Origin of the sequence: Shewanella sp. SM23 (assembly GCF_025654295.1) — a bacterium.
Lineage (GTDB): Bacteria > Pseudomonadota > Gammaproteobacteria > Enterobacterales > Shewanellaceae > Shewanella > Shewanella oncorhynchi.
This window is the reverse complement of the sequence record NZ_JAKKRM010000001.1, coordinates 288,358-346,028: the sequence shown is the minus strand read 5'-3', so window position 1 is coordinate 346,028 and position 57,671 is coordinate 288,358. Positions and strand designations below refer to the sequence as shown.

Below are 57,671 nucleotides of genomic sequence, written 5' to 3'. Positions count from 1 at the left end.
CTTGAAGCAGCAGAAAGTGCATATCAACAAACTCCACAGCGATGGCCTAACAATGAGTGCCATTTTGAACCAAGACGGGCTCGATCTTGTTGGCTTATTCATGCCTAAATCGTTAAGCGCCTCCACAACGACTACGCAGCCGGTTGCTAAACCAATCGATGCTAAGCCAGCAGATGCTCAATCGCTAGAGCACGTACAAGTTGCGCAAGTCGAAGAAAAACGTCAAATAGCAGAGACTGCCACTGATGCAAGCGATAGCGCAAACAAAGCAACAGAAAGCGAATTAGCCGCAACTAACGAGAGTGATAAAACAGAACAAAAGACAGAAGCGACCGCAAATGTCACCACTGATGCTACTAAAGAAACCGCTGCAGACACCGCTTCAGAGGCAAATCCTCAACAGCCAGTCAAGCAAGCGCCTAAGACACCTTCAAAAGACACTTGGTTAGTGCAACTCGATGCGCTCAATATTGAAAACTATGACCTTAATCTATCGGAACAAAAGCTAACGGCCACACCGCAGCAATGGCGAGTGTATCCGCTTAATTTTTCAACTAAGGTCATAACGAGTACCTTAACCGCTCCGATTGAATATGAGCTACAACTCAGCCTCAATGGTCAAGGTACTTTGAGCTCTCAAGGCCAAGTCGATGTGACAGGCGAAACCATAGATGCCAATATCCAACTCGATAAGCTGGCATTAACCCAATTTCAGCCCTATTTAGCGCCCTACGTGAATATCCAGCTCAAGAGCGGTCTATTAAGCTCAGCAGGCAAGCTGACCGCCGATGCTAAAGGCAAAGCCATTTACGGTGGTAGTGTTGAGCTCGATGATTTAGCTATTCATGACAAATTGCGTAATGCTCCGCTGGTCAAATGGCAAAAGATGAATATCAATCAACTGGATTTTGACCAACAGAAAAATCAAATCAAAATTGATCACTTAGCCTTTAATCAACCCTACGCCAAAGTGGTGATAGCCAAAGATAGAACCACTAATATCAGCGATCTTATCGTTGAGGCTCCGGCTGCAAATAGCAAGACAACTAAAAACACAACCACAGCCAGTGCTAAGCAAACCGAGCTGCAAAGGGCAAGCAAGACAACGCCTGAGTTAAGCCTCGATATTCAAAAAATTAGCTTTAGCCAAGGCTCAGCTTACTTTGCCGATAACTCACTGACACCAAACTTTGCCTCAGGGATTGAGTTACTTGAAGGCAATATCACTCACTTGTCGTCAACACCAGGGACGAAGGCCTCGGTCGATATCAAAGGTAAGATAGACAAGTATGCGCCTGTAACCCTAAAAGGCGATATTAACCCTTTGTTAGATATGCCATATTTAGATCTTGATTTAGTCTTTAAGAGTGTAGAGTTAACCTCAGTCAATCCTTACTCTGGCACCTATGCGGGTTACTACATAGATAAAGGGCAGCTATCACTATCGCTGAACTATCAACTCGATAAGAACAAGCTCAAGGGCAGTAACCATCTGGTCATAGACCAACTGAAACTTGGTAAACCCAGTGACAGTGACCTTGCCACTAGCTTACCCATCACGCTCGCGATTGCCCTGCTGCAGGACCGTAACGGCGTGATTGATTTAGGTATGGAGGTCTCTGGCGATTTAGACTCACCTAGCTTTAGTGTCGGCAGCATCATAATGACGGCGATTACCAATGTAATCACTAAAGCCGTCACAGCGCCCTTCACTTTCTTAGCAGGACTCATAGGCTCTGACGAAACCTTAGATAAGATCAGCTTTGCCGCAGGCAAATTCAGCCTAAGTGAAGATGAGCAAAAAAGTTTAGACAAACTCGCTAGCGCCTTACTCGACAGACCTATGCTCAAGCTTAGCGTTGAAGGGGAAGTCGATGCCATCAATGACAGCCAAGCCATTGCTGAGCGCATCATGAAGCGTAAATTGGCTAAATTAGCCAATATCGAATTCAGTGCGTTACCTGATGATTTAAGTCCGAGCCAATTCCCGACCCACGGGCCGCTTGCTGATGCGTTAGTAAAGCTTTATGAACAAGAAGTTAAAGCCGATCCTACCCAAATCAGAGACACTGTTATCGCAGAGGCCAAAGACGCGCAGCTTTCCGATGACGAAATCACCACCCGCTGGCATATCGCTTTATATAATCTGTCGGTAAAAGCGCAGAATGTTAACGATGGCATGTTGGGTAATTTGGCCCAAGAAAGAGCCAAAGCCGTTAAAGCTTACCTTGTGGACGTGAAAGAAATAGCCCCTGAGCGGATCTTCTTGCTCGAAAGCCGAGTGAGTTTAACCCAGAATGCAGCCCAAGTGAGTCTCACTATTGATGCTCAATAAGTCAGCCAATTAACTGCTTTTTATATAAAACTAAGCCCGCTAAAGTCCGACTTTAGCGGGCTTTTACCTTATGGCTAAGCGTCATAACCAATCAAAAAACCATTCTTCTACAATCAAATCATCTATCTGTTAATTCACTCTAAAATGTTGGCCGAGCTTGGTGCCATAGGTTACACTCTGCGGCCTTTATACAACTGAGATCACAGTTTTTAAACGACTGGATCCCAGACTCGCCGCACGCTTTCTGTGGCGCCATGACGCACAAATGTTCTTCCACAAAAATTATCATTAAGGTCAATAACATGTTTATCATTCGCTGGATTTTAGGCAGGATTATTCTGTTTTTAAACTTCGTATTTAGCCCTAAGAAGCGCCAACGTCCACTGGCTGAGCAACAAAAAATTGATGCTCAAACTCAAGCATTAGCCCTGTATCAATATCCTGCATGCCCATTTTGTGTAAAAGTCCGCCGTGCAATGCGTCGCCAAGGACTCAACATAGTGACCCACGACGCTAAAAAAGCGCCGCATAAAGATGAACTCATCGCTCAAGGCGGCAAACAGCAAGTGCCTTGTCTGCGGATTGAAGAAAACGGTCAAGTACAGTGGTTATATGAATCAAAAGAAATCATTAACTACTTAGACCAACGCTTCGCCTAAATCACGGCGCAACGGTCAGCGCAAATATACAAATAAGTGCGTCCAATAACCTTTCAATCGTCTGTTCAATGGGCTCCTTACAAAGGGCTTTACGTTGGAATGACGAGGTTTAGGGCGCAGTTCTTTTATTGCGTTGTTTTACCACATTCTTTTATCACATTTACTTACGCCACAAATATTCACGGTCAGAATAATCAAATAACCACTGGGGCTGATACACCACCAATAGCGTCACCGCCATGCCATTAAGCAATGCCTCTGGGAATGCCAGCAAAGGGATGAGCATCAGGTAGTCGTCCACTAACACATTCCAATCGTAATCCGCTGCAGACCACAACCACATCGCCCAACTCAATTGATGAAACACAGTTGAGAGGCCCGCATTGATAAAACCACCGACGAAGATGAATACAAAAATATGTTTAGGAAATAAATGGTAACTGCGACTGTATAGGATAAAACACAGAAACAGCGGCACAGCCATAGCGAACAAACTAAAAGCACCAAAATCAGCGGGCTGCTTTAATACAAAAAGACTAAAAAAAGCGCTCGGCAATAGCAACACTAGAGTCGCAAGACGCCAGCCGAACATCAGCATACAAGTGACAATTCCCAGAAAATGCAGATGCAACCCTGTTTGAATACTGGCATTTAACGACCACAGCGCATTGATCCCCACCAACGTCAGCAACAAACGTAATTGGAGATGTTTATCCCGCCGGAGCTGCACTAACTCTTCTTTTGGCCATATGGCGTAGAGCCATAACGCCAAGAACATAAGGCATATACCTTGAGTCAGGCCCATATCCCATTCGATTTGCGCCCATTTATTTGACCAAAACGCCAACATTACTCGCCCATCCTTAATCCATTACACCTATCGGCGCGTACTCTGCCTATGAGAATGCCATAAATCCATGAACTTTAGGGCCATATTAAGGTATTCTTCTGTCAGTTAATAACTAAGAGTTAAATTTGATTATGCCGTTTCGATATCTCAGCCTTACCATCTTAAGTTGTTTCTCGCTCATCGCCTGCAGCAGTGCGCCAATTGACCCGAGTGAACTCGCCGGAAAATTACGGGATAAGTTAACGACGGATATTAAAAGCGATGGCCTTAAACTCTTCAGCTACAAAGCGCGGCTGGTCGATGAAAAGTCGACAATGAATGATACCGAGCGCCCTTTTCCACACGAGGCACGCATACGTAATATGCAAGATCCCCGTGAGCAACGTCGCGCGATGCAAGATCTACAGGACTCATTAGAAATTTGGGGGAGACAGGTTGATTTAGGTTTAATCAAAACCCTTGAAATGACGGGTTATTGCCGCGAAGGTTATATTGAATTAAGCCGAATTATCGAGCCTGGTCGAGGAGAAATCCGCGGTGAGTGCCAAGAGGGGGCAACCAATGCTGATAAACAAAAATTTATGAGCTATTAACTAAACTCAGAGTAATGAAGAAACGTGCACAGTTACCAATACAAAAAACTGAAATCGGCTAAAAATAGCGAAAACGGTAATAAGCAGAATAAAAAGCAAGCATGCGCGTATGAGACAATACGCGCATTCACATCACACTAGACTGATTCGGTCAGTGGCACAGCACGATTTTCCAATAACACAGGGATACCTTCAGTGATCGGATAAGCAAGTTTATCTGCCTTACAAATCAACTGCTGCGTCGTTTTATCGTACTCAAGTTTTCCCTTACACACAGGGCAAGCCACTATATCTAACAATTTTTTATCGAATGCCATGGAAGTTTCCTTATTTAGCTGCAGCCACTTCACGAAGATGTGCGAGCAGCTGTTCATCAAATTGTGGGGATAGCTTGGCATCGACCACCAAATACCACCAGTTTTCTTGTGCAAAATCGCGACATTTAACCGCATCTTTTTCTGTCATCAACAGTGGCAAGCCTTGGGCTAAATCACCTAACTGGGTTTTATCGTAGGCCTGATGGTCATCAAAACCATGGCAGAAGGCCAGTTGATAGCCTTGTGCGCGCAACGATTCAAAGAAACGCGCTGGATTACCTATGCCCGCCATCGCAACGAGCGGCTGAGACTTATCGAAAGTATATTCACCAGACGTCGCATCACATTTTACAGGCTTCACTGCCGTAGGTGTCAGTTGCATTTCGAACTGCCCTTTTGCCGCTGGGCCGCCATTACTGACGATAAAATCCACGGTATCGAGACGCCACGCGCCTTCACGCAATGGACCTGCTGGCAATAGCAAGCCATTGCCTAAACCGCGCTGACCATCAATCACCACCAGCTCAATATCGCGTGCCAGAGCATAATGCTGTAGGCCATCGTCACAGATGATGACATCAACACCAAACTCAGCAATAAGCGCATTAGCCGCATCGACCCGTTTAGCGCCAACCACCATGGGCACTTGAGTACGCGCCACTATCATGGCAGGTTCATCACCCACCTCTGCCGCACTTGCACCTAAGCAAACCGATTTAACGCCTTGAATATCAACACCGTAACCACGACTGATCACACCGGGGTGAAATCCATGTTGGCGCAGTAATTCAATCAGATAAATCACAGTTGGCGTCTTACCACTGCCACCGACGGTAATATTACCGACGACGATGACAGGTACAGGCATTGCAGTTTGTGATTTCATCCCGAGGTGAAACAAAGCGCGGCGCACATAAGTGATAACCGCGAATAAGCCAGATAACGGTAACAAGAGCCATCGCAGTGGATGGCCCTGATACCAAATTTTATTCACTAAGGCCTGCATCTAACTACCAAATTGCATTTGGTATAATTTGGCGTACATGCCATCTAATTCCAATAGTGATTGGTGCGTCCCGCGCTCGACGATACGCCCCTGATCGACTACTAAAATCTGATCGGCACTCTCGATGGTCGACAACCTGTGGGCGATCACTACAGATGTGCGGTTTTGTCTGAGGTTATCTAACCCTTTTTGAATGGCTTTTTCTGACTCAGTATCCAGTGCGGAGGTCGCTTCATCGAGGATCAACACGGGCGCATCACGTAGCATAGCGCGCGCAATCGCAATCCGCTGTCTTTGACCACCGGACAATAACACACCATTCTCACCCACTTGAGTATCAAGGCCTTGGGGCAGCTGATCAATAAACTCCATCGCATAGGCCAAGGTCGCAGCTTCGATGATCTGCTCACGAGAGGCTTCACCTGGGTAGGCGTAGGCGATGTTATTGGCTATCGTGTCATTGAACAAGGTCACCTGTTGCGATACTAGTGCCACTTGATTGCGCAGCGATTTTAGCGAGTAATCGTAGATACTGACGTCATCAAGCAGAATATCGCCGGATTCAAGGCCGGTATAAAAACGGGTCACTAAACTCGCAATAGTCGACTTACCTGAGCCAGAACGTCCAACTAAGGCTAAGGTTTGCCCGGGTTTGACTTCAAAATCGACATTCTCAAGTGCACGACGATCTTGGCTGTCATAGGTAAAACACACATTATCAAAACGTAGATGACCCTTAGCACGCTCGACAGTATAAGTTCCCGTATCGGACTCTGGCAGCGTATCCAGTAATTCAAACACTGTGGTACAAGCCGCAATACCCCGTTGAAATTCGGCATTCACTCGGGTTAAGTTTTTGATTGGCTGTAACATGGCCATCATGGCACCAAGAATCGTCGCGAAGGTACCCGCGGTAAGATCGGCTTTCATGCTGTCTAAGCTTGCCGCATAAAGTACAAAGGCTAAGGCGAATGAACCAATAATCATGATCAGAGGCTGACTAATGGCTTGTGCCACAGCTAACTTCATATTTTGATGGCGGTTTTGATCGTTTACTTTAGCAAAACGGGTTGCTTCTGTTTCCTGTCCACCAAAGGCCAATACGTTTTTATGGCCTTTAATCATTTGCTCCGTAGTCGCACTCACCCCGCCCATGGCTGTTTGAATTTGCTTAGAGACCTTACGGAAACGACGACTAACCACCGCAATGACCATGCCCATGATAGGACCAATCACAAGAATACAGAGGGATAGCTTCCAAGAGTTATAGAACATCAGCACCAGCATACCAAACACAGTCACACTATCGCGGACGATTGAAATCAAAGCACTTCCCGATGCTCGAGCGATTTGCTCAGTATCAAAAGTCACTTTTGAGATCAAGTTACCGGTATTTTCCTTATCCATATAACTGACAGGCAGGCTCAGATAATGCTCAAACACTTGCTGACGCATGTCCATGATCAAACGCGCACTCATGTATGAAATGCCGTAGGTCGAGACAAAGTTGGCAAAACCGCGCAGGGAAAACATGACGATAACCACAAGCGGCGCCATCATTAGCACGTCGTTGTTCGCGTGGAAACCTTCACTGGTTGGCAATGCGATGCCGTTGGTCACCGCAGCAGGTGCGCCGCCGGAGAAACCCTTATCAATAAAGGGGCCGATGAAAGCGATAAAGGCGGCATCGACGAGACCATAAATAATTAATCCCGCAACTGAAAGCATAAACATGCCTTTCATCTGTTTTATATAGCCCAGTAATCGTTTGAAAACTGTCCACATTTCGTCTTTAGGAGATGTTGTCATTGATAACACTAAATTATGGCAAAGTAGGCATTCTACTCTGGATTAATCAAGTCACCAAATCTAAACAGAGAGTTGTACCAAAATGGCGCTAAATCACCACGATAGGTCTTAACCTCTCGCTCAGACTGCTGAAAAATCACACTAATCTGCCCTTCTATACCTGTAGTTAGGCCCATAATCTCCCGTTGCTGATACCGTTCAACCACTGTGGATTTTGGAAACCCCCAGCGATTAGCAAAACCAGCAGGAAACAAGACTAACTTGGGGGCCACAGCATCAATAAAGGCTTCAGTTGACGAGGTTTTACTGCCGTGGTGGGGCGCAACGAGCACTTCACTTTGTAACTCATACTCACCACTTAAGGCACGACTTAATAGCGAAGTTTCGATTTGCTTTTCGATATCCCCCGTAAGCAGTAGACTCTGCCTGTCATCATCAATGCGTATAACACAGGAACCATTATTACCCACTAACGCTTGAGGCGGAGAAAGCAAATTCAAGCTCAGCCCTTGCCATTGAATCTGCCTTGGGCGGCAATCTTGGCCACTAAAGCCAGCCATGTCTGTGATCACTAAAGCCTTAGGGTAAGCCTCAATCAAAACAGGGGCACCACCTGCATGATCGTTATCGCTATGGCTGATAACAATATAATCAATATCTTGAATGCCTTTGGCTTTTAGGAAAGGTAATATCACCCGCTCCGCATAACTGAAGTCATCACCAAAGGCGGCACCAGTGTCGTAAACCAGCCCTCTACCATTCTTTTCAATAACCACAGCTAAACCTTGGCCCACATCCAGTAAATGCATAGCCCATCGATTATTTTGAACGGGTGACCACAGCGTAATACAGAAAAGCAAAGCGGGAATAAACAGTAAACTCAGCAGGCTTAACCAAGCAGTATAATTTTTATTTTTAGGCACATAGCGCCATAACACACCACCGATGAACGCAGATAACCCCAAGGCTAATATCGTATCTGAAAGCGCTAACCAATGGGCAGGCAATTGCTGGCTTATGTCTAGCAACTGCGCATAGGGTGATAAACTCCAATCACTTAGGCGAAGCAGTCCTAACCAAGAGAACCCAAACGCAGTACCAACCCACCAGCATATAAATCCCGCCATAGCTAATGGGATAACAACAAAACTAAACCATGGCACAGCTAGGATATTCATCCACAAGCTGTGTAAACTCACACCACCAAAGAGTGCTCCTTGCAGTAATCCAAGCCCAAGGCTCAAGCGCCACTGGATGGCCCAAAATTGTAAAAGCCCCGCGCCTACACGCGTCCTTCGAGTCGACACAGCCGTAAACTCTTTGGGCTGGATGACTAAGGTATATAAAATCACCCCTAAAGCACAAAACGACAGCCAAAATCCCGCACTTAAACAAGCAAGCGGGTCGAGTAACAATACGACAAACAATGCAAACAGCAAGCGCTCCCACGCAGTAGAAAATCGCTTTAATAAACTCAGTAGCATTAACAGTAAAATCATCACGAGTGCACGCTGAGTCGATACACCAAAACCTGCAAGATAGGCATAAAATGCTGCGCCTATACCTGCCGCGACTAACGCAAAAGTCATATTACGTCGACTCTGATGTGACACCAAACGACTCAATCCAAACAAAAGGCAAGCGTATACCCATGCCGCGACAACGGAGAGGTGCAAACCGGAAATCGCCACTAAATGGCCAGTGCCAGTCTGCCTTAGTGCTTGCCAACGAGCTTGTGAGATCAAATGCTTATCCCCCAAAAGCAAGGCGAGTAAAATGTCACCTTGAGGTAAAGAGGCTAATTCAGGTGTCAATGCGCTTATGAGGTCATTACGCAATGAAGGCGAAACCGCAAGTAACTGCGCCTCAATCACTCGCCCTTTACCGACCACATGTTGACTGATTAATTGTTTTTGTTCGTTGTAGCCGCCTTGATTTAGCACGCTAGCAATGCTCTTAGGTGTCAAGGTAAACAGCCAAACCTGACCCACATCGACTTCTGGCGGATCTTTCCACGTGAGTCGCAATTTTGCGTTTGGCCCTAAGATTAAATTTGGTTTAATGAGCGATATATCCAAACTTAGCCAGTCGCTGTTTCGACTAACTAGTGATATGATTTCGCCCCTTACCTGTATAGGTTGTTGTAACACTGGCAAATCCTGCCTAGATAATCCTAAGCAAAAACCAGTTAGCCATGCTACCGCAAAGAGCCCTCCTGCACAGACAGGGATTTTTCGGTGTAAGATTAACGCCCCAACAACAAGGTAGGGTATGTAACTGACTGGCGGCAGCGAAGGCCATAACATCGCTGATAATAAGATGGCACTAAAGCCAAACATGAATCGATTCATAGTGAATTAAGTTAAGACAGCAATTTCAGCATATGCCAAAAAAATTAATTAAAAGATTTATGCCTAAGCCTGAAACCTTGCGTGAGCATAAACACTTACGCATGTTCGGACGCTTGTTACATAATCCCAATCTATGGGCACTTAATCGAAAATCCGCCCCAGGCGCATTTGCCGTAGGGTTATTTGTCGCTTGGATCCCCATGCCATTTCAGATGGTTGTTGCAGCGGCTTTTGCCATTCTATTTAACGTTAATATTCCTGTTTCAGTTGCATTAGTATGGATAACCAATCCCTTAACTATGCCAGTGATGTTTTATGGGGCGTATTTACTCGGTGCTAAAATACTCGGCCATGCTCCGCAAGATTTTGCCTTCGAAGCAAGTTGGCAATGGATTGAAGCATCGCTTGCGACCATAGGTCCGGCATTCTTACTCGGGTGTCTCGTGCTAGGAGTGGTTTTTTCCGCTGTCGGTTATTTGCTGATTAATAATCTGTGGAAATATTCAATTATGTTTAAGTGGCAGAAACGCAAGAATAAATAATCTCTTATATTCAAATCGCTTATGTTGGTACAACGATTGAGTCAAGGTAACAGCATAAGCGGATTAACACATTCGCTTCCCTTTTGTTCATCATGTAAATCACCTTCTACATACAAGCACGTTAACTCCACTTTGCGCCGAATTTAAGATCGTACATATCTGTGAATTAAATCACACAGCGGCGCCTAGCTTTTCCCTAAAAACAGATTTTTGCTGTTACTATTTATAAAAACATCAAGTAGGGAATATCCATGCCTTTTTATCATCAATATGGTTCTAAAAGCCTCAAAGCCGTTGAACACTTAGTCCTATTTATTATTGCCATTGCCACCGTTGTCGCAATAGGCCAAGAAATTGTGCATATCATCTCTGTACGTATGGTCGCACTGGCCGATTTACTCTTGTTATTTATTTTCTTAGAAGTGTTAGCCATGGTGGCTAACTACTATGAATCCGGTAAGTTACCAGTACGTATGCCGCTTTATATTGCGATTGTCGCCTTGGCCCGTTACCTAATCTTAGATATGAAGAGCATGGAAGACTGGCGTATCGCAGCAATATCATTATCGACGCTAATTTTAGCAGCAACCGTGATTGTGATTCGTTGGGGCCAATTAAAAATGCCTTATCCAAAAAATCAAGAATACGACAATTAATCAAATACCTGAGTTGGTGCTATTGAAACCTAAATCAATGGCACCTGCTGTTCTCGTTTTAAAACTATTATCAAAGACCTAGCTTTCACATTGGTATTCTGCCAAAAAGCAATTATGCTAGTTTTACTGAGATCAATAATTTACGGGGCAATTGAGTTATGGGTGACCATACTACTGGTTTTGAAGAAAAACGCACATCACTGCGAGTCGACATGGAAGCAGAGCGCGTGGTCTTGAATTGGATCGACACTCAAGGCATGAGGCAAACTGATGAAGGTGTATGTATCGACTTAGCAAGACGCGGCATTTTATTCGATTATAAAAATCCGTTTGCACTGGGCGAACTCATCGAAGTGACCTTTAATCCCAATTCAACCCAACAAAATACTGTTAAAGGACAAGTCTGCCGTTGCGCGAGATGCCATGACCAAAGCTACCATATTGCTATGCAACTGCTTTAATTTAACTTAAATTTCGCAGCTTTAATGGCTCTGTTCTACACTTAATGAATTGAACAATTCATTAAGGGGCGTCTGTATGATCTTGCTGGTAGGTGGTGAAAAAGGTGGTAGCGGAAAAAGTTGTCTCGCTCAAAATCTTGCCGTTTATATTAAGCAAAAATTTCAGGCAAACGTCCTCATGGTCGATTGTGATCCCCAGCGCACGACTTCAGATTGGATCCAAGCAAGAAATAATGATCCAAGCCTCCCAAGTATTAATTGCATCCAACTTTACGGCAAAATTCGTAATGATTTACTCAGCCTCAATGAGCGTTTTGACTACGTAATTGTAGATTGTGGTGGCCAAGATAACTTAGCCATGCGCGCAGCTATGTCGGTAGCGACTTATGTTGTGATCCCCCTCAGACCCAAAAGACGCGATCTCAAAACATTACCCCACATGGAAGACATGCTAAGTACTTGTAAGATGGTGAATCCTAAAATGATCGCGACTATAGTGCTCACCCAATGCCCAGCGCTTCCCACACAGTTTAAACGCATTTTAGAAGCCAAAGATGTGGTGCAATCCTTTGGACTAAGAGTGCTAAATTCAGTTACATTTTGCCGAAATATTTATGATGACAGTGAAGAAAGAGGCTCTTCAGTCGTCGAAATAGAACCCGATGGAAAAGCAGCTGATGAGATCCGCGCCATAGCGGATGAGTTATTCGCAATGCCACCAGAAAATAGCTATGAGCTTAACTGATCTTAAACGTAAGAAACCTAAGCAAATCATCAAGCCGGTTTCTGTCGATGATTTCATTGAAGATGCCAATAACTACGCCTTAGGTAAGGCGAGTTTATTAGCTGCGCCCACCACACACACCATAGTTAAGGGCTTAGATAAAAAATCGACTAAGATTTATCGCCACGCGACCTTTACCCTCACTGAAAACAGTATTTCTCAGCTTGACGCCCTATCGAAATCCACCCATATTGCAAAATCTCGATTACTGCGTATTTTGATCAATGAGTTTACCCTACTCACTCCCGCACAGCAGGAGCAAATTGCAAATAAGCGCCACGATGAAACCTGAGCTTCAACAAAACGATTACACGTCTAAGTGACTGAAAAATAATCAATAAAATACAACAAAATAAAATGAGTACGCTATGGCACTGTGTATTATACCAATCATATTAAATAGTTAGTCAGTTCAGAGCCTCACTGGCATATCAATCCAAGACGCATTGACGCAGAAATGGTCATTCCCTTTTAAGTCATGCAACACCGGAGTGGAATGCCTGTGGCTCCCGAAGGGCGGCTGATGTTAATGGCATCGCGCTTTATACTGCGTTTAAGACTTTCGACAGAGAGCACCACTATGCCTTCAAGCCTTCGCCTTGTCTAAAGCGCCTTGAGCTCCCGCTGAATGAACAGATATTTAATACGATGGGTATTAATGTTCACACTTTCGCCCAGCCACAAGTTGAATACCTTGGGACGTTTCGTAAAACTTACCTTTACCTATAAGTAACTCAATTAACGCTTCGGCACTCAAATCAGTTGCACTACAAGTATGGTATCGAGCCGCCGAGCCAAACTTTTGCTCCATCATGGAAATTAATTCAGGCTTTATAATAGCGGCCCCTTGAGCTACCATCAGCGCCATAACATCATGACCGTGAACAGAATTGGACATATGTCCTCCTAAAGATGCAATATTATTGTTTTTTATATCCTAACGGTTAAATTCGAACCCTGATCTCGCGCACAAACTTTCAAATGGGGACGACTGCGCCGACATCTGTGACGATAATGTGAGCCATTATGTCTTTGATCCTATTACTGACCCAACAGATGTCGCTGTACTTAGTGATCGTTTACTTAGTCAGTAAAACACCGCTGTTTAAACTGTTTGCCGAAACGTCTCCTCGTCTGCCACATAAGATTTTTATGTATCTGATTTTTTCGAGTTTCTGCATCATGGCCACTTATTTTGGTGAGCAAACCTCGGGAGCGATTGCCAACACTCGTGCTATGGGCGCAGTTTTAGGCGGATTATTAGGAGGACCGGTTACTGGTTTTCTGGTGGGGCTGACTGGTGGGCTACACCGCTACAGTATGGGCGGCTTTACTGATATAGCCTGCGCCATCTCTACCACCTTAGAAGGCTTATCCGCAGGGATGATAAGCTTCTACTTAAGACGCGCAGATAAAAGTGAGCTCATCTACAATCCATTACTCGTTTGCCTAGTGACTTTTTATGCTGAAATGATGCAAATGAGCATCATACTTTTGGTCGCACGCCCCTTCGATGATGCATGGGAATTGGTACGTCAAATCGCGCCGCCCATGTTATTAGTCAATTCCGTGGGAGCAGCACTCTTTATGAGCATGATCCGTGACCAAAAAACCATGTTTGATAAACTCTCATCGAGCTTTTCGACTAAGGCATTAAAAATTGCCGAACGCAGTGTCGGATTACTATCCAAAGGATTTAACGAAGAAAGTAGTAGTCACGTCGCCCAAATCGTCATCGAAGAAACCAATGTGGGTGCCGTCGCCATCACGGACAGGGAAAAACTGTTAGCCTTTATTGGCATAGGCGCCGATCACCATCTCCCTGGTACACCGATTTCGTCCAAAATCACCTTAGAAGCCATCAATCAAAATAAGGTCATGTTCGCCGATGGCGTTGAAACGCCCTATGCATGCTCTATTTCTTCTCATTGCCGTCTAGGGTCAAGTCTAGTGATCCCGCTGCGCAGTGATACCGAAGTCATTGGCACGATTAAACTCTATGAGCCTAAGAATAAACTTTTTTTGAATATCAACCGTACTTTAGGTGAAGGTATTGCCCGCCTGTTATCGAACCAAATTCTTTATGGGCGTTTTGAGCAACAGCAAAATCTACTGACTCAAGCCGAACTTAAATTGCTACAGGCTCAGGTCAATCCGCACTTTTTATTTAATGCACTGAATACCATTAGCGCGATTATCAAACGTGATCCTGATATGTCTAAGCAGCTACTGCAGCAGTTATCGCAATTTTTACGGATCAATTTAAAGCGAACGACAGGCTTAGTGACGCTTGGGGATGAGCTAGATCACATAGCGTCCTATCTCACCATTGAAAAAGCGCGTTTTATTGATAAATTACAAGTCAGTATCGCGATACCTGAATCACTCTACCACTGTAAAGTTCCCGCCTTTACCCTGCAGCCAATTATTGAGAATGCCGTAAAGCACGGCACTTCGCACATGATTGAGCAAGGGCAGATTAAAGTGACAGGCAAGCTCGAAAATGATGTGTTGGAGCTAGAAGTCACAGACAATGCCGGGTTGTATCAGCCCATTGAGGGATCAGAAGGCCTAGGGATGAACTTAGTGCATAAGCGAATTCAAAATATTTTTGGCGAACAATACGGCGTGACAGTGGAGTGCGAGCCCGATCAATTGACTCGTGTCACCATAAGATTGCCCATAGAAAGCCCTGAAACATCAAATATGGATAACCGCACGTGATCACTTGTTTAATTGTCGATGATGAGCTGTTTGCTCGTGAAGAATTAGCTGACCTTTTGGGGCAAGAACACGACATCCAAATCGTCGGTCAATGCGCCAATGCTATTGAGGCATTACAGAGCATAACCAAAGAAAAACCTCAGTTAATCTTTCTTGATATCCAAATGCCACGCATTTCGGGCATGGAACTTATTGCAATGCTCGACCCCGATGACATGCCGAAAATCGTGTTTGTCACCGCCTACGACGAATTTGCCGTCAAAGCCTTCGACAATCATGCCTTCGATTATTTACTCAAACCCATAGATGCCGACAGACTCAGTAAAACCCTCACTCGTGTGCGTAAAAATCTAACGCCTCAGGCTATGGACTCCATTACCCCAAAGAGTCTTGAACATATTCCCTGCTACAGCGGCAATAAACTCAAAGTCATTGCAATCCAAGATGTGGAATATGTTTTCAGTGACTTAAGCGGCATCCATGTGGCCAGCACGAAAGGCAAAGTCCATACCCAGTTGACCTTGAAAGTGTTCGAAGAAAAAACCCCACTGGTGCGCTGCCATAGGCAGTATTTGATTTCACCTAAGGCGATTGCTGAAATTGAGCTGTTAGATACAGGGGCTGAAGTCACCACTCATTTAGGCGATAAAGTACCCGTATCACGCCGCTATCTTAAAAGCCTTAAACAGCTATTTGGCTTTCAATAAACACAATACCAAAGTTATCTTAGCGACGTATTTTTAGCCATAAGATGGCCAACAACACTCACCGTTAACATACAATGGTAACCACTTAAGCTCACCAATTGCCGCTCACACTGCATTTTCGACCACTCATTAAAATTACAAAGTTTTATATCAACAACTTGTTTACACTCGCCAGAACTCAAATGGGGAGATAACAAAAATGATGTGGTTCCTACTCTGTGTCGGTCTACTGATCGGCGGCTACTTTATCTACGGCGCCTTTGTCGAGAAAGTCTTCGGCATTAACGCTAATCGTCAAACACCCGCTTTCAGTCAAACTGATGGCGTCGACTTTGTGCCTATGTCTAAAGGCAAAGTCTATCTAATTCAATTATTAAACATTGCAGGCGTAGGCCCAATCTTTGGTCCTATCTTAGGTGCACTCTATGGTCCTGCAGCCATGTTGTGGATTGTGGTTGGCTGTATCTTTGCAGGTGCAGTACATGACTACTTCTCCGGTATGTTGTCAGTGCGCAATGGCGGTCAATCCGTGCCAAACCTTGCGGGTAAGTATTTAGGTAAGAGCGCCAAACACTTCATGAACGTGTTTGCTATTGTGCTGTTACTGCTTGTCGGTGTGGTCTTTATCTCTGCGCCTGCAGGCTTACTTGGCAAGCTTACTGGTTGGGATGTCAGTATCTTCGTTGGTATAATCTTCGTCTATTACCTGATTGCAACTGTGGTACCTGTCGATAAAATTATCGGTCGTCTGTACCCCTTCTTTGGCGCTTTATTGTTCTTCATGTCGTTTGGTTTAGCTTTCGCAATTATGCTATCAAGCGAGCATACCTTACTGCCTAACGTACAAGCGGGCGATTTCTTCCAAAACTTAAATCCGAACGACATGCCACTTTGGCCTGCCCTATTCATCACTATTGCCTGTGGCGCAGTATCGGGTTTCCATGCTACTCAATCACCGTTAATGGCCCGCTGCGTTGAAAACGAAACAAATGGTCGCTTCGTCTTCTTTGGCGCCATGATTGGCGAAGGCATAATCGCATTGCTTTGGTGTGCCATCGCGTTGTCTTACTTTGGCGGAGTAGAAGGGTTGAGTGCGGGTATGTCAGGTAACCCTGCCAACGTCGTCTATGAGGCCTCTACCGGTCTGTTAGGCGCTATCGGTGGCTTTATGGCTATCCTAGGGGTGATTATTCTGCCGATTACCTCAGGCGATACGGCTTTCCGCTCTGCGCGTTTGATTCTGGCTGAATTTTTCAATATGCCACAAATCTCACTACCAAAGCGCTTAGTGTTAGCTCTCCCACTGTTTGTTATCGGCGGCATATTGACCCAAGTGGACTTTGGTGTGATTTGGCGCTACTTCGGTGTAGCAAACCAAGCCACTGCAGTATTAATGCTGTGGACGGCTTCGGCTTACCTGCTACGACATAACAAACTACATTGGATTGCGACAATTCCAGCGATGTTTATGACCACTGTGGTTATCACCTTCCTACTGAACTCGTCAACCTTAGGCGCAGGTTTACCTATGACGGTATCAACCATAGCGGGCATAGTCACAACCTTAGTGATTACAGCACTCTTGATTGTGAAAACCAAAGGTAAAGGCGAAATTGATTTACCGGTTGAAACTGAGCTTAAAGAGCCAGTCAAAGACTAGTCAAACAATTTAAATGACCAACCTAAAACAGGCGCTTTATTGCGCCTGTTTTGATCATACTGCTCCACCAATAGCAGCTATCACAGGTTTAAGCTAGCAAGGTATTCAAGCTTGACTCGATACCATTCCACACTGTATCAGGCATACAAAACTGCTATACTCCCGCCATAGCACACTGCAACATGCATAATATGAATCAATCGAATAACCCGCTCCACGGCATTAAACTGGAAACGATCATCACTTATTTAGTCGAGAAATACGGCTGGGAAGAATTAGGTGAAAGAATTAATATCCGCTGTTTTACCCACGATCCCAGCATCAAATCCAGTTTACGTTTTTTGAGAAAAACAGAGTGGGCGCGGGATAAAGTTGAATATCTTTATTTAAGAGCCAATAAATTACCGTTACCGCCACCTAAAGCGGAAGCGAGTCAAACCGCTAAGAAGCCTGCGGCAAAAATTGCGACGAAGAAAACCAATCAAACTCCCCCTGACAAGTCAGCTAAAAGCGATAAACCTAGCACAGATGACAAAGTAAATAGCCATATTTGGGGTAACAGTTAATCTTCGCCCTCTGCAGCCATAAAACGTGAACAGTCCTCACTTGAGGGCTGTATTGTCATCAGCAATATCGCGCTTTTTGCCAAATAAGCCAAAAATTAGCTTCAGTTTTCCAATTAATGGCCGATAGCGATTTGAGTATCAACACAGTTTGCATCTAATGGAGTATGGAATGAGCATTAATGGAATAAACAGTGCCACAATCGGCTCAACTTTCACTCCGGTATCGAGCGCATATATCGCAGCAACTCCTGCCACAACAAAAACGGCGACTAATGAATCGACAGCAGATGCGCAGGATACTCAAGACACAGTCTCCATTTCTTCAGCCGGCCGCGCCGCATTGTCCGCAGATGTAGGAGCCCCTTTAAGAGACAATGCTGCAGCAAAAAAAGATGGAACAGAAAATGATGCGTCAGAAGAGCCCATGACGTTAATCGACCAACAGATCCAGAAAATAAAAGAGCAGATCAAAGCACTACAAAAAATGCTGGCCAAACTTAAAGGAGATGACTCTGAGGTTGCGGAGCAACAGCGTAAGTTAATCCAAGAACAAATAATGCAGCTAAGTAGTCAAATAGCGACCTTGACTGATAAGAAGATGCGCGACGCGCAAAAGTCAGCTTAGACAAAATAACTGACCAATAGTCTTTGTAATACAGCCCGTAATGGATGATAACCTAGATAGGAAAGCTAAACATTAAACGCCAAACATTGAGCCCATCGCCACGACGATAACTGAATCCGATGCGATCAACACTCAATAATTCACCGCCTAACGGCTTAGAAAACGCGAGGGAAAAACCGGCCTCATAACTGCCTGAAACTATGGTATCTTGCTCTATCTCGCTAATAAATCTAAGTTCATTGAAATACCAATAGCCTACAGCAAAGATCCTTGGTTGCACCTGCAGATCCCACCATTGCCAGCGTGGTGCTAACCCTAAATCAACACCTGTTTGTAGTACTGCAAATTGATCAGAAAACTTACCATAGTGCTCGCTGTACCCAGCAAAGCGTAATCTCGATACCCACACAGCATCCTGCCCTGCTAAGGTAAAGTCATACAAGCTACTAATCCCTGAGGCAATAATAGCAACGTTATCGTTTTTATCGAAGTTAGTGCCAAAACCGATATCTAAATACCCTTCCATTCGAGTGTTTTCGCTCGCCTGCCAATGATGCTCAAAACCTGGGGTAACTGTCATAGTACCTATCGACGACGGCAACTCACCTTCAGTGATATCTTTGGCTAAATAATCAAAAAAGCCAAAGGAGATAGGTAAACGTAACCAAGTTTGGCTACCGCTATCTTTCTTCAAATCAAAAGTTAACGGAATACTAACGACGGTCGCATTTTGGTTTGCAGCGCGGTAAACGCCTGTGCCAAGATAACTACCAAAGGCGTAAACAGAATTTGGATTAGCGCTAGTTTCTATCGGATTACTACCATTAGCATTATTAGGTGCATGATTGATAGAAAAGTCGGAATAATCCGCTTGAGATGCAGATATGAATGTATTTGTAGCGGAAATACTATTGGCAAAGGTGGTAGGAATAACGCTCAGTAATGCCAAGCACATTAGCGACAAGCTTAATAGCAACCGACTGAAAAAATGGCTCAATTGACTTAAACCTTCCTCATTTTTAACTCAATCGGTCGACTCATCATGATGACAAAATTACTTATTTTCATCCATAAAATGATATTCAGACATCATGTGTCCAAGCTCAGTAGATTTAGTTTTTAAGTACGCTTCGTTATAACGATTTTTACCAACTTGCAGCGGTACGCGCTCAACCACTTCGATGCCAAACTCCTTCATCGCTTTCACTTTACGCGGATTATTGGTCATCAAACGCACATGCTTCACCCCTATCTGTTCCAGCATAGGCTTGATCATATCGTATTTACGCATATCCGCTTCGAAACCGAGTTGCTCATTGGCTTCAACAGTGTTGGCGCCTTTATCTTGCAGCTCATAGGCGCGAATTTTATTCAGCAAACCAATGCCACGTCCTTCTTGGCGTAAATAGAGGATAAAGCCACTGCCCGTTTCCGCAATATTTTGCATAGCAGCTTGTAACTGAAAACCACAGTCACAACGCAAGCTAAATAAAGCATCGCCGGTTAAACACTCGGAATGAATACGGCCCAACACAGGTTCATCCGCACTGAGTGTACCGAATGTGAGCGCAACATGCTCTTTACCTGATTCGGTATCTTCAAAACCATGCATGGCAAACACGCCCCAAGGAGTGGGTAACTTTGACGTCGCGACATATTTTATCGACATACTTAACCTTAACGACAACTCTCATTCCATGAGACGAATAAGATCCCTAGAAACAAAACGAGGATTAGGCACTTAGCCAACTAAGCGCACTATTCTAAAGTGTTTTCGAACAATCCAGAAATACTTTAGTGTTTTAATCAACTAAACCAAACATGAATGTCTTTTCGATGGGCAGCACGAAGGAATGGATTAAAACGAAGCAGTGCATTAAATACAGGAGCACAAACACGTGATCGACACTCGATCCCGTGCCAGTGACATCCAATCCCACATTAAAATTTTGCGGGAGCGTATCCAGTAACTTCCGTTAGCCCCATTTCACGGCCGATAGCCGTCATAGGGTGGATTACCACAAGCCCTTTGACAGACTTTTTCAGTTTGCCCATGTCCGCTTGTTCCGCTTTTGTCAAAGCACGATGGAAAGGCAAACCTTTGATATCTGACCCTTGCTTATTCAATAAGCGGGTTTGTTGCCCTTTCACACTGCCGATTTGCTTAGTGACCGCAGCGATTTCGCGTTTGAACTGGGCAATAATGACGTCATCGCCTCTTTGTTCAGCCGCAGCAAGTTTACGACGAAATTTATCTAATTTATCGTTAAGCTGCTGCAGTTCTTGCTTTAAATTCATTCTGTTACCTTAAATTACCTAAGTTAGCCACAGTAAAATCTTAGCCTGATTATGCTAGCGTCTGTGTCAAGGCCTGAGATTATAGCAGCAAGTTACAGATCCTCGTTACCGCTTTTATAACAAACGAATGATCTGATTGCTGCTACCGCGAAAGACAAGACTCGGATCGGCAAGACTTTGTTCAAATTTTCCGTCCACCAGCACATCAATATAGGCCAACACGGCGCGCTGTTCATCACTCAACTCATCGAGCACATAACCTGTCCACAGCCAAATATCCTTCCCCTTACACTCAGCCTTGACTCGTTTGACGAGCGTCAAAATGGCACTGAGATTGACAGGCAATAAAGGATCTCCGCCCGAAAGCGATAAACCACGGCGCACAATCCGCTGATCATTGAGATCGGCAATAATCCTATCTTCCATCGTCCTATCAAACACATGCCCAGAACGGGGATCCCACGTGCTTTGGTTGTAACAACCGCGGCACTGGTGCTCACAGCCAGAGACAAACAAGGTCGCACGGGTACCTGTGCCATTGACCACATCGATAGGGAAATATTGATGGTAATTCATTGATGGTCACTCATAGTGCATTTCATCTTTTAACACTGACACTCATCCCGTGGCACTATTTGATGCCACGGAATAAGTCTAACAGGCAGAATAAGGTAATAGTGTTACAAGTGTTTGATCCTGCGTTTTACTTCTTCTTGCTTGCCATAATTAAAGGGCCGCGCATCAGGACTGCCTAAGTAACCGCACACACGGCGCGTCACAGAAACCCGACTAGGCTCATGATTGCCACACTTAGGGCAAGTGAACCCTTTACTGGTACAACTAAATTCACCGGTAAAGCCACAGTCGTAGCATTCATCAATTGGCGTGTTAGTGCCATAGTAAGGCACGCGGCTGTAGCTATAATCCCAGACGTTTTCCAGCGCTTCGAGGTTATGCTGCATATTGGGATATTCGCCATAACAAATAAAGCCACCGTTCGCGATAGCGGGATATGGCTGTTCAAAATCAATTTTATCGTAAGGGTTAACACTTTTTTCCACATCGAGGTGAAAACTATTGGTGTAATAGCCCTTATCTGTCACCCCTGTGACTAGCCCAAATTGCTTCGCATCCAGTTTACAAAAACGGCTGCAGAGACTCTCACTTGGCGTGCTATACAGACTAAAGCCATAACCTGTTTCGGCCTTCCACGCATCGGTAGCCGCTTTAAGATAAGCTACAATAGCGACGGCTTTGTCCCTTAATTGTGCATCGTCAAATACATGGGTTTGGGTGCCATAGAGTGCATTCATGGTTTCATGCAGGCCAATGTAACCGAGTGAAATCGAAGCGCGGCCATTTTTAAAGATTTGCGCCACATCATCATCAGCGCGCAAGCGTACACCACAGGCGCCTTCCATATAAAGGATAGGTGCCACGCGGGCTTTAACACCATTCAGTCGCTCAATACGGGTATCCAGCGCTTTACGGGCTAATACTAATCTGTCATCTAAAATGCGATAAAACTCAGTCTCATCGCCATTGGCTTCTAAGGCAATCCGCGGCAGGTTTAAACTGACCACTCCCAAATTATTGCGCCCTTCATGCACAAGCTCGCCATTTTCTTCATAGGTGCCTAAAAAGCTACGGCAGCCCATTGGGGTTTTAAATGAACCGGTAACTTTCTCGACTTGCTCGTAGTTGAGGATGTCGGGATACATGCGCATTGTTGCGCATTTGAGCGCCATCTGTTTTACATCGTAATTGCAATCGCCCGCTTTATGATTAATACCATCGCGAATCGCAAACACTAGCTTAGGGAATACTGCAGTCTTGCGATTTTTACCCAATCCCGCCATCCGCACTTTGAGCATAGATTGCTGAATTAAGCGTGATTCCCACGACGTACCTAAACCAAACCCAAAGGTCACGAACGGTGTTTGGCCATTGGCAGTGTGTAAGGTATTGACCTCATATTCCAAAGACTGGAATGCATCGTGACATTCTTTTTCAGTTTGCGCCGTGGCAAAGGCTTTGGCGTCGGTGATCTTCCAATTCAGGGCAATTTGGTAGTGCTTGTCGTAGCTCTTAGCGACAAATGGCGCTAACACTTCATCGATACGGTTGATAGTAGTTCCGCCATAGATATGACTCGCCACTTGGGCAATAATCTGCGCGGTCACCGCTGTCGCTGTTGAAATAGACTTAGGGGTTTCAATTTCGGCATTACCCATTTTAAAGCCGTGGGTCAACATGCCAGCTAAATCAATCAACATGCAGTTAAACATCGGGAAAAACGGAGAGTAATCTAGGTCGTGGTAATGGATCTCGCCCGCTTCATGGGCAGCGACCACATCCTTTGGCAAAATATGACTCTTGGCGTAATGTTTGGCGACTATGCCCGCGAGTAAATCCCGCTGAGTAGGAATGACTTTTGAATCTTTATTAGCATTTTCATTGAGTAAAGCCGCATTGCTTTGCTCAACTAAACCACGGATTTCGAGGTTGAGTTTACTGGTCGCTTCACGGCACACATCTCTGTCGTGACGGTATTCGATATACACCCGCGCCAGGGACTTGTACGGCCCTTCCATCAGTAAATTCTCAACCGCATCTTGTAGATGGTGGATATCGACTTCAGCTAATGGCGCGACGCTCTGACTGATACACGCTGCCACTGTCGCTGCATAGTCGCCATCCTCTATTCCAACTGAGTTTGCAGCGGCATTCACTGCATCCCTTATCCTTGTTTCATCAAAAGGTGTGCGGCAACCATCACGCTTAATTACGACTGGCATTGTTCAGTTCCTCTCCATCTCGCCTAAAAATTAACACTACATCTAGTGATTTTAAAAGCATAAAACACAATATGTAGAGCATTAGGCTACAATGACGGTAAGGAGTCCATGATCCAGATCATAGTTTTTAGGATGAAATAAAAGAACAAACAAGAACTGCAGCTAGGCCCAATTATCTGAAAATTGCGCCTTGACCTGCTGATTAAACCCAGCTAGTTGAATGCGTGACAATTTGTGTTTATCACGCACTATGGATGTGAATTAACGTTTAGCAAGCGCAAGATAACTACTGAGTTGGCCCGATGCAGATTGATGTGCCCCCATAGATGAAGCAAGTTGCATCATAGATTTTAGCCCCTGCCACTGCTGCTTTTGAGCATCCGTAAGCGGAGGTTCAGAATTCAAATAATCCGTCAATTGGCTAAGGACTTTCGTGGCCTTCTGGGCTAGCACCGGCGACTGAGCATCATCCATATTGGTTAAGACGTTTTTAGCATCAACTAAGGTATTGATAAGAGGATTATTAGGTGATTTTTTAGCTAATGACTTGATTTCATCATCTAAAAAATCTTGCAACGATTGTTTAGTCGGCGTTGTTGTGCTCGGCACTGTAATACCGTTTTTCGATAAACGCTCGAGTTGCACATCCGATAAAATGCCATCTTTTTGTAAGCGCGACACCAATGCGGGAATATCGGCGACGCCAAATTGACCATCGGCAAAAAAATCCTTCGCCATCGATTGAATTTTCTGTGCGCGTTGCGCCCTTGGCGACAGCGCTATCTCATCGGTTTTACCGTTATCGGGTTTGGTAGCATCCGTCTGCGTTTTATTTGTTTCTGTCGTAGTATCGGTTTTAGCCGTGCTCGTCTTTTGGCTATTGGCACCATAGGCATCGGCGATACTGGCACTGCTGCGATTAAGATTAAAGGCATTTAAAATAGAATTCATCGTCAAAAATTCGGCGTCTAAGACTCAATAACGGTTTTAAAGCAAAAACTAAGCCAATCAAGTATTAATCTGTGCAGATCCTGAATTTTCGGGTAGCGAACAGCACCAGTAGATTTATCTCTAGGACTGTAAATCTTCAATAAGGGCAAGACATTGCCGCCTTAGTAAATCGAGTGCCTCAGCGTCCATCTGCACTTTATCAAGCAAGGTTTGCTTCAAGGCAAGAGCTTCGTGCCTGATACCCTCTCCTTGACTTGTCAGAGTGATCAGCTTTTTCCGCTCATCTTCAACGCAGGCTAATCGCGTAATCAACCCCTTCAACTCTAACCGCTTGACGATTGGCGTTAGGGTTCCCATATCGAGTTTAGTCGCCATTGATAGCTGGGTTTGGCTGCAGCCGTTTTGACGCCACAGGGTTTGCATCACTAAATATTGAGGGAAAGTTAACTCATATGCCTCGAGTAGAGGCCGATAAGCACGCACTAATGCATTGCTCGCAGAATATAACGCGAAACAAACATTATCGGATAAACAGAGTGGATCGCTAGAAGCTTGGCTATGAGTCTGTTTTGTAGCGTCTAGCTCAGGTTGAGGTAAGCAATTCTGCACGTTTAAGCGCCTGTCATTTAAACATAACGCTATCTTATCCGATCTGTCCCACCTCATCTAGTTTGCGCGCAAACTATTTGCATTCAATCTTAAAGCCACGTAGAGTTAACATCATTCGTTTGCGCACAAACAAAAGGTGAGTTTTTATGAAGAGTATGACTGAAACCCGTGAAATCCATCTAGCTAGTCGCCCAGAAGGCATGCCTACAGCACAGAATTTTACTTTAGTAAATAAAGCGTTAGCACCGCTCGCTGATGGACAAGTGCTGATTAAAAATCTATGGATGTCGGTTGACCCTTACATGCGCGGGCGCATGGTTGATCGCAAGAGTTATGTTCCGCCCTTCGCCTTAAATCAAGTCTTAGAAGGCGGTGCGATTGGTGAAGTTATCGCGTCAAAAAACACCAAGTTCCCGGTTGGTACTAAAGTCAGCAGCATGCTAGGTTGGCGTGAACACGCAGTCACAGATACCGCAGGACTGACAGCTTTACCACTAACTACGCTTGATAATTCACATTTCCTCGGCGTACTCGGAATGCCAGGCATGACAGCTTGGACAGGACTGACTCGCATTACAGATTTAAAAGCGGGTGAGACATTGTTTGTTTCCGCCGCCTCTGGCGCAGTAGGTAGTGTGGCTTGCCAAATTGGTAAACTAATAGGTGCCCGTGTTATAGCCTCTGTCGGTTCAGATGAAAAAGCTGAATTATTAAAAAGTTATGGTGTTGATGCGGTCATCAATTACAAGACTTGTGGCAATCTCACCCAAGCGTTGACAAAAGCCGCCCCAGAAGGAATTGACGTGTATTTTGAGAACGTCGGTGGCGAGCATTTAGCCGCAGCGCTGAGCAATATGAAAGATCATGGACGTATCGCTGTTTGCGGTATGATTTCGCAATATAACAACACAACTCCAACGCCTGGCCCTGACAACTTAGCCCTAATTGTAATGCAAAAACTCAAGTTAGAAGGTTTTATCGTATCCGAACATTGGGCGCATTATCCTGAGTTCACCGCCAAAATGGCTCAATGGTTAGCGGAAGGCAAAGTCAAAGCAGAACAAACAATTTATCAAGGGCTTGAACAAGCACCTGATGCTTTTATCGGTCTATTTGAAGGTAAGAATCGCGGTAAAATGTTGGTAAAACTAGCCTAAGTCACCAACAAAGCGGTATAAACATCTCAATATGAGATAACAAATAGTCGGTATCGCAAAAGTGATACCGACTTTTGTTTATTTTGCAATCAAACGCTATCTATATGAAAGCTTTTGACTCTACATTTTGCATCATCAGCCTTTCCAGAGCGCAGCTTCAATCAAGTGGGCGACTTTCTCCACCGCAGCTTCGCCGGCGGCAATCGCCTCATCAGCACGGTGAAACTCCATAGTGCCGATATTTCCCACCTCTGGCACAATACAAATATCTGGTGGATCGCCCATCAACCGCGCCCGTTTATGCCTTTGCTCTAAAATACCCATAGATTGCGACATCACAGCAATCATCCCCGGATTCGATTTAGTGCCGAGTGAAAACTTATCGGTTAGGTTGCTGACATAATCTCGGCCACGGGCGAATAAATCCATAAAGCCCGTTTCTTGTCGCGCTGGCATATCCATTTCAGCTTGGACAGTCCTTTGGCTGGTCATATTCACGGGTAACACTTGGATACGCCCAGAATGATAGCCATATAAATCCACTGCAATCACCACATCAACGCCCATGGCGCGGCTGACCGAAACAGGAACAGGATTCACTACAGCACCATCGACTAACCAGCGTTCTCCTTGTCTGACAGGGGCTAAAATCCCCGGCATGGAGCAAGAGGCCCGTACCGCTTGCCGTAAATCCCCTTCAGTAAACCAAATTTCCTGACCAGAGTATAAGTCAGTCGCGACGGCTGCAAAGGGACGATTGAGATTTTCAATATTCACATCTCCTATACGTGCATGCAGCACATCGAACACCTTGTCTCCGCCGATAAGCCCGCCCTTACGCCATCGAATATCCATCAAGCCAAGCACGTCCCAACTAGAAAAACCGCGCACCCATTTTTCTAACTCGGGTAAATGATCATGGGCGTAAGCGGCCCCCACTAAAGCCCCTACCGAACATCCAGCCACTTTATCGGGCTTAATACCCATGGCAGCTAAACCATTCAATACACCTATATGTGCCCAACCTTTCGCCGCCCCACTACCCAAGGCAATACCTACCGAAGGGGTTGTTCCGTTAGCCATAAATCATTTCTCCTGTAACTCAATGCAGTACACGATAACGTAAAATCCTGCCATATCCACTGTCAATCGGTAAAAACGACACAATTAAGAGGTTGTAATACCAATGTAAATAAATACAATCAACAGAGCATAAATGGCACACTTTCTACATCAATCCGTGCATGAAGCAGAGATAATCACCGATGTGGATAGCTGAGCAAGGGCGATTAAGGCTATAATCTGCCCTTACTAAGATTTAGGGGATATACCTTTGCAATTTACCGATTTTTCTCTGGACCAGCGTCTGCTTCAAAGCATAAAACATATGGGGATCACAGAACCCACCGCCATCCAGGAACAAGCACTGCCTATCGCATTGGCAGGTAAAGATTTAATGGCGTCATCAAAAACGGGCTCAGGTAAAACCTTAGCGTTTTTGTTACCCGCATTGCAAAGAGTCATTTCTACCCGCTCACTGTCGAAACGTGATCCTAGAGTCTTGATTTTATTACCGACTCGCGAACTAGCACATCAGGTTTATAGTCAGCTTCGCCTCCTTGTCGCCAACACCCAATACAAGGCCATCAGCGTACTGGGCGGTGAAAACTTTAATGACCAAGCCAAAGCCTTAGCGAAAGAACCGCATTTTATTGTCGCGACTCCAGGCCGTATCGCCGATCATTTAGAACAGAAGCATCTTTTTCTCAATGGCTTAGAGTTATTAGTCCTCGATGAAGCCGACCGCATGTTGGATTTAGGCTTTGCACCGCAGCTAAAAGCGATCAACGATGCAGCCGATCATAAACGTCGTCAAACGCTGATGTTTTCTGCCACGTTAGATCACGACGAAATCAATGATATCGCAGCAACATTACTAAAAAATCCAGCGCACGTGGCGATTGGCGCGGCTCACTCTGAGCATAACGATATTCATCAACGTATCTTTTTATGTGACCACTTAGACCATAAAGAAGCGTTATTAGCCCGTTTGCTCAAAGATGAAACCCATAAACAAGTGATTATTTTTACCGCGACGCGTCCAGATACTGAGCGCTTAGCCGCTAAATTAACCACGCAAGGTTTTGCAACCGCCGCACTCAGCGGTGATTTAAAGCAGGCCGCACGAAACCAAATCATGGACCAATTTGCCCGTGGCCAACAACAAGTACTAGTGACAACCGATGTCGCCTCTCGCGGCCTGGATTTGCTCAATGTATCCTTGGTCGTTAACTTCGACATGCCTAAATTTGCCGAAGAATACGTGCATCGTATCGGCCGTACTGGTCGTGCAGGCGCAAAAGGTGATGCGATATCGCTCGTCGGGCCAAAAGATTGGGACAACTTTAAGAAAGTCCAAGTCTTCCTCAGAAAAACCTTTGAGATCAGCACAATTCCAGGCCTAGAAGCTAAATTTAGTGGTCTAAAAAGCAAAGCTAAACAAACGCCAGTAAAACGTGTTGCTAAAGCGGAGCTTGCTAAAGGTAAGAGCAAAAGAACCAAAGCAACCACACCAGCACCGTCGCGGGATAAGCGTTTCATCACGGGCGTGGATGTCGGCGATGCTCCTATGCGTAGAAAACCTGCTGCGGCACAATTACTACAAGATAATGATACTGAAGAAGTTTAAAACTAATTTATGCATAAAGGCCGTTGGATTTAACATCAGATATTATCTCTGATACAAATCACATAGGCATGATCTAATACTGGAAATTGACATACTAAAATTATCAGTCTGTCGCCAAGCGAATCAAAAGCGCATGGTAAACACTGATCCTCATGTCATTTCCAGCTACAATAGCGCTATTATCGATATTTTGAAGGTGTAACATGAGAGTTTGTGGTGTTGAATTAAAAGGTGGCGAAGCCATTATCAGTTTATTGAGTTATGAAGGTGAAACCTTCAATGTGCCAGAATGCCGTAAGGTGTCTTTCACCGTTTCCCAATCTGCTACCACAGAAGCTATTCGTGAGTTTCACTTCGCTTTTCATAAGCTGATGCAAGATTATCGCGTTGATGAAGTTGTCATCATAGAACGTGAGCAAAAAGGTAAACTCGCGGGTTCAGCGACAAGCTTTAAACTTGAAGCAGCCATTCAATTAGGGGAATTACCTGTCAGTCTATTGTCTCCTGTCACTATCAAAGAGCAAAACAAGCGCAATCCACCCCAAGTTGATTTCGATAGTTTAGATCTTAAAAAAGTACAGCAGTTAGCTTTCGAAGCCGCTTATGCCCATCAAAATCGCCGAATTTTTGGCAAAGTATAAGTAATGTGATGAACTCAGGCTCCGAAGTCATTCGGAGCTAAATCCTCTATGAATCCATTAAAGTACTTAAACGGTTACAGCCTTGATATTCAACAGCAGGTACAGCAACATCTCGATGCTGGCACATTACCCAAGCTATTGCTGAAACGTCATCCTGTCATACATAGCGTTCGTAGCGATAAAGCGCTGTACGACTATACTCAGACGATTAAAAATCAATTTTTACGCCAGTCCTCCCCGCTCTCAAAAGTGATATTTGATGACAAAATTAATATTAGCCATCATGCACTTGGCTTGCATTCTTACGTAGCACGAGTTCAAGGCAATAAAATCAAAGCGAAGAACGAAATTCGCATTTCTTCGCGTTTAAAGCGTGTACCAGAACCTTTGTTGCGTATGGTCGTCGTACATGAATTAGCCCATTTAAAAGAAAAAGATCACAACAAAGCTTTCTATAATTTGTGTACCCACATGGAGCCGGATTATCACCAGTTTGAATTTGATTTGCGCTTATTATTGACTTGCATCGACGCTAACATATCCCCTTATTCTGCAGATAAAGTCGACACCTAACCTTCGTATATTTTTCGCCCAAAACTTGACTGATAATAGTTTTCATTTAGAATGTTGTAGTATCTAGCGCAGCAAAATACTGTAATGACAATGACGAAACAGAATATCGATAAAATATTAAGCAAGTGGTGTAAAAAGCAAGCTAAAAAGCTACTCAAAACACAGGCGAAATCTGTTTCAAACACAGGGAACGCTATTACATCCTCATCACATCTACGCGCGCAGACTGATAAATCTTTGACGAATAAAAAGGCTCAACGAAAGCACCTCACCCAATTACTCTCTAAGCATATTGCTCAGCAAGAATTTGCCCATAGCAATAAATCAACACTCAAAAAACAATTAAAACTCGCGAAAGCTAATTTTATTGCCGCAAATGATGCGACATTTTCATCGACTATTATTACTCGACTTTCTCCTTTACCCACGGAACACAGCTTTGCATTACGTCCCTTTAAAAAATCACCCTGTGGTGGCTGTCCCGCATTAAAAGGTAAATTGTGCAAGTGCGCATTAAAAGTGATGCAAAGGCGCCACGCAAGCTGATAGGCACGATTTAGCACTGCATATTGGGTTCTCTGTTCAGTCCTTAATAAAAAACGTTATAAGCTCTTCATCTGCACAATTTTCCTCTTCACAACCTTTTGAATGACTCGCTATACCACTTCTAACTGAAGATCCTATCTATTTTATCCCTTATGTTTTATCGCCACGACTTCGAATCGAACAAGTTTTAAGCTTTTATACAACTCGAACAGTACTCGTGATAGCAAAAAAATGCCTACCATAATAAGTATTGTGGAAACAAAAATGCCGATGAAATTTTCATTTCATCGGCATTGATAAACTCTTCTAGAAAATCAGTGCTATTGTTTATTCAAACTTTGATACTATAAATTCTATTAGCTTAGGTTTGGCTAACCTAAGTTCATTATAGCTTCACGACTCTTCACCATATTAGTGAATGTGCGTAAATCTTGATTTGCTAACTTGCTCGACATAGGAATATCGGCTTTCAACGGATCAACAGGTTTACCATTGATATGGAATTCATAATGCAAATGCGGGCCAGTCGAACGACCTGTATTACCAGATAAAGCAATCACTTGACCGCGAGTTACACGTTGACCTTTACGCACTAACGCCTTAGACAAATGTAGGTAACGGGTACGGTACTTACCACCATGTTCAATCACAATATACTTACCGGCAAACTGATGGTCCGTCACTAAACTGACAATTCCATCACCAGGTGCAATAACTTTAGTCCCGATTGGCACGGAAAAATCTGTTCCATTATGGGGAGAAATACGCCCTGTGATTGGGTGTTTGCGATGGCTGTTAAAACGTGAACTCATACGCGGTTGCTTAGCTAACGGATAACGTTGGAATGCCCGAACTAAACTCTGGCCTTTAGCATCATAATAACTACCATCAGAATATTGATATGCACTAATTTCAGAACGACCACTTTTAATACTGACGCCTAAAATTTGGCTACTTCCCGTCGGTTCACCTTCAACATATTGATCATTTACCAAAACTGAGAATTTGTCACCAGCTCGTAAATCACGGGCAAAATTCAATTTTTCTTTGAGTAAATCTTCAATTCGCTGAATATCTGCAGCGGCTAAGCCCATTTTTTGGGCTGAAACGTAGAAAGAACCTTTAATATCGCCAGTCAAAATTCGATTTTGCCAAACACCTTCAACGTTCACTTCTTCAACATTAAAACTACCGTCTTCATAACGCGTAAAAACCACTTGGCGGGCAGCGTTAAAATAAAGTTCTAATTTTTGTAACTGACCTTCACTATCAAGCCAAAATTGCATTCTGTTACCAGGTAACAAGGTATCAAGTGCCAAAATGTTTAAATCAGCTTCTAAAACCTTATACATAGTCTGCTGATCAACACCCGCCTTGGAAAATAACCCACTTAAGGTATCACCGGAAACGATAATTCGCTCAAACTGGGGAGCATTATTAATGAGTGCAGCTTGATCTAGGACTTCAGGTTCAGAAACTTGAGGGAGAATATTTTCAATATCGAGAACAACAGGGATACGCTGAGCAGTTGGCGTAACATGGTTATTATTCGGCATCAACATCGCAGCACCCATCAACAAACTACCCATTAATAGAATGTTCTTTTGGGTCGATGATAAGTTCTGCAAACGGGTTTGCGATAAGTTGATAAAGTTGGGTTTGCCTGTTTGCAACGCTTTTCACCTTTCGTTAACTTTGCGTTCTATTTTTGACCAGTCCCTTTGAGGGAAGCCCGAATTTTTTCCAACTTATATCAAAAAACCGATTATGACAAACGCTATTTCACTCTTTTGTTGCACCATTAATGAAAAACATGCGCTAGTTGGCATTTCCAACTCACTTTGTGTGTATTATCCGAATGTTAAACACGCAGGAGATACAATAAATAACACTTATAAAACAATTTGTTATTTATCGTACTCTGTGAGAATGAGCAACTAAGGCAAAACTATCGTCATTTCGCTCCCATGTGAGGTTTTATTGATGTCGATGCGGGTATTTATCTGCTCTTTCATTTCCGACACGTGCGAGATCACCCCTATCATGCGGCCAGAGGATTGCAAATCCATCAGGGTCCGAATGGCCAGTTCTAAAGAATCTTGATCTAAACTGCCAAAGCCTTCATCGATAAATAAAGTATCGAGTTTAATACCACCAGCATAGGCTTGCACTACATCAGATAGGCCTAACGCCATAGATAATGCTGCCATAAAACTTTCACCACCGCTTAAGGTAGCCACAGGACGCACTTTGGAGGTATAAGCATCTTCTACTTCCAATTCGAGCCCAGAAGCTTTGTTACCCTTGGCCCTATCTTCCTTACGCAATAAACGATAACGCCCTTTGCTCATCAGGTGTAACCTGTGGCTTGCCTCTAACAACACATCGTCAAGCAGTACACTTAACACAAAACGTTGCAGGCTGATCTTATTACCCGTATTTCCATTAGCGACATCTGCGAGGGTACCGATAACCGCATATTCATCTTCCAAAACCTTAGCTTTTGCATCGGCAATACTCAGCTGGGTTTGGGTTTGCATCAGTAATACTGTGCGAGTGTGAAGCAACTGCCATGCCTGCTCGGCAGCGTGTAATGCTTGCTGCGCGAACTCAAGCTCAGCAGCCAGCTTAATGCTATCGGGTAGTACTTTATCCTTAAGCTTAAGCGCTAACTGCTCGCACTGTGCCTTGGTCAAAGCACTGCGCTGCTGGTAAGCCTCAATTTCGCTGGCTAATGCACGCTGTTGTTCTTCATCCAGCATGGCCTCAAATAAGGCCTGTTGATCGGCAAAACCTGCTGCGACTAATTGCTGATTGAGTTGCTGCTGTGCACGCGTTTGCTGGGCTAATGCCGCCTCAGCAGCATTTTCAGCACCATTAAGTGCCGCTTTAGCCGCAACAAAAGATTGGCCAGTCTCTTGTTGGAGCTCCCTAACACTAGTGATCTGTTGCTTAATTTGGCTGATACTTTGCTGATTTTGCGCGATTGCTGCAGTTAAGGCCTCAAGCGTTGCAAGCGCAGATGGAACACTTTGCTGCATGTGCGCTAACTGCCCCTGCAATAGATCCACTTTAGATTGCAGTGCACTGTCGTGTGTTTGTCCTTGCTCTAGCTTTTGTTGTAGATGCGTTTCCTGTGCGTGCAACAATGCAATCTCTTGCTGTAACAGCTGTAACTGCTGATGGGCTTGCTCCGCTTGAGTGAGTGAGAAAGCGTATTGCGACAAGGTATGTGTATGTTCGCCTAAAGGAATATCAACCGCAGTGCCCAATTGGACCGCGAGATCTTGTGCTTGCTGTTGCAAGGTTTCTAACTGCGTTTGTAGCCCACGATATTCCGCTCTGGCTTTGCTCAGGATTTCTTGAGCATTCGTTTCAGCCTCTAGTGCTAATTGCAGCGCTTCATCACTTGGGAGCGGCTCTTGGCTTTGTGCTGGCTGTGGATGTGTTTGGCTGCCACAAACGGGGCAAGGTTCATCTTGCTGTAATTGCCGCGCTAAAATAGCGGCCTGCCCTTGGTGCCAAGTCAACAATAAGGCTTTATATGCAACCTGTGCTTGCTGATGCTGAGCACTGAGTTGTCGCCCTTTGGCTTTAGCCTCAACAAGTTTTGCCTGTGTCGACGATACCCTTGCCGCCACTTGTTGCCATTGCTGATAGGTAGACAATAACTGCTGTTGCTGCTGATGCGCTTGTTGCAATGAGAGGCGAGTTTCGCTATTGGCCTGTAGTTGCGGCAGAGCGGATTCCAATTCACGGCGTTTTTGGACTACAGTGGCTAACTCATGTTTGCTGTTCTGAAGTTGTGTTTTCGCGCTAATGAGTTGCGTTTGCTCTTGTTCAAGGGTTTTATTAAGCCTATCCAATTCCCTGAGCTGCGGCCCTAAGGCATTCAGTTGCTGTTTAACCTGTTCCTGTTCGAGTAACGACGCTTCCAACACGGGTAAATCAGCGGCCTTAAGCTCTGCGTTATCGAAGGCTTTTTTAGCATGGATTAATGCTGTTTTCGCATGTTCAAGGGCAAGACTTGCCGCCTTGGCTTCCTGCTCACGGGCCACAAACACCTCAAGCATGGGTGCCAAGTGCTGCGCCTGTTTAGCCAAATTCAGTTTATAGGTTTGCGCAGCCATGTTTTCTTGCTGTGCATCAAGCGCAGCAACCGTTTGAGTTAAGGCATCAAACTGCGCAAATTCGGCCAATAAATGCTGGGCGGCATCGCTGGTTTTTATCACCCATTGTTGCTGCTGTAATGCCTGTTCTTTCGCACTTTGGGCTGTTTCAAGTTCTGGCATAAGCTTAGCTAATTCACAGCTAAGCTCGTCATCGGATGCTAAACCCGCACTTTGTAAAATGCCATCACGGCGACTGCGTTGATCTTTCACTAAGGCGCGGATATCTGCAGCCTTACTTTTTAAGGAATCTTCAATACGTCGGTATATATGCGTTTGAAATAGCTGACTAAATATCAGTTCTCTGGCTTTAGAGTCTGCCATTAACAATTCGCGAAATTTTCCCTGCGGCAACACCATCACTTGGCGAAACTGCTCCACATCAAGGCCAGTTAAGGCTTCAATCTCAGCGGTTGCCTCAGAGACTTTGCTCGCTACAAGCAAACTTTCATTACCCTCAGCGTCTATCTTATATAACTGAGCTTCGGGCTTCTGCACCGTTGAGCCGTCACCGCTTTTTTTAACCCTGTCTTGCTCTGGCACACGGCGAATACGATAACTGCTATTACCCAACTGAAAACTAAAAGTGACTTCTGTTAGCAGACTATCATCGGCCATATCGCAGCGCATCTGGCTGCCTTCACGCTCATTACCTGTGGTTTTGCCATAGAGGGCAAAGCAAATACCATCGAGCAAGGTCGTCTTACCCGCACCTGTGGGTCCATTAATCAAAAATAATGGATTAGTCCCTAAGGCCGTAAAATCAAGTTGTTGAGTCGATGCAAAGGGGCCAAAGGCTGACATGGAAAGGCTAAGTGGTCTCATGCTTGGCGCTCCTCATTGTGTAGCTTAGTCAGGAGTTCATCCATCACAGCTTGCTGTGCTTGTGTTAATGACTCGCCGGACACTTGAGAGAAAAAGTCACGGAACATGTCCATCTCGCCTTTTTTGATATGATCTCGGCTCAAGGTGACTTGTTGCTGCCCCGCCATCAGACCAGTCCGCTCTAAATGCAGCACATTAGGGTAAACAGCTCTCAATTTTCCCATAGCATCTAAAATGGCATGTTTATCAAGGAGTCTGACCATAAGGTAGTCCTCACGCTTGATATCCGTTTTACCTTGGGCGAGTAATGTGGCTAACTCCCCTTCTAAGATACGGACATCGCGTATCGACGTTAATGGCAATAAACTAATTTTAATCGGCGTTTGCGCGCTAAGTTCGACTAAGGTCACCGACTTATGTTGACGTTGTTCGCTAAAGGAATACTTCAAAATCGATCCTGAGTAGCGCACATGCTCTGCACCTTTGTATTGCGGTCCGTGCAAATGCCCAAGGGCGACATAATCAAACTCAGTAAATAGCGTTGGCGATATTTTATCGGCGCCACCAATGCTCAGTGGTCGCTCAGATTCTGACTCACTGCCACCATCCAAAAAACAATGGCTTATCACCACTTTCGGCAAACCTTGGCTATCGTGCTGGCATACTTGTTCAAGCAATAGCGTCATTGCGGCCTCATGGCTTGTAGCCTCACACTCAAAAACTTGGCGCACTGTGGCAGGTTCGGCATAGGGCAAGGGATAAAACACCACATCACCGCTTGAACTCGACAAAGTAATGGGATGAATATCAGCACTCAAAGGGCCAATAATATGTAACCCACTTGCCGCCATTTGTTTTGCTGCAAAACCTAAGCGCTCGTGACCATCGTGGTTACCTGCAATTATAATGACTTGCAGGCCTAAATCATGCACTAAGCGGTTAAGCACATCATCTAACAGCGCAACCGCATTCGCAGGCGGAATCGATCTGTCATAAATATCCCCCGCCACAATCACGGCATCCACTTTGTGTTCATCCGCTAGAGCAATAATTTGCTCGAGCACAAAGGCTTGATCATCCAGTAGTGATTGATTGTGTAATTGACGACCTATGTGCCAGTCCGAGGTGTGGATAAATTTCATAATCGCTCTTTTAAAGAAGTGGTGGCGCTAAACCCGAGCGCACATGCCGCCCGTCGATGCAAATAAGACTAGCAAGATAGACACTGCACTTATATCAATCGGATTAAATATGTACACAATATTTAAAATACACACCAAAACAATAAGAAGCCTAAAAAGTGTATTAAAAATGACAGGTAATACTATTCAAAAAACTTGAAAGAGTACACCTAACTCAAAGTAGGATGAGACGTTTTAAGTCGTCATTTGGCGGATCTTTTGGGTGATATCCATCTCGGCTTAACTTTTGAGCCAAGATGGACGCTACTAAGATACACTCATGCGCAGCTTAAAGAGCGTCTATTGATGAGTGAGTTTTATAAAATGCTTAATATCAAATAGTTTACGAAAATAAATTATATTGGCTCGCCAAAAGTTTAAAACTCATAGCAAGGGACATAGTCACCACCAATGGCTTGATAATCTTTGTACCTTTAGTGACCACGAGACGAGAACCCAAGGTTGCGCCAATCGCTTGCCCTGCCAGCATGACTAATCCTAATAACCAAATCACTTTTCCGCCCAAGGCAAAGAAGATCAGCGAAGCAATGTTAGTGGAGAAATTAAGTAGTTTTGCGTGGGCAGTTGCCTTCGCCAAACCAAACCCCGCTAGCGATACAAAAGCCAGCGCAAAAAAGCTCCCAGTACCAGGGCCAAAAAAGCCATCGTATAATCCCACGCCCAATGCTGCAGTAAAGGCAAATGCGGTAGGTGTCAGCACTTGATGTTTATCATCTTCAGAAATCTTTTTCGAAAATAAAAAGTAACAACCAATAGCCAAAATCAAAAAAGGTAACATCAACTCCAGCACTTCAGTATCGACGAGTTGAACTAGAATCGTACCTAATGCCGCACCGATAAATGCACAAATCAAGGCTAACTTAACGGATTTAAGATCAACCAGCCCTTTACGGACAAAGTACAAACTCGCAAAAAAACTGCCGCCACAGGCCTGCAGCTTATTTGTCCCTAAGGCAACCGCAGGCGGCAAGCCTGCCCACATAAGTGCAGGAATGGTCAGCAAGCCTCCGCCACCGGCGATTGAGTCAATAAAACCAGCCACCATAGCGATGGCAAAAAGTATCGCTGCGATTTGTAGAGTCAGTTCAAATTCCATGATGATTTATTATTCTTCTGATAAAAAAGAGAGTGATTGCGGAATATTAGACTGCGTTTGCCAAATAAACGCAAAGGAGTTATTGTCGGCACAGCGTGAGATAAACTCACACAAAACCCCGAGTCCTGTTCTGATTTTCTAGCAGTAGGAAATAAAATGTTTGCCGAACTACCGCCCCTCAATTCTCTCCGTGCCTTCGAAGCCGCAGCACGTTTACAGAGCATGACATTAGCCAGCAAGGAGTTGCATGTCACCCATGGCGCAGTCAGCAAACAAATCAGAGTATTGGAGGATTATTTAGGTTTTGCGCTCTTTGTACGTTTACACAAAAAAGTTGGTTTAACCGATGAAGCCAAACGCTATTTACCCCATGTTCAAGCCGCTCTGCAAACATTATCGAGTGCTACCAGTGACTTGCGCCGTCAGCCCACTAAGCCGCAAACCTTAGCCATCAATGTGCTGCCAAGCTTAACCATCAATTGGCTGATTCCAAGAATGGAGCAGTTTAAATCCCGCCATCCACACTTGTATGTCGACTTATCCATTGGCGACTTTGCCGTGGATTTTAGCCAAGGTCGTTATGATATTGCGATCCGTAGTAGCACAGTCATCCCTAAGGGCGCGAATTATATCAAGCTAATGGATGAGGATTTATGCTTAGTTTGCGCGCCTTCGTTAGCCCCGAAACTCCAGCGTATCGAAGATATTAATCATGTCACTTTACTGAAACACACCACAAGACCAGAACTTTGGGAGTATTGGGCGGAAAAGGTGGATTTAACACTCACCCAAGCACAAACCTTTGGTGTCGAGCATTTTTATATGTTGAGTCAAGCGGCTGCGAGTGGTATGGGCGCAGCACTTATTCCGCGATTCTTCATCGAAGAACAACTGGCAAACGGCAGCTTAGTCATCCCCTTCGACGCCCCCTTTACCAGTCCCTATCGATATTATTTACTCACCCCAAAATCCCCAAGCCTGCCGTTAAAAGCTCAAGCTTTTATCGAATGGTTATTAGAGATTTTTGCGCCCTATCGTCATTAATCTGCATTAAACGTATCTCAGTTCAAGCGAGGCACAATAACGCTATAAATGCCAAACGAGGCTATTGAGATCACTAACTGAGCGCAGAAAAACACCAATAAAAAACCACCCAAAAGGTGGTTTATTAGATTCAAGGCTTAAAGCGCATCAAAATTAGTGATTGCAATGCTCACCGTGAACATGGTCATGGTCATCATCGTCCATAAACTCATCGTCACCGTCTTGATGTTGCATTACGCCCCAACCGTCGGTCATGCCGCCGAATTCGGCAGCAAAATCATTTAGCATGACTTCTTGTTCAACCAATGTATCGTACTCAGGCACCATATTGAGACAAACAATGATTTCCCACTTACCAAGCTCATCATTCAGATTCAGCTCAAGCTCGCCTTCCAAGTCAGAATTTGTTAATTCTTCTAACGCAGTTTCAGCATCGCGTTGGTCATCAAAAACCAAAAAGAAATCAACATCTAACTCTTTAGTTAAATCGATTCCCGCTTCAGCCATTGCGGCCAGCATTTTACCATTGTCATCATCTGGAAATTGCATTTCTTGCTCCACTGTTTCAGGCTTATTCTGCCGCAATGATTTGAACTGATTCACCATTAAAGCTGACGATGTCGCCCGCGATAATTTTTTTACGTTTACGAGTTTCAACTTCACCGTTCACAGTGACTTGACCTTCGTCGATAAAATGTTTGGCTTCACCACCTGCATTGCTCATGCCTTGCACTTTTAATACTTTGTACAATTCAATGAAATCTTCGCCAGAATGCAAAGCCAATTGATTAATTTGCGCCACTTAATACACGCCTTCTAAAAATAAACCTGCGGCATTATACCAGCACAGTACAAAATTCGCTGAAGATAATTTGGCTAGAGACGTCTTTCATCGGCGAGTAGGCCAAAGGCTGATTCATCGAGCCAGTTTTCACCTATTTTGAATTGCTGCCTGAGTAAACCTTCAAGCCGAAAACCACACTTTTCGAGTACTCGTGCCGATGCGTGATTATCTTTAGCACAATGCCCAACAAATTTATGTACATTAAAACTTAAACAGGCCCAATCAATGACCGCCATTAAGCTCTCAGTCGCATAACCTTTACCGTGCCCCTCGACTGCCAGTAAATAACCCACTTCGGCACGCTGTTCCTCGAAACTTTGACAATAAAGGCCCGTTAAACCGATAAACTGCCCAGTATCAACGGTCTCAATCACTAAGGTCAGCCAATCGCCAGAACCGTAGAACCAAGTATCAGAACGCTGCTGAAACTTACTGCGGATCACCTCTTGCGACTCTGGAACGCGTACAAAACGATTAATCTCAGGATCGTTATGCAGTGCATAAAAATGTTCCCAATCACTATCTTGTAAGCTCCTGAGTTTCAATCTATCAGTGTAGAGTTCCAGCATAGTGACTCCGTGATGAGCATATAAAACAAAACGGCAGCAAACGCTGCCGTATCAAACAAGCTGTATTAGATAAGCGGTAAAACTTACGCGCGGCTGGTCACTTCAAGTAAATGAAAGCCAAATTGCGTTTTCACGGGGCCTTGTACTTCGTTTAATGGTGCACTAAAAACCACTTCATCAAACTCTCTGACCATCATGCCAGGACCAAATGACCCCAATTCGCCGCCTTGGGCACCTGATGGGCAAGAAGAGTGCGCGCGAGCAATTTGAGCAAAATCTGCGCCTTCCATTATTTGCTGTTTCAGCGCTTGACACTGCTCTTCACTGCTGACTAACAAATGTCTTGCTGTTGCCTGGACCATAGTAAAACTCCTGTAAGGATCATGAGACATTTGCCCCAAATATCATTGAGTTCCCACTAAAACATTCGTTTTAACAGGTTTGGAATCAACAGTATAAAAACTTTCTGTTGAATAAAAAAGTCTTAAAATGCCGTCACTGACAACAAAGTCAATTAACGGCATCTTACACGGCTAAGCTTGTTTCGACGCAATCCAACGATCGATCTTGTTTTCCATGACCGCCATGGGTAATGAACCTGATGTGAGGATTTGATCGTGGAACGCTTTAAGATCAAATTTATCCCCCAAGGCTTTTTCTGCGCGGGCACGCAGTGCCAAAATCTTCAACTGACCGACCTTGTAAGACAAAGCTTGACCAGGGATCGCCATATAGCGCTCCACTTCAGCGACTATGTCACTCTCAGCCATAGGCGAGTTGTCTTTCATGTACTGAATAGCCTGTTCACGACTCCAACCTTTAGAATGAAGGCCAGTATCAACCACTAAGCGCATTGCACGCAGCATTTCATCGGAAAGCTTACCAAAATACTGGTAAGGATCGGTAAATAGCCCCATCTCAATACCTAAGTATTCAGCATAAAGTGCCCAACCTTCCTCGAAAGCGGTATAACCGCTAAAACGCTGAAACTCAGGCACACCGGTCAGCTCTTGTTTGATCGCGATTTGGAAGTGATGCCCAGGAGCGGCCTCGTGCAAAGATAAAGTCGTCATCCCCCACTTAGGCTGTGCTTTGAGGTTATAAGTGTTGATATAAAACACTCCTGGACGGCTACCATCCACCGCAGGTGCTTCATAAGAGGCACCCGCTGCCGATTGTTCTCTAAAACTTTCAACCGGCTTAACCACATAATCAGCCTTTGGCATCACATTAAAGTAGTTAGGCAATACATGATTGATTTTATCTTTTAATACCATATAGCCATCAATCAAGCCTTGGCGATCGCTATAGAAATACTGCGGCTCTGAAGATAAAGACGCAAAAAAAGCCTTCAAATCGCCCTTAAAACCAACCTGCTCACGCACCTTATCCATCTCAGATAAAATTCGCGCCACTTCACCTAAACCAATTTGATGAATTTCATCTACAGACATAGTGGTGGTCGTATGTGAGTTCGCCAGATGCTGATACCAAGCTTTACCGTTAGGCAAACCTGACCAACCATCAGTCGCCCGCGATTTAGGTAAATAGGTTTGCTTAAAGTAATCGCGTAAGTTCGTTAACGCTGGCACGATACGCTCGGCTATCATGGCTTGATAACGGGTGGTCAATTCCGCTTTATCTTGCTCTGAAAAACTTTCGGGAAAATGCTTGATTGGCGAGTAAAAAATGCTCTGAGTCGCATCCGTCGTTAACATAGCATCTAACTGAGGAATAATGCGCTCTACCAACACTCGAGGTAGTACCACTTTACTTTCAATACCTTGATTCATACGATTTTCAGCAAGTGCGACCCACTTGATGAAACCATCGACTCTCTGTTCCCAATTACGATAATCTTGGACAGTCTTAAAAGGTTGTGCACTTTCGCCACTTCCCAGCTGCACCATAGTAATGACAGTGCTATAGAACTGACTTATCGGCATAAAGCGTGATGGGAAAGTTTCGTCCACTAACGCCATATCACGGTCATAGACGAACAGGTCATAACTTAACTGTAGATCTGCAGGCAGTTGCTTTGGATCTATCGCACGCACCTGAGCTAAATAGTGAGTGTTAAGATCATGACGGGCCTTAAGGTAATCCTCAGTTAAATCCCCACCGAAATCGGCGTTATAGTCATTTACGCCGACAAAAGTAGCGTAGATGGGCTCAAGCTTTAGGTAATCTTTAAAATAAGCATCCACAAGCGCTAAATAACGCTGCTCTGTCGTTTGTGTTTCGCCCTGCACTGCTGTCATATTAGCCGAGCTATTTTCTTGAACTGCAGTGACTTCAGGTTTAGAACAACCTTGAAGGGTGAAGATTAACGCTATCGAACCTGCCAATAAACCCAATTTCATTTTAATATTTCTCCTTTTTGGCCCGCTATTGCAGAACTGTTTCTATACTTAGTTCAAGGTCTGCTATCGGAGTTAATCTATGATCTACTCGTTCCGCAACTCAGGTTTCAGGGATCCTGAAACTGGAGTCTATAACCAAACCTATTTCATGGAAGTATTCAACCGAGAATGGCATCGTCACATGAGAGACCACCAAAGCTTGGCACTATTGTATCTGTGCCCTCACATTCATGAAACCGTCAAACAACCCCATTTACTCGAATTCTTTACCAAACAAGTGCAAGAAGCGCTATTAAGAGCAACAGATATGATTGCTAGGCTAGATCACAATCACTTTGCACTGGGTTTATTCAACATAGATGAGGTGGGGACGGAAGTAGTGTTAAAGCGAATAGAACAACAAATATCTGACTTTAATCAAGATTTTGGTAAACATCATAAACTGACAATCGACTATAAACTGGCTGCCTGTATTTGCCTACCTACACAGGAAAGTAAAATAGAGTCACTCTTCAGTAATGTCAGCCAACTTTCACAACAGCTTGAAAAAAATCATGATCAATCACAAGCTTTAATCCGATTACAGTAAATCGGTTTATTGATACCAAAGAAAAAGCCCCTTGCGGGGCTTTCGATTCAAACACTAAACTGCGAAGTAATTACAGCGTGATATTATGCATACGTGCTTTCTCTTTAATATAAGAGATATAGCTATTTGCACTCTTCTGTGTCTTCTTATCATTAGCAGCTAACACTGCACGGTTATAAGCCGACTTATACTGTTTCAAACTTAAATGAGCCAAAGCTAATTCAAAGTTTGCTTCACCAGGATGATCAATACCCATTGATATGGCTTTTTCAAGCACAGGGATCGCAGCTGTATATTGTTCATTCAAGTTTAATAAGCGACCTTGTTTTAAGTAAGTCTTGCCATCATTGGTGATGGCTGCAGCTTTACCGTAATACTCAGCAGCTTGCTTAAACTCTTTCGCATTTTGATAGAAACCCGCCAAAATCTCTAAAGACTTAGCGTCCTCAGCGATCATGCCTGATTTCATATGTTTCTGATAAATTTTAGCGGCTTGATAAGGAGCACCTTTTTGTGCCATTAACTGCGCTAAACGCGTAATGTTGCCCGCGCTATCTAAGAAACCATTTCTATAAGCCAAATCGTAAGTTGCAAGAGACTTGTCATAGTCTTCAACCATCAAATAAAACTGTGCTAATTGAACCCACAATCTGCCATCATCCGGGAATAAAGGCACCATGACTTCTAACACGCCAACAGCTTTCTTATACTTCTTCTGATTGAAGTAAGCTGTCAGTTTCATTTGATACAGACCTTTGTCAGGAGATTCAGCTAATGAAAGACCTTTGTCGGCCACTTCAATCACTTTATCCCACTGTTTAAGTTCTGAATGCGCAATACCAATACGGCGATACATTTGAGAATCAGATTTACAAGTAAATTCCATCCACTTGTAATAATAAGGAATCGCTTCCTTAAACTTTTTCTCTTGTAATAGCAAATCAGCATAAAGACGCATAGTTGCTGCATGATCTGTACCACCTAAAATATCAGCTTCAACAGCTTGCTTTAGGTACTTGATCGCGGTATCCATTTTGCCTTTCTCGGCATAAAAGTTACCCAACATACGTGCAACATAGGCTTTATCGAAGTCGTTCTTGGCATTTGCCTCTAGCAAAATAGCAATAGCTTCATCGACCTGACCATTGGTATAAGCTTCAAATGACTTCTGAACTTTCTTCGCCGCACCTTCGCCCACGGCTTTAGATTGACGTTTGTCGATAGCACACTTTTCTTCTGCGACTGCAGATGAAAGAGTTAATGAACCTCCACAAACAGAAAGCAATAATAGAACTGCGATTTTATTAACATTACGCATTATTGGTTGCCTCCTTTATCTAAGGTGAAGTCTAGTTGTACTGTCATACCAGGTTGTTTCAATGGCTTGCCATCAACAATCTTAGGCTTGTACTTCCACTTCTTCAGTGCACGAATAGCTTCTTTATCAAATAAGCGTTTTGGTTCTGCTTGAATAACTTCAACGTCGTCGATACCACCGAGTTCGTTAATGGTAAAACGAAGTTGTACCCAACCTTCTTTACCATCACGCGCCGCAGCAATTGGATACTGAGGTTCGATACGAACGATAGGTGTAGCATCACCATCGCGAGTCATCATATTGCCTAATTTAAAACCGGTACTTGGACCACCAGCTTCTACACCACCCATATTGAACGACATTGCTGTGTCAATATTGCTCGAAGATTCTGGCGGCGTTGCCTCAGGCTTCTGTGGCTGTTCTGGCGGTGGCGGCGGCTTAGGCACTACCCTTGGCTTATTCTGTGCTTTTGAATCCTGTCTATCCATAGTGATTTCAATTACAGGGGTCTCGGCCGATGTTTCGCCGCGCTGTGCGCCGCCACCGACCAAGAACGCCATAAAAGCGAACAGACCAAAAGTCACAGCAGCACCAATAATGATCGATACTAGTGCTCTTAGCATATTAATCGTTCCCCGCAGATACCGAAATTTTATCTATACCAGCCGCTTTGACTTGGTCTAGAACTTTAACAACTAAGCCGTGCATTGCGTCTTTATCAGCCTGAATCAATACCGCAGCTTCAGGAGCTTCAGCCAGCATGCGCTCAACGTTTGCCGTTACACGTTCGATATCAACCTGACGGTTTTCCATCATGATCACGCCTGTTTTACTGACGCCGATAAAGATGTTAGCCGAAGGTTTTGAAGTCGCTTGCGAAGCTTTTGGTTTGTTATAATCCAAACCAGAAGGTTTCACAAATGACGTTGTTACAATGAAGAAGATCAACATGATAAACACGATGTCGAGCATCGGTGTCATATCAATTTGCGCTTCCTCGTCTACACTGGAATGCTTTTTACGTGCCATGTTCAATCTCTCTCTAGTGGTGCGGCATGCTGTCTTTTAGCTTTTCTAAACTGATTTTCATTTTTACATCCAGACGAGTACTAAAGAATACTCCCGATAATGCTGCAACCATCCCCGCCATCGTGGGCATAGTCGCCATTGAAATACCAGCCGCCATTAAACGAGCATTACTCGTCCCCTGAACTGCCATCACATCAAACACTGAAATCATACCGGTTACGGTACCTAACAAACCTATCATAGGACAAATAGCTACTAAGGTTTTAATCATCAGCATACGTGCATTCAAATCTTGCTTCGCTTGGGACAGCCAAGCTTCACGGATACGGTGTGCGTACCAAGAGGTTGTTTCCTCTCTAGCATCCCACGCAGATATGATAGCTTTATGTTGCTTTGGTGATATCCAATTAAGATACCAATAACGCTCAAGCATCAATACCCACATGAAGAACAATACAAACGCAACCAACCAAAGGACGTTTCCTCCAGCGGCCATGAAGCCCCTGACGGAATCCCATATGTCCATCAGGTATAGCATCATTAGTTAGCCCTCTTCTCAGCATGTGCTGCGATAATGCCCGCACTTTGCTCTTCCAAAATTTGGGTGATTGATTTGCTACGCGCAACGAGTATTGCATGTAGTAACATCAGTGGCAGAGCCGCAACTAAACCTTGTACTGTAGTAACCAGAGCCATAGAGATACCACCCGCCATCAGTTTAGGATCGCCAGTACCGAACAGTTGGATACTTTGGAAGGTCGCAATCATACCAGTTACTGTACCTAGTAGACCTAACATTGGGCCGATAGCTGCAATGACTTTCAAAATTGAAATTCGAGCTTCTAATGCAGGCGTTTCTTTCAGAATAGCTTCATCCAGTTTCAACTCTAATGTTTCAACATCAACATCTTTGTTTTCATGGTAAACCTTCAAGATACGACCAAGGGCATTGTTACCTGGGTTATCAACATTCTTAGCTTGGCGTTTAACTTTTGCACCGATAGCTGCCAGCACAACGAAACGCTCAACCGCAATTAATAAACCAATAGCAAGTAATATCAGAATAATATAACCAATGGTACCGCCTGACTCGATACGATCTTCCATGCTAGCTTTGTTCGTAAAGATGTTTAACAGTACGCCACGTGCAGGGTCAATATAGAAAGGTGCTGTACCAGAGGCCGTTTCTTCCCATTTAGCAACAGCGCTAACTTGATAGCCTTCAGGTTGTTGAGATAACTGCTGAATTAAACCTAATTCAGGGTTATATACAACGTATTTACCGTCAGCCGTTAAGTTATAAGCACCAATACGATGAATAGTCGTCGTTTTCACGTTACCATCAATTTCGGTAACAGAACCTTCAAATTTAACCACTTTGCCAGATTGCGCCATTTCAAATAGCTGCTCTTGCCAAAATTGTTCTAACTCTTCAATTTTTGGCAATTGCTTACGGGCACCTAAATCAGCGATAAACTTATCGCGATTTGGGAATTGAGCACTGATGTTTGAGCTTGCCAGTTTACCAGCGAAATCACCGGCTTCACCTTTAACTACACCAAACATTTCACCCAAGTCACCTTGAGCCGTTTTTAGATCTTCTTCTAACTGAGCAATTTTACGCTCGTTATCTAAGAACGCTTGGTTTAAATCTTTACCACGTTGCTTTTCAGCAGCTAACGCATTTTTTTCTTTTTGCAGTAAAGCGGCCTTATCGCCACGCTCTGCTTGGAACTCTTGCTCACGCTTGCTGTTGACTTTACCTTCTGCAGCGCGTTCAACTTTAACTTGTTGCAATAATTGGTCAATTGACTTAGGCGCATCAGCAGCGCTCGCCATACCAGCAGTTAAAGAGAAACTTGCAGCCAACACAGCTGTAGTAATTAACTTCTTCATTATTGTGCAGTCTCCGCAGCAGGAATTGGTAACGCGAATAGATCTAGAGCGCCTTGTTTACGGGCAATGCGGATACCTTTGGTCAGTTCACGCAAATAGCTGTCATCTAACTTATCCCAACCCTTAGATTCTGGGTTGTACATCCAGCCAGTCTTTTGATCTAAACTCTGTGCATAAAGAGCAACACGACCTAAGTTAAAGAAGTCAACCAACACTTCTTTGCCATCTAGGTTTAACTTACCTTGGTTAACGGCAACAGCACTACCGTATTCACGCTCAATACTATAAGCATCAAGAATTAGACGGTATTTTTCTGCTAGTGTTACTTCGGCAGTATTAAGAAGTTTTTTCAGTTCATTAACACGATTAGTACGTATTTCAGAATTGAAAGGTAAATCTAATTGAACAAACTGTTCTAATGACTCAACCATTTTAAACATTAATGGCACAACACCTTGGCGAAGTTTATCTACACCATTGATGTCACCCTGCACTGAATCCATTGTCTTTTGTTGATCAGCGACTAAGCTTGCAACGTAATCGTTATATGATTTCAGTGATTCGCGCTCATCTGCGACAGAACCATACTCAAAAAGCATGTCTTGTGCTTGATCGAAATACTTATCAACGTTCTTTTGCGACGCAGCAGCATCAGCATGGATCATACTATCCGCTTTCTGCACGTCGGTAAGAGGATCTGCAACTACTAAGTTGCTGCTCGCTAATGCCAGCACGCCAACAAGTGCAGTAGCGATTTTTGTTCTATTGCTTACCTTGGACATAGTTCCCAACCAATTTGAAGTGAATAAAAAGGTTTAACTTACCAGCAACATAACGACAAGGCATAAATACTTGCCGAAAAAATTCCTGTAAGTTCGTCTTTCTCTTGTGATTCTTAGTTTTTTCTTCCCTTTCCTACGCCCTTACAGGCATAGACCCGCTGGCATCATTTCACAAAATGTTGACCTGTGTCAACATTTCAGGCGACTAAAAACTAGTGTAAAGAAGCGTTAATAATGAAATTTTTTACGAAAGGTGTTTTTTTAGGCAAAAATGAATCTTTAGGGTTATTACTTTTTGTTCCAAAAAATAATAAATTAATTTAAATCCTATAAAATCATAGTGATAGATAACAGCCAACTTTGTGTATCCTCTTTGTTAATATTAACATTTTTTAACATAAAGACGACTCAAGTAGATGTTCTTTACTCATATCCTACTCCTCGTAATAAAAATTTACTTAAGGATTAGGAGTGAAGCAGTATTAAAGAAATCGAAGACCCAGTTTTTCGAGAAATGTTAATAGTAGAAGAATTTAGAATGGATAATTTAGAGGAAGCTTTCATTAATTTGACTCATCCGAACTGCGGATAAAAGCGAACAAAAACCAATCACAATTTGATTATTTGTCGAAATGCATTAACAAATAGATAAGACTAACCTGTACTGGTCAACCCAGATTGGACACTTTTACTTGAGAATTCTCAAACTCTACAGGTGACAGATCGTCATTAGCAGAATGAAGCCGCTCCAAGTTGTAATATTTCATGTAAGCCGTCACATCTTGCTTCATAAACTCCCTTGTTGGTTGAGCAACTTTAAAAATCCAATCGTGTTTCAAGCTACCAAAGAAACGCTCAACAACGGCRTTATCCCAACACGCWCCCACATCACCCATGCTGGCTCGGAYACCATAGYTCGATAGCAGCCTACCGAATTGCTTACTGGTATATTGCGAGCCTMGGTCACTGTGRAATACCARCCCTCGCGCTGGTTGTCGCAGGTTGTAGGCTTTCATTAATGCCTTAGATATCAAATCCGTGGTCATGCGTTTGTCTATGTGCCATCCCACAATCCGGCGTGAATATAAATCCATCACCACTGCCAAATACATCCAGCCTTCACCCGTCTTTAAATAGGTCACGTCACCCGCCCAGACCTGATTAGCCGATATTGGATTAAAGTTCATGTTTAACAGGTTATCAGCCACTGCATCTGAGTGTTTTCGCTGCGTAGTCACCTTGTAAGCGCGTCGTTGGGTTGCTTTGAGTCGAAGGCGGTGCATAATTTTACTAACGAGATAGCGACCAACCTGGTAGCCTTCCTTGTGCAATTTCTCCACCATTTCACGATTCCCTAAGCTGCCTCGACTTTGCTTAAATAGCTGTCGAACAAGGCGATAAAGCTTCAGTGTTTCAAGGCTTATCACGTTTGCAGGGCGCTTATGCCAATCGTAATAGCCTGATTTACTTACACTCATTACTCGACATAACAGTACTATGGGAAAAAGGTGAGATTGCAGTTTGATGAAACGAAATCTTACTTCATTTCTCTCGCAAAGAAGGCGCTGGCCTCGGCGTGCCCCTTGGGTATTTTTAGAATTTCTTTATCCATGCGTAATTCTTTGTTTTCTCTACGCAATCGCTTTAGCTCATCACGCTCAGACTCTTCTAAGGTGATGCATTGTTTTAGGGCTTCTTAGGGCTTCGTGTTTTTCCTTCCAGTTGTAAAGCAGGCTCACGCTAACTCCAAGAGACTTTGCCGCATCGGCAACGCTATAACCTTGTTCTAACACCATCAAGACGGCTTCATCTTTAAATACCTGCGGATAACTCTTATGTGATTTCTTCAGACTCATATAGACCTCTTAATTTATTGACCATACTGTCTCAAAATTAAGTGTCCGATGGGATTAGATCAGAACACCACCACCGTGATTTCAAGAACTTCTTCATCGGCTATCTGGCTCATTTCTACAAATCCGCTTTTCCTAATTTACTCAGCTATGCCCGCTTTCTTGAGGTGATGCCCAACGCTTTAGTGCCGCTTTGCAGCTACTTTGTCAGCCTCAAGAGTGACCCCACTGGTATCGAATTTGTTGATTCAACTAGCATCAAAGTGTGTCATAACCTACGTATTCATCGCCATAAAACCTTGGCGGGACTGGCGTGCAGAGGTAAAGGCACTATGGGGTGGTTCTATGGCTTTAAGCTGCATTTGATTGTGAATCATCAAGGCGGAATAGTGGCGGCCAAAGTGACCCCAGCGAATGTACATGATACACAACCTGTGAACGAGATGGTGCGAAGTGATATGAATAAACTCTATGCAGATAAAGGAGATATCAGTAAAGTGCTGTCCAGTGAATTGCAGGAGAAAGGCGTGAAGTTGATGACGAACGTGCGTAAGAATATGAAAGCGAAGGCGATGTCATCGTGGGATAGAGCGATGCTGTCGAGACGTTTTATCATAGAAACCATCAACGGCTAGTTAAAAAATATATCACAAATAGAGCAATCCAGACACCGCAGCGAGCATGGATTTATGCTCAATATAATTGTGGACTTATCGCCAATCAATTGAAAGACAATAAACCACAACTGAACATCACTAACGCGGAGTTTAATGCTATTGCAGTTATGATTTGTTAAACCGAACTCAGGTTTTTAATGTTTGGTAAAAAATACTGATTATTGCGTAATAATTACATACCATCAAAAAAATGACAAACCCGTTAATTTGGATTTGTCATCATTTTCAATAACTTATAAATTTTTAGCTTTCTAGAACTTGTAATCTACTGAAACATAGAAAGTACGTCCTAATGAATCAGTATATCTTGGATCATAGCCAACTTGGTGACCTGCACCACTCGAACGTAAAGATAATGGCGGAGCCACGTCAAACAAATTATTGATACCAAATGACAGTTTTAAATCGTCAATAATAGTGTATTGAGATTGAAAGTTTACCGTTGTATAAGACGGTACCGCTAACTGGATTAATTTATCTTCGCCCGTAATACTTCCTTCGCGAACATAGTTCTCTTGGTCTGCATAACCTGAACGATAACGAATTATAACTGAGTTATCAAAATCACCAGTTTTCAAAGTACTAACTAACTGTGCTGTTGTACGGAATACGACTGCGTCATCATCGCCAAATCGACCTAAGCTAGAAATCCAATCACTATCTGTTCCTGGACGGGTATATTCGCTATCAGTAATGTAAGTTCCTGATAATGTGTTATTCAAACGACCGAATGAAAGGTCATGTCCTAATGTTAAATTCCAGTCATAACCAGCATTTTTGGATTTACCGACGTTAATATCTGAGTAAACAATTGCAATCTCCTCTTCACCTGTTCCTTTGTTTAACTTAGTTGTAAACAAATCTCTATAACGAGTAGGATCTGACATAATTTGAGATTCAGTCACACTTGTGACCATATCACTTAATTCAATATTCCAGTAATCTAATGAGAAACTGAAATCAGAATCAGGAGCATATACAAAACCAACAGAATACTGTTTAGAGGTCTCAGGCTTTAATTTAGCATTACCTTCACTAAATGCTTCATACTGCTGTGCACTTGTAGGGCATAGTGTTGCTAGAGGATCTGAAGTTCCCGCGAAAGGACAATCATACGAACCACTTGTTACACCAAAATCAACTCTAGGGTTAGCAATTGACAACATTGAAGGTACTTTGAAACCGGTTCCAGTTGAAGCTCTTAATAAAAGATCTTCTGTTGCCTGATATCGTAAAGATATTTTATAAGTAACAGCACTTTCAGAATCATTTACTGTACTTGAACCAGGAATAGCAACTCCAGCAGCATCGTAAGCAAAATCATTGGTTATAGCGCCAACATTATCATAACGTAGTGAGCCTGTAAGCTCTAAGTCAGTAATAACAGGAACAATTAACTCTACGAATGCACCATAGCTATCACGCGCTAAATCATATTCAGTACCAGTATTAGAACCCAATAACAAATCTTGCTTATTTGCTTCTGCTATTGAAGACACATAATGGGTATTACGGAACTCTGCACCAGTACCTAAATATGCAGTACCTGCAGATGTTTCAAAAACAGGCATAGAAGCTTTAGCATCTAACGCTTTTACTTCTGTTGTATCATTACTCCAATTGCCATTAAATTGTGTCTGACTAAGCAGATCTTTACCTTCTTGACTTATTTGATCTGGTGTTGCAAAAATATCTACTTTACCCGTTCCCATCAGTGTCATAAATTCATCAAAAAGAGGGTATCCACCAGCCACATTTTCATCAGTATCATTTTTAGAGTAAGTAAAAGCAGCTGAATAATCAATTTCACCCGCGAGCCCCTCAATGCCCGTCACTAAATGCGTAGACTTTGTATTCCATTCAGTTGCACGCCCCCCAAGTGGTAATGCTCGCCACTGTGCATCTACCCGTACTAAATTATCACGTTGGGCTTGAGTCAAATTTGGAGTAACCCATTTATCAACTAACGGCGAATCTGTGGGTATGGTAAAGAAGCCTGTTGCATTGGGTGCAATACGAGTTGTTTGAGAAAAATCTGAATACATCATATTTGCAAAGAGCTTGATGTCATCAGTTAGGGCAAAATCAGCACCTAGAATTACAGAGTCACGAGAGCTTTCTGGCAAAATTTCAACTGTTGTAGTGTAGTCAAATTGACATAAGTCCCCAACTTGGAAATTGTCAGGAGCACAATCGCCATTTGTTTTCAAATATGGGTTGAAAACAACGTTCTTTCTTACACCATTCTCCATATAGTAGGCTCTAGCGTTACCAGGAATAGCATTTGGAGAACCCTTAACGTAATAATATTCCTGATTATTACGATTAAAATTAATAATACCAGTCTTAGCAAAATCACGATCGGTTGCTTTTAGTTGCTCTTGCTCATCATGCCCAACAGAGAATAAAATGTTAAAGCCATCTTTTTCATAATCACCAAAGCCACCAGTGAATGAAAGATTACTGCTAGTACCACCTGATTCCTGTGGTTTATTGTAACGAGCTGCTACGTTAAAACCTTGAAGATCTTTTTTGGTAATAAAGTTAACAACCCCTGCAATAGCATCTGAACCATACAACGCAGAAGCACCATCAGTTAATACCTCAACACGCTCAATTGCAGCTAAAGGAATACTATTTAAATCAATTGTTGAACCCGAACCGCGGGGCGCCATTCTGCGCCCATTCATCAATACTAGTGTGTAACTAGCACCTAAACCACGTAAAGAAGCCGATTTGACACCACCACCACCACCACCAACAGAATCTGCGTCAGTTGTAAATCCTTGCATTGATGGTAAAGATTGAACTAAATCACCAGCGCTAGTCAGGCCAGTTCTATCAATATCCTCTCTTGATATTACAGTAATAGGCAGTGAACCTTCCATATCAGTGCGCTTGATACTTGAACCAGTAACCTCAATACGCTCGATCTTCTCTCCCTGCGCCTCTGCAGAAATAGCCGGTACTGATGTAAATGCTAACGCAGCAACTCCACCAACAAGAGCCAAACGTACTGAGCTTGCTAAAAAATTATTCTTATACATTGTCTATCTCCCTTGATAAATCATGTTTTTCTTATATTCTGCATCTACATTTATGCATAGATAGCGTAAATTGCTCTATCGCAACCTTAGTTGCTAACACGTCAATTTCAAGAGCAATAAAATCACATGTGAAACACTAAATCAACAAATAACAAACAAACAAAACATTATTACCCTAAAAACGGTACATGTGGATGCGTGGATGATGATTATTTATACAGCAAGTGATTTTAGGGGATGGAGATAGCACAACTTAGATCATAATTGACATGAGTTTGTTGTAAGGAGAGAAAATGCTAAAACTTAAACCATTTAAGACGATATTATTGAGTTTAATAGCCTTTTTGAATGAAAAAGCCCAAAGTTTACACTTTGGGCTTTGCAGCAATACTTACAACTGGCACAATTCTAAACAGTTGTAATAGATAAGGTCGAACTTAGAGCGTGTAACGGATACCGATGGCAACGCCGTCAGATTCAGAAAGCGACATTCTGGCTTCATGTTCTCCAGAAAAATCGCTGTAATCTTTACGTGCTTCTACGTAAAGCACTGTGTTTGGGTCCCATACAAAGTGCAAACCAACCACGACAAACTGACGTTTGAACTCATCGTTAGGATCGGCATTAAAGTTAGGTTGAATGACATAGTCTTTACCGGCATCAAGCACGTTGTAAGAAATGAATGGGCGTAATCCATTGTCAAACTTGTAAGAAACTAAACTTTCAATACCATAGGCGTCTTTAATCAAACGACCAATATTGTCTGTGTCATGATTTTCTTGTCTGTTAACGTTTGCAGCAGCGTATAAGCCATTGCTATCGAAGTTACCCCAAGTGATACCCGCACCGTAGATAAGATCAACCGCTGTGGTTTGTTCGCCGTTACCAAAACTCACATCAAACTCACCGCGGTTAACACCCGCAGTTAAGGTCAGCATATCAGTGGCTTTATAGGTCAGCGCGCCACCATAAGTATAATTGTATTCTACTTGTTGAGCCGCTTTATCACCGCTTTCCCAGTTCGCTTGACACTGAGCTTGTGAAATATCATCCGTTGTATCACAGGTATAGAAGCTGCTGTTTTTCAACTGTGCTTGAACTGCAAAGCTTACATCGCCAAATGCATTGCGATATTGAACTGTTTTATCACCACGACCAACACCGTTTACCGCGCCATCATCTTTATTATAAGTGTAAACACCTGCAGTGTTACCGTCCCACACAAAACCGTAGTTAGTGTTGTAAACGACATCGTACCAAGCGCCCCACTGCTTACCAATAGTCAGTGTTCCATAAGTGTCATGGGACAGACCAGCGTAACCTAAACGGTTATAAAAGAACTCTTCTTGAACAGATTCGAAGCGATTGTTATAGACGATGTCGCTACTACCTACAGGGTTCACACCCCATTCCAACTTAGCAAATGCTTTCCAACCGTCAGTCAACTCACGATTAAAACCAAAATTAATGCGAGATGCGCCGTTAACAACCTCTGTTTCCCCTTGAGTGTTGATCACGCGTGCATCAATAAAACCACCGATTTCTACGGCATTTTTATTATCTTTATAGATCTCGATAGCTGAGACTGATGGAACTAAAAAAATTGCTGCAAGCGCAGTTGCTACTAACGTCTTGTTCATTTGGTGCTTAACCTTTTTTGTTTATGTTCTGTCAACGTCATTCCGTTGTTATATTTCCTTACAATTTCCTCTTAAAGGGTAGCAAACTTTCAATATTCCCTCAAAGCTAAACCTAAAGAATATGTCGATTAACATCACAAAAACAAACCAGTTAACCTCTACAAAACAGGTTAAAACGCTACATTCGCCACCCCGCGCAACACATAAAGAACATTAAAAACACTATATTAACAGTAACTGCTTTGACGCAATATCCATGTAGTTTAGTTTCATTATCGAAAAAACAGGCTCGGCAATAGGGCCAATTTGCTTATCAATGTAGTATTGGTAATCAATTGGTGACGTTCTGTACAGTAAGGATTCCGGTCCATTTACAGTAATCAGATAATCAATCTGCGCCCCACGCTTGCCAAAAGAGGCATCTCCTGTTAAGTCGCATAATTGTTGAGCGACTTTAACATGGGGAGAAGATTTAGCCGTGTAATCTTCAATATTGCGTCGCATACGTTTACGAAATACCAAATCATCGTCCAACTCACCATCAAGCAGCTTTTCAAACACACTGGCCAAATAAACACTGATATCCCTTTGGTTAAACATCCGTTCATAGAGTGACTCTTGAACTTTGCGCGCTAAAGGGCTCCAATCACTGCGCACTTGCTCCATACCTTTAAAAGTAAGCTCAAGTTCATCGTTCGCATTACGCCACGCGCCAACATAACGTTTTTTACTGCCTTCTAACGACCCTCTTAAGGTCGGCATAAAAAACTGCTCATAGTGGCGTTCAAACTGTAACTCGAGAAAACTCTCAACTTGATGATCTTCACCGATCTTAGCCTGCCACTTAGCATTAATTTCCCGCGCCAGAGTGTTACCTAAGGCGTTAATGTCTGAGAGATCTGGCTCGCTGCCAAGCCAGACAAAGGTCGAATCCGTATCGCCGTAAATCACTTGATAGCCCATCTCTTCTATCCATGTGCGGGTTTGTTTCATGATTTGATGGCCACGCATAGTGATCGAACTTGCTAACTTTGCATCATGGAAAACACAACCTTGAGAACCTAAAACCCCATACAACGAGTTCATGATAATTTTTATCGCTTGGGATAAAGGTGCATTGTGCTCACGTTTGGCCTTTTCGCGCTGCTCAGATAATGTTTGGATAAGCTTAGGTAAAATGGGCTGTTGCCGACTGAAACGCCCACCGAGAAATCCCGCAACACAGTCAGACTCGGGCAATTGCAAACCTTCAATTAATCCCTTAGGGTCGATCAAAAAGGTACGAATAATGGAGGGATATAGACTTTTAAAATCGAACACTAAAATATGCTTATAAAGTCCCGGTACAGAATCCATCACATAGCCACCGGGGCTTTCGATCCCATCACTCGCAGGAGCATCGGGAGCGACGTAACCTGCTCGATGTAGATGGGGTAAATACAAATGATTAAATGCCGCCACCGAAGCCCCAACCCGCCCCAACTCTAAACCTGTTAGTTCAGCTCGCGCGAGGGCGAACTCCCATAATTGAGTATGACTAAAAATATCCCACACCAGACGGCTGTCAGTAAGATTGTAATGCGCTAATGCTTGTTTGTGGGCCTTAAACAGCTGATCAATTTCTTCAACGCGATTATCCACGTTATGAATGGCCTTGCCTTCACCTAATAATTTCCGCGAAACAAATTCCAACGAAAACCGCTCAAAATGATAGAAAGCGGCTTTAAGCCAATCGATACCATCGAGTACCACACGGCCCGGTAAAACTAAGGTTTCTGGCCGAAATTTATTATCGACTTTCCACTCAAGCTTTGCCCCTCC

52 protein-coding genes and 3 pseudogenes (2 of these 55 only partly in view) are annotated in these 57,671 nt (G+C 43.7%); 22 read left to right on the top strand and 33 right to left on the bottom strand.

The annotated features are described in order from the left end of the window. Together L5L98_RS01460 and L5L98_RS01455 are read left to right on the top strand one after the other, a co-directional pair. Positions 1-2,335, top strand: the 3' portion of a protein-coding gene (locus L5L98_RS01460; protein WP_263138204.1) for a DUF748 domain-containing protein. It extends 1,061 nt beyond the left edge of the window; only the last 2,335 of its 3,396 coding nucleotides appear in the window; the start codon falls outside the window, past its left edge; the stop codon is at positions 2,333-2,335. A 302-nt stretch (positions 2,336-2,637) separates the two neighbouring features. After that, the gene (locus L5L98_RS01455; RefSeq protein WP_028760396.1) at positions 2,638-2,994 is read left to right on the top strand and encodes a glutathione S-transferase N-terminal domain-containing protein; all 357 of its coding nucleotides are present in this window, start codon (positions 2,638-2,640) and stop codon (positions 2,992-2,994) included. A gap of 160 nt (positions 2,995-3,154) precedes the next feature. Here the strand turns inward: L5L98_RS01455 and L5L98_RS01450 are convergent, their stop codons facing one another. Next, positions 3,155-3,844: an energy-coupling factor ABC transporter permease gene (locus tag L5L98_RS01450; protein WP_263138203.1), complete on the bottom strand. Its 690-nt coding sequence runs from the start codon at positions 3,842-3,844 to the stop codon at positions 3,155-3,157. Positions 3,845-3,975: 131 nt separating this feature from the next. Here L5L98_RS01450 and L5L98_RS01445 point away from each other — a divergent pair, with 131 nt between their 5' ends. Next, entirely contained in the window at positions 3,976-4,437 is a 462-nt protein-coding gene (locus L5L98_RS01445; RefSeq protein WP_263138202.1) for a hypothetical protein, read from the top strand. Between the two features lie 137 nt (positions 4,438-4,574). Here the strand turns inward: L5L98_RS01445 and L5L98_RS01440 are convergent, their stop codons facing one another. From L5L98_RS01440 to L5L98_RS01425, 4 genes are read right to left on the bottom strand one after another with little or no spacing between them, the layout of a single operon-like run. Beyond that, on the bottom strand, positions 4,575-4,754 hold the full coding sequence (locus L5L98_RS01440) for a Trm112 family protein (RefSeq protein ID WP_006081200.1): 180 nt from the start codon (positions 4,752-4,754) through the stop codon (positions 4,575-4,577). Between the two features lie 10 nt (positions 4,755-4,764). Continuing rightward, complete coding sequence (gene lpxK, locus L5L98_RS01435; RefSeq protein WP_263138201.1) at positions 4,765-5,760, bottom strand: tetraacyldisaccharide 4'-kinase; 996 nt, start codon at positions 5,758-5,760, stop codon at positions 4,765-4,767. After that, positions 5,761-7,569 carry a lipid A export permease/ATP-binding protein MsbA gene (msbA, locus tag L5L98_RS01430; protein WP_028760400.1) on the bottom strand — a complete coding sequence of 603 codons (1,809 nt, stop codon included), beginning with the start codon at positions 7,567-7,569 and terminating at the stop codon, positions 5,761-5,763. A 32-nt stretch (positions 7,570-7,601) separates the two neighbouring features. Further along, positions 7,602-9,920: a DNA internalization-related competence protein ComEC/Rec2 gene (locus L5L98_RS01425; RefSeq protein WP_173245535.1), complete on the bottom strand. Its 2,319-nt coding sequence runs from the start codon at positions 9,918-9,920 to the stop codon at positions 7,602-7,604. Positions 9,921-9,952: 32 nt separating this feature from the next. Between L5L98_RS01425 and L5L98_RS01420 the strand changes: the two genes are divergently transcribed. From L5L98_RS01420 to L5L98_RS01395, 6 genes and pseudogenes are all read left to right on the top strand, one after another. Then, the gene (locus L5L98_RS01420) at positions 9,953-10,462 is read left to right on the top strand and encodes a DUF2062 domain-containing protein (protein WP_028760402.1); all 510 of its coding nucleotides are present in this window, start codon (positions 9,953-9,955) and stop codon (positions 10,460-10,462) included. A 251-nt stretch (positions 10,463-10,713) separates the two neighbouring features. Further along, positions 10,714-11,118 (top strand): phosphate-starvation-inducible protein PsiE, encoded by a 405-nt coding sequence (locus tag L5L98_RS01415; protein WP_028760403.1) that lies wholly within the window; start codon positions 10,714-10,716, stop codon positions 11,116-11,118. Between the two features lie 158 nt (positions 11,119-11,276). After that, the gene (locus L5L98_RS01410; protein ID WP_173245538.1) at positions 11,277-11,579 is read left to right on the top strand and encodes a PilZ domain-containing protein; all 303 of its coding nucleotides are present in this window, start codon (positions 11,277-11,279) and stop codon (positions 11,577-11,579) included. Positions 11,580-11,655: 76 nt separating this feature from the next. Continuing rightward, complete coding sequence (locus L5L98_RS01405) at positions 11,656-12,324, top strand: AAA family ATPase (RefSeq protein ID WP_028760405.1); 669 nt, start codon at positions 11,656-11,658, stop codon at positions 12,322-12,324. After that, on the top strand, positions 12,311-12,655 hold the full coding sequence (locus L5L98_RS01400) for a replication protein RepA (protein WP_173245541.1): 345 nt from the start codon (positions 12,311-12,313) through the stop codon (positions 12,653-12,655). Before L5L98_RS01405 ends, L5L98_RS01400 begins: the two co-directional genes overlap by 14 nt. Positions 12,656-12,892: 237 nt before the next feature. Then, positions 12,893-13,092 (top strand): annotated as a pseudogene (locus tag L5L98_RS01395) (hypothetical protein). Here the strand turns inward: L5L98_RS01395 and L5L98_RS01390 are convergent. After that, positions 13,019-13,261, bottom strand: coding sequence for a YecH family metal-binding protein (locus tag L5L98_RS01390; protein WP_028760407.1), 243 nt, complete (start codon positions 13,259-13,261; stop codon positions 13,019-13,021). The pseudogene L5L98_RS01395 and the gene L5L98_RS01390 sit on opposite strands and share 74 nt — an antisense overlap. A gap of 128 nt (positions 13,262-13,389) precedes the next feature. Here L5L98_RS01390 and L5L98_RS01385 point away from each other — a divergent pair, with 128 nt between their 5' ends. The 5 genes from L5L98_RS01385 to L5L98_RS01365 all read left to right on the top strand — a co-directional run bounded on the left by L5L98_RS01385 (position 13,390) and on the right by L5L98_RS01365 (position 18,645). After that, the gene (locus L5L98_RS01385) at positions 13,390-15,087 is read left to right on the top strand and encodes a sensor histidine kinase (RefSeq protein ID WP_028760408.1); all 1,698 of its coding nucleotides are present in this window, start codon (positions 13,390-13,392) and stop codon (positions 15,085-15,087) included. Further along, the gene (gene btsR / locus L5L98_RS01380) at positions 15,084-15,794 is read left to right on the top strand and encodes a two-component system response regulator BtsR (RefSeq protein WP_028760409.1); all 711 of its coding nucleotides are present in this window, start codon (positions 15,084-15,086) and stop codon (positions 15,792-15,794) included. The genes L5L98_RS01385 and btsR overlap by 4 nt, the downstream gene beginning before the upstream one ends. 199 nt (positions 15,795-15,993) lie before the next feature. Next, on the top strand, positions 15,994-17,454 hold the full coding sequence (locus L5L98_RS01375) for a carbon starvation protein A (protein WP_219252841.1): 1,461 nt from the start codon (positions 15,994-15,996) through the stop codon (positions 17,452-17,454). 182 nt (positions 17,455-17,636) lie between these two features. Next, positions 17,637-18,020 (top strand): VF530 family DNA-binding protein, encoded by a 384-nt coding sequence (locus tag L5L98_RS01370; RefSeq protein WP_168823693.1) that lies wholly within the window; start codon positions 17,637-17,639, stop codon positions 18,018-18,020. 169 nt (positions 18,021-18,189) lie between these two features. Further along, positions 18,190-18,645 (top strand): FlxA-like family protein, encoded by a 456-nt coding sequence (locus tag L5L98_RS01365; RefSeq protein ID WP_028760412.1) that lies wholly within the window; start codon positions 18,190-18,192, stop codon positions 18,643-18,645. 52 nt (positions 18,646-18,697) lie between these two features. Here the strand turns inward: L5L98_RS01365 and L5L98_RS01360 are convergent, their stop codons facing one another. The 7 genes from L5L98_RS01360 to L5L98_RS01330 all read right to left on the bottom strand — a co-directional run bounded on the left by L5L98_RS01360 (position 18,698) and on the right by L5L98_RS01330 (position 25,301). Beyond that, on the bottom strand, positions 18,698-19,642 hold the full coding sequence (locus L5L98_RS01360; protein WP_263138200.1) for a hypothetical protein: 945 nt from the start codon (positions 19,640-19,642) through the stop codon (positions 18,698-18,700). Positions 19,643-19,699: 57 nt separating this feature from the next. Then, the gene (gene ribA / locus L5L98_RS01355) at positions 19,700-20,314 is read right to left on the bottom strand and encodes a GTP cyclohydrolase II (RefSeq protein ID WP_006087423.1); all 615 of its coding nucleotides are present in this window, start codon (positions 20,312-20,314) and stop codon (positions 19,700-19,702) included. A 272-nt stretch (positions 20,315-20,586) separates the two neighbouring features. After that, positions 20,587-20,943 (bottom strand): YibL family ribosome-associated protein, encoded by a 357-nt coding sequence (locus tag L5L98_RS01350; protein ID WP_028760414.1) that lies wholly within the window; start codon positions 20,941-20,943, stop codon positions 20,587-20,589. 114 nt (positions 20,944-21,057) lie between these two features. Beyond that, positions 21,058-21,519: an anaerobic ribonucleoside-triphosphate reductase-activating protein gene (gene nrdG, locus L5L98_RS01345; protein ID WP_263138199.1), complete on the bottom strand. Its 462-nt coding sequence runs from the start codon at positions 21,517-21,519 to the stop codon at positions 21,058-21,060. Positions 21,520-21,623: 104 nt separating this feature from the next. Then, on the bottom strand, positions 21,624-23,741 hold the full coding sequence (gene nrdD, locus L5L98_RS01340) for an anaerobic ribonucleoside-triphosphate reductase (protein ID WP_173496522.1): 2,118 nt from the start codon (positions 23,739-23,741) through the stop codon (positions 21,624-21,626). 261 nt (positions 23,742-24,002) lie between these two features. After that, positions 24,003-24,692, bottom strand: coding sequence for a hypothetical protein (locus L5L98_RS01335; RefSeq protein WP_173496521.1), 690 nt, complete (start codon positions 24,690-24,692; stop codon positions 24,003-24,005). Between the two features lie 120 nt (positions 24,693-24,812). Next, complete coding sequence (locus tag L5L98_RS01330; protein WP_263138198.1) at positions 24,813-25,301, bottom strand: MarR family winged helix-turn-helix transcriptional regulator; 489 nt, start codon at positions 25,299-25,301, stop codon at positions 24,813-24,815. 146 nt (positions 25,302-25,447) lie between these two features. On the opposite strand from L5L98_RS01330, the gene L5L98_RS01325 reads away from it, so the two are divergent. Beyond that, a complete protein-coding gene (locus L5L98_RS01325) occupies positions 25,448-26,458 on the top strand; it encodes an NADP-dependent oxidoreductase (RefSeq protein ID WP_263138197.1) in 1,011 nt (336 codons plus the stop codon). A 135-nt stretch (positions 26,459-26,593) separates the two neighbouring features. Here the strand turns inward: L5L98_RS01325 and rssA are convergent, their stop codons facing one another. Then, positions 26,594-27,541, bottom strand: coding sequence for a patatin-like phospholipase RssA (gene rssA / locus L5L98_RS01320; protein ID WP_105252908.1), 948 nt, complete (start codon positions 27,539-27,541; stop codon positions 26,594-26,596). Between the two features lie 250 nt (positions 27,542-27,791). Between rssA and L5L98_RS01315 the strand changes: the two genes are divergently transcribed. The 4 genes from L5L98_RS01315 (at position 27,792) to L5L98_RS22365 (ending at position 30,907) form a co-directional block, all read left to right on the top strand. Beyond that, on the top strand, positions 27,792-29,147 hold the full coding sequence (locus L5L98_RS01315) for a DEAD/DEAH box helicase (protein WP_173496518.1): 1,356 nt from the start codon (positions 27,792-27,794) through the stop codon (positions 29,145-29,147). A 203-nt stretch (positions 29,148-29,350) separates the two neighbouring features. After that, positions 29,351-29,788 carry a DUF3010 family protein gene (locus L5L98_RS01310; protein WP_028760422.1) on the top strand — a complete coding sequence of 146 codons (438 nt, stop codon included), beginning with the start codon at positions 29,351-29,353 and terminating at the stop codon, positions 29,786-29,788. Between the two features lie 48 nt (positions 29,789-29,836). Continuing rightward, on the top strand, positions 29,837-30,361 hold the full coding sequence (locus L5L98_RS01305) for a M48 family metallopeptidase (RefSeq protein ID WP_028760423.1): 525 nt from the start codon (positions 29,837-29,839) through the stop codon (positions 30,359-30,361). A 90-nt stretch (positions 30,362-30,451) separates the two neighbouring features. After that, the gene (locus L5L98_RS22365; RefSeq protein WP_317630135.1) at positions 30,452-30,907 is read left to right on the top strand and encodes a hypothetical protein; all 456 of its coding nucleotides are present in this window, start codon (positions 30,452-30,454) and stop codon (positions 30,905-30,907) included. A gap of 371 nt (positions 30,908-31,278) precedes the next feature. On the opposite strand, the gene L5L98_RS01300 is transcribed toward L5L98_RS22365, so the two are convergent. The 4 genes from L5L98_RS01300 to L5L98_RS01285 form a co-directional block, all read right to left on the bottom strand. Then, positions 31,279-32,580 (bottom strand): peptidoglycan DD-metalloendopeptidase family protein, encoded by a 1,302-nt coding sequence (locus L5L98_RS01300; protein ID WP_113938827.1) that lies wholly within the window; start codon positions 32,578-32,580, stop codon positions 31,279-31,281. A 264-nt stretch (positions 32,581-32,844) separates the two neighbouring features. Then, on the bottom strand, positions 32,845-35,901 hold the full coding sequence (locus L5L98_RS01295; protein WP_263138196.1) for an AAA family ATPase: 3,057 nt from the start codon (positions 35,899-35,901) through the stop codon (positions 32,845-32,847). Continuing rightward, on the bottom strand, positions 35,898-37,043 hold the full coding sequence (locus L5L98_RS01290) for an exonuclease SbcCD subunit D (RefSeq protein WP_263138195.1): 1,146 nt from the start codon (positions 37,041-37,043) through the stop codon (positions 35,898-35,900). Before L5L98_RS01290 ends, L5L98_RS01295 begins: the two co-directional genes overlap by 4 nt. 382 nt (positions 37,044-37,425) lie before the next feature. After that, positions 37,426-38,199 (bottom strand): TSUP family transporter, encoded by a 774-nt coding sequence (locus tag L5L98_RS01285; RefSeq protein ID WP_263138194.1) that lies wholly within the window; start codon positions 38,197-38,199, stop codon positions 37,426-37,428. Between the two features lie 156 nt (positions 38,200-38,355). On the opposite strand from L5L98_RS01285, the gene L5L98_RS01280 reads away from it, so the two are divergent. Then, on the top strand, positions 38,356-39,243 hold the full coding sequence (locus tag L5L98_RS01280) for a LysR family transcriptional regulator (RefSeq protein WP_263138193.1): 888 nt from the start codon (positions 38,356-38,358) through the stop codon (positions 39,241-39,243). 153 nt (positions 39,244-39,396) lie between these two features. Here the strand turns inward: L5L98_RS01280 and L5L98_RS01275 are convergent, their stop codons facing one another. The 5 genes from L5L98_RS01275 to L5L98_RS01255 all read right to left on the bottom strand — a co-directional run bounded on the left by L5L98_RS01275 (position 39,397) and on the right by L5L98_RS01255 (position 43,019). Next, complete coding sequence (locus L5L98_RS01275) at positions 39,397-39,792, bottom strand: ribonuclease E inhibitor RraB (RefSeq protein ID WP_105252914.1); 396 nt, start codon at positions 39,790-39,792, stop codon at positions 39,397-39,399. Positions 39,793-39,814: 22 nt separating this feature from the next. Further along, positions 39,815-40,045 carry an RNA-binding S4 domain-containing protein gene (locus tag L5L98_RS01270; protein WP_028760431.1) on the bottom strand — a complete coding sequence of 77 codons (231 nt, stop codon included), beginning with the start codon at positions 40,043-40,045 and terminating at the stop codon, positions 39,815-39,817. A 74-nt stretch (positions 40,046-40,119) separates the two neighbouring features. Next, a complete protein-coding gene (locus L5L98_RS01265) occupies positions 40,120-40,656 on the bottom strand; it encodes a GNAT family N-acetyltransferase (protein ID WP_173496516.1) in 537 nt (178 codons plus the stop codon). 83 nt (positions 40,657-40,739) lie between these two features. Then, a complete protein-coding gene (locus tag L5L98_RS01260; protein WP_028760433.1) occupies positions 40,740-41,018 on the bottom strand; it encodes a peptidylprolyl isomerase in 279 nt (92 codons plus the stop codon). Between the two features lie 171 nt (positions 41,019-41,189). Further along, positions 41,190-43,019, bottom strand: coding sequence for a DUF885 domain-containing protein (locus L5L98_RS01255; protein ID WP_263138192.1), 1,830 nt, complete (start codon positions 43,017-43,019; stop codon positions 41,190-41,192). Positions 43,020-43,098: 79 nt separating this feature from the next. Here L5L98_RS01255 and L5L98_RS01250 point away from each other — a divergent pair, with 79 nt between their 5' ends. Then, positions 43,099-43,608, top strand: a complete 510-nt coding sequence (locus L5L98_RS01250; RefSeq protein ID WP_028760435.1) for a diguanylate cyclase domain-containing protein — start codon at positions 43,099-43,101, stop codon at positions 43,606-43,608. Positions 43,609-43,678: 70 nt separating this feature from the next. Here L5L98_RS01250 and L5L98_RS01245 read toward each other — a convergent pair whose 3' ends face one another. The 7 genes and pseudogenes from L5L98_RS01245 to L5L98_RS01215 all read right to left on the bottom strand — a co-directional run bounded on the left by L5L98_RS01245 (position 43,679) and on the right by L5L98_RS01215 (position 50,489). Continuing rightward, positions 43,679-44,926: a tetratricopeptide repeat protein gene (locus tag L5L98_RS01245; protein WP_219252164.1), complete on the bottom strand. Its 1,248-nt coding sequence runs from the start codon at positions 44,924-44,926 to the stop codon at positions 43,679-43,681. After that, entirely contained in the window at positions 44,926-45,549 is a 624-nt protein-coding gene (locus tag L5L98_RS01240; RefSeq protein ID WP_131524316.1) for an energy transducer TonB, read from the bottom strand. Before L5L98_RS01240 ends, L5L98_RS01245 begins: the two co-directional genes overlap by 1 nt. 1 nt (position 45,550) lies before the next feature. Next, positions 45,551-45,955 (bottom strand): ExbD/TolR family protein, encoded by a 405-nt coding sequence (locus L5L98_RS01235; protein WP_037428129.1) that lies wholly within the window; start codon positions 45,953-45,955, stop codon positions 45,551-45,553. 13 nt (positions 45,956-45,968) lie between these two features. Beyond that, on the bottom strand, positions 45,969-46,496 hold the full coding sequence (locus L5L98_RS01230; protein WP_113938836.1) for a MotA/TolQ/ExbB proton channel family protein: 528 nt from the start codon (positions 46,494-46,496) through the stop codon (positions 45,969-45,971). Continuing rightward, positions 46,496-47,851, bottom strand: a complete 1,356-nt coding sequence (locus tag L5L98_RS01225) for a MotA/TolQ/ExbB proton channel family protein (RefSeq protein ID WP_263138191.1) — start codon at positions 47,849-47,851, stop codon at positions 46,496-46,498. Before L5L98_RS01225 ends, L5L98_RS01230 begins: the two co-directional genes overlap by 1 nt. Next, positions 47,851-48,633 (bottom strand): DUF3450 domain-containing protein, encoded by a 783-nt coding sequence (locus L5L98_RS01220; protein ID WP_113938838.1) that lies wholly within the window; start codon positions 48,631-48,633, stop codon positions 47,851-47,853. Before L5L98_RS01220 ends, L5L98_RS01225 begins: the two co-directional genes overlap by 1 nt. 668 nt (positions 48,634-49,301) lie before the next feature. Further along, a pseudogene (locus L5L98_RS01215) lies at positions 49,302-50,489 on the bottom strand (IS3 family transposase). 68 nt (positions 50,490-50,557) lie between these two features. Between L5L98_RS01215 and L5L98_RS01210 the strand changes: the two are divergent. Then, positions 50,558-51,282, top strand: a pseudogene (locus L5L98_RS01210) (IS982 family transposase); the annotation flags it as partial. Positions 51,283-51,414: 132 nt separating this feature from the next. Here L5L98_RS01210 and L5L98_RS01205 read toward each other — a convergent pair. The 3 genes from L5L98_RS01205 to L5L98_RS01195 form a co-directional block, all read right to left on the bottom strand. Then, entirely contained in the window at positions 51,415-54,210 is a 2,796-nt protein-coding gene (locus L5L98_RS01205; protein ID WP_212599896.1) for a TonB-dependent receptor, read from the bottom strand. A gap of 437 nt (positions 54,211-54,647) precedes the next feature. Continuing rightward, positions 54,648-55,850, bottom strand: a complete 1,203-nt coding sequence (locus L5L98_RS01200; RefSeq protein ID WP_212599895.1) for a porin — start codon at positions 55,848-55,850, stop codon at positions 54,648-54,650. Positions 55,851-56,072: 222 nt separating this feature from the next. Beyond that, positions 56,073-57,671: the 3' portion of a DNA polymerase II gene (locus tag L5L98_RS01195; protein ID WP_263138190.1), read on the bottom strand. 831 nt of this gene lie beyond the right edge of the window; the window shows 1,599 of its 2,430 coding nt (coding positions 832-2,430); the start codon falls outside the window, past its right edge; the stop codon is at positions 56,073-56,075.

What these genes read in the sequence shown, in the direction of transcription:
- L5L98_RS01305 (WP_028760423.1), top strand. Translation starts at nt 29,837, where the DNA reads ATGAATCCATTAAAGTACTTAAACGGTTACAGCCTTGATATTCAACAG.
- lpxK (WP_263138201.1), bottom strand. Translation starts at nt 5,760, where the DNA reads ATGCAGGCCTTAGTGAATAAAATTTGGTATCAGGGCCATCCACTGCGA.
- L5L98_RS01310 (WP_028760422.1), top strand. Translation starts at nt 29,351, where the DNA reads ATGAGAGTTTGTGGTGTTGAATTAAAAGGTGGCGAAGCCATTATCAGT.
- L5L98_RS01245 (WP_219252164.1), bottom strand. Translation starts at nt 44,926, where the DNA reads ATGCGTAATGTTAATAAAATCGCAGTTCTATTATTGCTTTCTGTTTGT.
- L5L98_RS01400 (WP_173245541.1), top strand. Translation starts at nt 12,311, where the DNA reads ATGAGCTTAACTGATCTTAAACGTAAGAAACCTAAGCAAATCATCAAG.
- L5L98_RS01240 (WP_131524316.1), bottom strand. Translation starts at nt 45,549, where the DNA reads ATGCTAAGAGCACTAGTATCGATCATTATTGGTGCTGCTGTGACTTTT.
- L5L98_RS01285 (WP_263138194.1), bottom strand. Translation starts at nt 38,199, where the DNA reads ATGGAATTTGAACTGACTCTACAAATCGCAGCGATACTTTTTGCCATC.
- L5L98_RS01440 (WP_006081200.1), bottom strand. Translation starts at nt 4,754, where the DNA reads ATGGCATTCGATAAAAAATTGTTAGATATAGTGGCTTGCCCTGTGTGT.
- L5L98_RS01410 (WP_173245538.1), top strand. Translation starts at nt 11,277, where the DNA reads ATGGGTGACCATACTACTGGTTTTGAAGAAAAACGCACATCACTGCGA.
- L5L98_RS01365 (WP_028760412.1), top strand. Translation starts at nt 18,190, where the DNA reads ATGAGCATTAATGGAATAAACAGTGCCACAATCGGCTCAACTTTCACT.
- L5L98_RS01415 (WP_028760403.1), top strand. Translation starts at nt 10,714, where the DNA reads ATGCCTTTTTATCATCAATATGGTTCTAAAAGCCTCAAAGCCGTTGAA.
- L5L98_RS01375 (WP_219252841.1), top strand. Translation starts at nt 15,994, where the DNA reads ATGATGTGGTTCCTACTCTGTGTCGGTCTACTGATCGGCGGCTACTTT.
- L5L98_RS01220 (WP_113938838.1), bottom strand. Translation starts at nt 48,633, where the DNA reads ATGTCCAAGGTAAGCAATAGAACAAAAATCGCTACTGCACTTGTTGGC.
- L5L98_RS01450 (WP_263138203.1), bottom strand. Translation starts at nt 3,844, where the DNA reads ATGTTGGCGTTTTGGTCAAATAAATGGGCGCAAATCGAATGGGATATG.
- msbA (WP_028760400.1), bottom strand. Translation starts at nt 7,569, where the DNA reads ATGACAACATCTCCTAAAGACGAAATGTGGACAGTTTTCAAACGATTA.
- nrdG (WP_263138199.1), bottom strand. Translation starts at nt 21,519, where the DNA reads ATGAATTACCATCAATATTTCCCTATCGATGTGGTCAATGGCACAGGT.
- L5L98_RS01295 (WP_263138196.1), bottom strand. Translation starts at nt 35,901, where the DNA reads ATGAGACCACTTAGCCTTTCCATGTCAGCCTTTGGCCCCTTTGCATCG.
- L5L98_RS01350 (WP_028760414.1), bottom strand. Translation starts at nt 20,943, where the DNA reads ATGAATTTAAAGCAAGAACTGCAGCAGCTTAACGATAAATTAGATAAA.
- L5L98_RS01200 (WP_212599895.1), bottom strand. Translation starts at nt 55,850, where the DNA reads ATGAACAAGACGTTAGTAGCAACTGCGCTTGCAGCAATTTTTTTAGTT.
- L5L98_RS01335 (WP_173496521.1), bottom strand. Translation starts at nt 24,692, where the DNA reads ATGAATTCTATTTTAAATGCCTTTAATCTTAATCGCAGCAGTGCCAGT.
- L5L98_RS01445 (WP_263138202.1), top strand. Translation starts at nt 3,976, where the DNA reads ATGCCGTTTCGATATCTCAGCCTTACCATCTTAAGTTGTTTCTCGCTC.
- rssA (WP_105252908.1), bottom strand. Translation starts at nt 27,541, where the DNA reads ATGGCTAACGGAACAACCCCTTCGGTAGGTATTGCCTTGGGTAGTGGG.
- L5L98_RS01405 (WP_028760405.1), top strand. Translation starts at nt 11,656, where the DNA reads ATGATCTTGCTGGTAGGTGGTGAAAAAGGTGGTAGCGGAAAAAGTTGT.
- L5L98_RS01425 (WP_173245535.1), bottom strand. Translation starts at nt 9,920, where the DNA reads ATGAATCGATTCATGTTTGGCTTTAGTGCCATCTTATTATCAGCGATG.
- L5L98_RS01455 (WP_028760396.1), top strand. Translation starts at nt 2,638, where the DNA reads ATGTTTATCATTCGCTGGATTTTAGGCAGGATTATTCTGTTTTTAAAC.
- L5L98_RS01250 (WP_028760435.1), top strand. Translation starts at nt 43,099, where the DNA reads ATGATCTACTCGTTCCGCAACTCAGGTTTCAGGGATCCTGAAACTGGA.
- L5L98_RS01370 (WP_168823693.1), top strand. Translation starts at nt 17,637, where the DNA reads ATGCATAATATGAATCAATCGAATAACCCGCTCCACGGCATTAAACTG.
- L5L98_RS01275 (WP_105252914.1), bottom strand. Translation starts at nt 39,792, where the DNA reads ATGCAATTTCCAGATGATGACAATGGTAAAATGCTGGCCGCAATGGCT.
- L5L98_RS01420 (WP_028760402.1), top strand. Translation starts at nt 9,953, where the DNA reads ATGCCAAAAAAATTAATTAAAAGATTTATGCCTAAGCCTGAAACCTTG.
- L5L98_RS01385 (WP_028760408.1), top strand. Translation starts at nt 13,390, where the DNA reads ATGTCTTTGATCCTATTACTGACCCAACAGATGTCGCTGTACTTAGTG.
- L5L98_RS01265 (WP_173496516.1), bottom strand. Translation starts at nt 40,656, where the DNA reads ATGCTGGAACTCTACACTGATAGATTGAAACTCAGGAGCTTACAAGAT.
- L5L98_RS01235 (WP_037428129.1), bottom strand. Translation starts at nt 45,955, where the DNA reads ATGGCACGTAAAAAGCATTCCAGTGTAGACGAGGAAGCGCAAATTGAT.
- L5L98_RS01280 (WP_263138193.1), top strand. Translation starts at nt 38,356, where the DNA reads ATGTTTGCCGAACTACCGCCCCTCAATTCTCTCCGTGCCTTCGAAGCC.
- L5L98_RS01290 (WP_263138195.1), bottom strand. Translation starts at nt 37,043, where the DNA reads ATGAAATTTATCCACACCTCGGACTGGCACATAGGTCGTCAATTACAC.
- L5L98_RS01230 (WP_113938836.1), bottom strand. Translation starts at nt 46,496, where the DNA reads ATGATGCTATACCTGATGGACATATGGGATTCCGTCAGGGGCTTCATG.
- L5L98_RS01255 (WP_263138192.1), bottom strand. Translation starts at nt 43,019, where the DNA reads ATGAAATTGGGTTTATTGGCAGGTTCGATAGCGTTAATCTTCACCCTT.
- L5L98_RS22365 (WP_317630135.1), top strand. Translation starts at nt 30,452, where the DNA reads ATGACGAAACAGAATATCGATAAAATATTAAGCAAGTGGTGTAAAAAG.
- L5L98_RS01205 (WP_212599896.1), bottom strand. Translation starts at nt 54,210, where the DNA reads ATGTATAAGAATAATTTTTTAGCAAGCTCAGTACGTTTGGCTCTTGTT.
- ribA (WP_006087423.1), bottom strand. Translation starts at nt 20,314, where the DNA reads ATGTCGATAAAATATGTCGCGACGTCAAAGTTACCCACTCCTTGGGGC.
- L5L98_RS01390 (WP_028760407.1), bottom strand. Translation starts at nt 13,261, where the DNA reads ATGTCCAATTCTGTTCACGGTCATGATGTTATGGCGCTGATGGTAGCT.
- nrdD (WP_173496522.1), bottom strand. Translation starts at nt 23,741, where the DNA reads ATGCCAGTCGTAATTAAGCGTGATGGTTGCCGCACACCTTTTGATGAA.
- L5L98_RS01260 (WP_028760433.1), bottom strand. Translation starts at nt 41,018, where the DNA reads ATGGTCCAGGCAACAGCAAGACATTTGTTAGTCAGCAGTGAAGAGCAG.
- L5L98_RS01325 (WP_263138197.1), top strand. Translation starts at nt 25,448, where the DNA reads ATGAAGAGTATGACTGAAACCCGTGAAATCCATCTAGCTAGTCGCCCA.
- L5L98_RS01225 (WP_263138191.1), bottom strand. Translation starts at nt 47,851, where the DNA reads ATGAAGAAGTTAATTACTACAGCTGTGTTGGCTGCAAGTTTCTCTTTA.